The 57,408-nt window shown below is 65.7% G+C and carries 49 protein-coding genes and 3 tRNA genes (1 of these 52 only partly in view); 15 read left to right on the top strand and 37 right to left on the bottom strand.

Annotated features, from left to right (window positions below; genetic code table 11):
* On the top strand, positions 1-439 hold the 3' portion of the coding sequence (locus ARC78_RS06755) for a M23 family metallopeptidase (protein ID WP_054657575.1). It extends 413 nt beyond the left edge of the window; only the last 439 of its 852 coding nucleotides appear in the window; its start codon lies off the left edge, out of view; it ends in the stop codon at positions 437-439.
* Positions 440-547: 108 nt separating this feature from the next.
* On the opposite strand, the gene ARC78_RS06750 is transcribed toward ARC78_RS06755, so the two are convergent.
* The 5 genes from ARC78_RS06750 to efp form a co-directional block, all read right to left on the bottom strand.
* Positions 548-1,231, bottom strand: a complete 684-nt coding sequence (locus ARC78_RS06750; RefSeq protein WP_057505972.1) for an isoprenoid biosynthesis enzyme family protein — start codon at positions 1,229-1,231, stop codon at positions 548-550.
* 21 nt (positions 1,232-1,252) lie between these two features.
* Positions 1,253-1,942 carry a phosphoglycolate phosphatase gene (locus tag ARC78_RS06745; protein WP_054658687.1) on the bottom strand — a complete coding sequence of 230 codons (690 nt, stop codon included), beginning with the start codon at positions 1,940-1,942 and terminating at the stop codon, positions 1,253-1,255.
* A complete protein-coding gene (ubiG, locus tag ARC78_RS06740; RefSeq protein WP_057505971.1) occupies positions 1,939-2,661 on the bottom strand; it encodes a bifunctional 2-polyprenyl-6-hydroxyphenol methylase/3-demethylubiquinol 3-O-methyltransferase UbiG in 723 nt (240 codons plus the stop codon). Before ubiG ends, ARC78_RS06745 begins: the two co-directional genes overlap by 4 nt.
* 43 nt (positions 2,662-2,704) lie before the next feature.
* Positions 2,705-4,042 (bottom strand): TRZ/ATZ family hydrolase, encoded by a 1,338-nt coding sequence (locus tag ARC78_RS06735; protein WP_425480555.1) that lies wholly within the window; start codon positions 4,040-4,042, stop codon positions 2,705-2,707.
* Positions 4,043-4,160: 118 nt separating this feature from the next.
* Positions 4,161-4,727: an elongation factor P gene (efp, locus tag ARC78_RS06730; RefSeq protein WP_054658693.1), complete on the bottom strand. Its 567-nt coding sequence runs from the start codon at positions 4,725-4,727 to the stop codon at positions 4,161-4,163.
* Between the two features lie 100 nt (positions 4,728-4,827).
* On the opposite strand from efp, the gene epmB reads away from it, so the two are divergent.
* A complete protein-coding gene (gene epmB, locus ARC78_RS06725; RefSeq protein ID WP_054658695.1) occupies positions 4,828-5,856 on the top strand; it encodes an EF-P beta-lysylation protein EpmB in 1,029 nt (342 codons plus the stop codon).
* Between the two features lies 1 nt (position 5,857).
* Here the strand turns inward: epmB and ARC78_RS06720 are convergent, their stop codons facing one another.
* Genes ARC78_RS06720 through ARC78_RS06710 form a run of 3 tightly spaced genes read right to left on the bottom strand, consistent with a single transcriptional unit; the run spans position 5,858 to position 9,748 of the window.
* A complete protein-coding gene (locus ARC78_RS06720; RefSeq protein ID WP_054658697.1) occupies positions 5,858-8,002 on the bottom strand; it encodes a putative bifunctional diguanylate cyclase/phosphodiesterase in 2,145 nt (714 codons plus the stop codon).
* Positions 7,999-8,925: a phosphate/phosphite/phosphonate ABC transporter substrate-binding protein gene (locus ARC78_RS06715; RefSeq protein WP_054658699.1), complete on the bottom strand. Its 927-nt coding sequence runs from the start codon at positions 8,923-8,925 to the stop codon at positions 7,999-8,001. Before ARC78_RS06715 ends, ARC78_RS06720 begins: the two co-directional genes overlap by 4 nt.
* Positions 8,926-8,977: 52 nt before the next feature.
* Positions 8,978-9,748 carry an RNA methyltransferase gene (locus tag ARC78_RS06710; RefSeq protein ID WP_057505970.1) on the bottom strand — a complete coding sequence of 257 codons (771 nt, stop codon included), beginning with the start codon at positions 9,746-9,748 and terminating at the stop codon, positions 8,978-8,980.
* A gap of 119 nt (positions 9,749-9,867) precedes the next feature.
* On the opposite strand from ARC78_RS06710, the gene ARC78_RS06705 reads away from it, so the two are divergent.
* Positions 9,868-10,695, top strand: a complete 828-nt coding sequence (locus ARC78_RS06705) for an inositol monophosphatase family protein (RefSeq protein ID WP_054658991.1) — start codon at positions 9,868-9,870, stop codon at positions 10,693-10,695.
* Positions 10,696-10,904: 209 nt separating this feature from the next.
* On the opposite strand, the gene htpX is transcribed toward ARC78_RS06705, so the two are convergent.
* On the bottom strand, positions 10,905-11,771 hold the full coding sequence (gene htpX / locus ARC78_RS06700; protein WP_054658990.1) for a protease HtpX: 867 nt from the start codon (positions 11,769-11,771) through the stop codon (positions 10,905-10,907).
* Between the two features lie 92 nt (positions 11,772-11,863).
* On the opposite strand from htpX, the gene gluQRS reads away from it, so the two are divergent.
* From gluQRS to phaR, 3 genes are all read left to right on the top strand, one after another.
* On the top strand, positions 11,864-12,751 hold the full coding sequence (gene gluQRS, locus ARC78_RS06695; protein ID WP_054658989.1) for a tRNA glutamyl-Q(34) synthetase GluQRS: 888 nt from the start codon (positions 11,864-11,866) through the stop codon (positions 12,749-12,751).
* 56 nt (positions 12,752-12,807) lie between these two features.
* Positions 12,808-13,548, top strand: coding sequence for a beta-ketoacyl-ACP reductase (phbB, locus tag ARC78_RS06690; protein ID WP_054658988.1), 741 nt, complete (start codon positions 12,808-12,810; stop codon positions 13,546-13,548).
* Positions 13,549-13,694: 146 nt separating this feature from the next.
* Entirely contained in the window at positions 13,695-14,213 is a 519-nt protein-coding gene (gene phaR, locus ARC78_RS06685) for a polyhydroxyalkanoate synthesis repressor PhaR (protein ID WP_054658987.1), read from the top strand.
* Positions 14,214-14,271: 58 nt separating this feature from the next.
* Here phaR and ARC78_RS06680 read toward each other — a convergent pair whose 3' ends face one another.
* From ARC78_RS06680 to ARC78_RS06655, 6 genes are all read right to left on the bottom strand, one after another.
* Positions 14,272-15,225, bottom strand: a complete 954-nt coding sequence (locus ARC78_RS06680) for a TraB/GumN family protein (protein WP_089153156.1) — start codon at positions 15,223-15,225, stop codon at positions 14,272-14,274.
* Positions 15,222-16,163 carry a DUF1684 domain-containing protein gene (locus tag ARC78_RS06675; RefSeq protein ID WP_083468472.1) on the bottom strand — a complete coding sequence of 314 codons (942 nt, stop codon included), beginning with the start codon at positions 16,161-16,163 and terminating at the stop codon, positions 15,222-15,224. Before ARC78_RS06675 ends, ARC78_RS06680 begins: the two co-directional genes overlap by 4 nt.
* Positions 16,164-16,165: 2 nt before the next feature.
* The gene (gene mutL / locus ARC78_RS06670) at positions 16,166-18,028 is read right to left on the bottom strand and encodes a DNA mismatch repair endonuclease MutL (RefSeq protein ID WP_057505969.1); all 1,863 of its coding nucleotides are present in this window, start codon (positions 18,026-18,028) and stop codon (positions 16,166-16,168) included.
* A 204-nt stretch (positions 18,029-18,232) separates the two neighbouring features.
* A complete protein-coding gene (locus ARC78_RS06665; RefSeq protein ID WP_057505968.1) occupies positions 18,233-19,795 on the bottom strand; it encodes an N-acetylmuramoyl-L-alanine amidase in 1,563 nt (520 codons plus the stop codon).
* A gap of 79 nt (positions 19,796-19,874) precedes the next feature.
* Positions 19,875-20,354, bottom strand: coding sequence for a tRNA (adenosine(37)-N6)-threonylcarbamoyltransferase complex ATPase subunit type 1 TsaE (tsaE, locus tag ARC78_RS06660; protein WP_054659692.1), 480 nt, complete (start codon positions 20,352-20,354; stop codon positions 19,875-19,877).
* Positions 20,355-20,362: 8 nt separating this feature from the next.
* Positions 20,363-21,835 carry an NAD(P)H-hydrate dehydratase gene (locus ARC78_RS06655; protein ID WP_054659688.1) on the bottom strand — a complete coding sequence of 491 codons (1,473 nt, stop codon included), beginning with the start codon at positions 21,833-21,835 and terminating at the stop codon, positions 20,363-20,365.
* Positions 21,836-21,858: 23 nt separating this feature from the next.
* Between ARC78_RS06655 and queG the strand changes: the two genes are divergently transcribed.
* Positions 21,859-22,947 (top strand): tRNA epoxyqueuosine(34) reductase QueG, encoded by a 1,089-nt coding sequence (gene queG / locus ARC78_RS06650; RefSeq protein ID WP_054659690.1) that lies wholly within the window; start codon positions 21,859-21,861, stop codon positions 22,945-22,947.
* Positions 22,948-23,006: 59 nt separating this feature from the next.
* Positions 23,007-24,353, top strand: a complete 1,347-nt coding sequence (gene xseA / locus ARC78_RS06645; protein WP_057505967.1) for an exodeoxyribonuclease VII large subunit — start codon at positions 23,007-23,009, stop codon at positions 24,351-24,353.
* 77 nt (positions 24,354-24,430) lie between these two features.
* On the opposite strand, the gene ARC78_RS06640 is transcribed toward xseA, so the two are convergent.
* Entirely contained in the window at positions 24,431-25,345 is a 915-nt protein-coding gene (locus ARC78_RS06640) for a M48 family metallopeptidase (protein ID WP_054660505.1), read from the bottom strand.
* A gap of 66 nt (positions 25,346-25,411) precedes the next feature.
* Positions 25,412-27,271 (bottom strand): formylglycine-generating enzyme family protein, encoded by a 1,860-nt coding sequence (locus ARC78_RS06635; RefSeq protein WP_096144921.1) that lies wholly within the window; start codon positions 27,269-27,271, stop codon positions 25,412-25,414.
* A 119-nt stretch (positions 27,272-27,390) separates the two neighbouring features.
* Here ARC78_RS06635 and rnd point away from each other — a divergent pair, with 119 nt between their 5' ends.
* Both rnd and ARC78_RS06625 read left to right on the top strand, forming a co-directional pair.
* Positions 27,391-28,473, top strand: coding sequence for a ribonuclease D (gene rnd, locus ARC78_RS06630; protein ID WP_054658520.1), 1,083 nt, complete (start codon positions 27,391-27,393; stop codon positions 28,471-28,473).
* A 145-nt stretch (positions 28,474-28,618) separates the two neighbouring features.
* Positions 28,619-30,385 carry an SLC13 family permease gene (locus tag ARC78_RS06625; protein ID WP_054658522.1) on the top strand — a complete coding sequence of 589 codons (1,767 nt, stop codon included), beginning with the start codon at positions 28,619-28,621 and terminating at the stop codon, positions 30,383-30,385.
* A gap of 173 nt (positions 30,386-30,558) precedes the next feature.
* Here ARC78_RS06625 and ARC78_RS06620 read toward each other — a convergent pair.
* Positions 30,559-30,634 (bottom strand) — tRNA-Phe (locus ARC78_RS06620).
* Positions 30,635-30,855: 221 nt separating this feature from the next.
* Positions 30,856-30,931 (bottom strand) — tRNA-Ala (locus ARC78_RS06615).
* A gap of 421 nt (positions 30,932-31,352) precedes the next feature.
* Here ARC78_RS06615 and ARC78_RS06610 point away from each other — a divergent pair.
* The gene (locus tag ARC78_RS06610; RefSeq protein ID WP_054658524.1) at positions 31,353-31,889 is read left to right on the top strand and encodes a lipocalin family protein; all 537 of its coding nucleotides are present in this window, start codon (positions 31,353-31,355) and stop codon (positions 31,887-31,889) included.
* A gap of 19 nt (positions 31,890-31,908) precedes the next feature.
* Here the strand turns inward: ARC78_RS06610 and ARC78_RS06605 are convergent, their stop codons facing one another.
* The 5 genes from ARC78_RS06605 to ARC78_RS06585 all read right to left on the bottom strand — a co-directional run bounded on the left by ARC78_RS06605 (position 31,909) and on the right by ARC78_RS06585 (position 40,201).
* Entirely contained in the window at positions 31,909-33,357 is a 1,449-nt protein-coding gene (locus tag ARC78_RS06605; protein ID WP_054658526.1) for an amidohydrolase, read from the bottom strand.
* Between the two features lie 18 nt (positions 33,358-33,375).
* A complete protein-coding gene (locus ARC78_RS06600) occupies positions 33,376-35,190 on the bottom strand; it encodes an amidohydrolase family protein (protein ID WP_241772689.1) in 1,815 nt (604 codons plus the stop codon).
* A gap of 8 nt (positions 35,191-35,198) precedes the next feature.
* Positions 35,199-36,206, bottom strand: coding sequence for a FecR family protein (locus ARC78_RS06595; protein WP_057505965.1), 1,008 nt, complete (start codon positions 36,204-36,206; stop codon positions 35,199-35,201).
* Entirely contained in the window at positions 36,190-36,777 is a 588-nt protein-coding gene (locus ARC78_RS06590; RefSeq protein WP_054659943.1) for an RNA polymerase sigma factor, read from the bottom strand. The genes ARC78_RS06595 and ARC78_RS06590 overlap by 17 nt, the downstream gene beginning before the upstream one ends.
* A 64-nt stretch (positions 36,778-36,841) precedes the next feature.
* Complete coding sequence (locus ARC78_RS06585) at positions 36,842-40,201, bottom strand: TonB-dependent receptor (protein WP_145974289.1); 3,360 nt, start codon at positions 40,199-40,201, stop codon at positions 36,842-36,844.
* 191 nt (positions 40,202-40,392) lie between these two features.
* On the opposite strand from ARC78_RS06585, the gene ARC78_RS06580 reads away from it, so the two are divergent.
* The 4 genes from ARC78_RS06580 (at position 40,393) to dxs (ending at position 45,568) form a co-directional block, all read left to right on the top strand.
* Positions 40,393-40,869, top strand: a complete 477-nt coding sequence (locus ARC78_RS06580) for an LEA/WHy family protein (RefSeq protein WP_054660554.1) — start codon at positions 40,393-40,395, stop codon at positions 40,867-40,869.
* Between the two features lie 40 nt (positions 40,870-40,909).
* Positions 40,910-42,700, top strand: a complete 1,791-nt coding sequence (locus tag ARC78_RS06575; RefSeq protein WP_057505964.1) for an acyl-CoA dehydrogenase C-terminal domain-containing protein — start codon at positions 40,910-40,912, stop codon at positions 42,698-42,700.
* 114 nt (positions 42,701-42,814) lie between these two features.
* Positions 42,815-43,480 carry an HNH endonuclease gene (locus ARC78_RS06570; RefSeq protein ID WP_054657708.1) on the top strand — a complete coding sequence of 222 codons (666 nt, stop codon included), beginning with the start codon at positions 42,815-42,817 and terminating at the stop codon, positions 43,478-43,480.
* A gap of 177 nt (positions 43,481-43,657) precedes the next feature.
* Complete coding sequence (dxs, locus tag ARC78_RS06565; RefSeq protein ID WP_057505963.1) at positions 43,658-45,568, top strand: 1-deoxy-D-xylulose-5-phosphate synthase; 1,911 nt, start codon at positions 43,658-43,660, stop codon at positions 45,566-45,568.
* Positions 45,569-45,656: 88 nt separating this feature from the next.
* On the opposite strand, the gene ARC78_RS06560 is transcribed toward dxs, so the two are convergent.
* The 13 genes from ARC78_RS06560 to ARC78_RS17015 all read right to left on the bottom strand — a co-directional run bounded on the left by ARC78_RS06560 (position 45,657) and on the right by ARC78_RS17015 (position 57,379).
* On the bottom strand, positions 45,657-46,124 hold the full coding sequence (locus ARC78_RS06560; RefSeq protein WP_054657706.1) for a cupin domain-containing protein: 468 nt from the start codon (positions 46,122-46,124) through the stop codon (positions 45,657-45,659).
* A gap of 71 nt (positions 46,125-46,195) precedes the next feature.
* Positions 46,196-46,272: transfer RNA gene (locus ARC78_RS06555), tRNA-Pro, on the bottom strand.
* Positions 46,273-46,333: 61 nt separating this feature from the next.
* On the bottom strand, positions 46,334-46,690 hold the full coding sequence (locus tag ARC78_RS06550; protein WP_054657704.1) for a MerR family transcriptional regulator: 357 nt from the start codon (positions 46,688-46,690) through the stop codon (positions 46,334-46,336).
* Positions 46,671-46,970, bottom strand: a complete 300-nt coding sequence (locus ARC78_RS06545; protein WP_054657702.1) for an integration host factor subunit alpha — start codon at positions 46,968-46,970, stop codon at positions 46,671-46,673. The genes ARC78_RS06550 and ARC78_RS06545 overlap by 20 nt, the downstream gene beginning before the upstream one ends.
* Before the next feature lie 21 nt (positions 46,971-46,991).
* On the bottom strand, positions 46,992-49,373 hold the full coding sequence (pheT, locus tag ARC78_RS06540; RefSeq protein ID WP_057505962.1) for a phenylalanine--tRNA ligase subunit beta: 2,382 nt from the start codon (positions 49,371-49,373) through the stop codon (positions 46,992-46,994).
* A 124-nt stretch (positions 49,374-49,497) separates the two neighbouring features.
* On the bottom strand, positions 49,498-50,493 hold the full coding sequence (gene pheS / locus ARC78_RS06535; RefSeq protein WP_054657699.1) for a phenylalanine--tRNA ligase subunit alpha: 996 nt from the start codon (positions 50,491-50,493) through the stop codon (positions 49,498-49,500).
* A 200-nt stretch (positions 50,494-50,693) separates the two neighbouring features.
* Positions 50,694-51,053, bottom strand: coding sequence for a 50S ribosomal protein L20 (gene rplT / locus ARC78_RS06530; protein WP_054657697.1), 360 nt, complete (start codon positions 51,051-51,053; stop codon positions 50,694-50,696).
* Between the two features lie 10 nt (positions 51,054-51,063).
* Complete coding sequence (gene rpmI, locus ARC78_RS06525) at positions 51,064-51,261, bottom strand: 50S ribosomal protein L35 (protein ID WP_002811096.1); 198 nt, start codon at positions 51,259-51,261, stop codon at positions 51,064-51,066.
* 281 nt (positions 51,262-51,542) lie between these two features.
* Positions 51,543-52,115: a translation initiation factor IF-3 gene (gene infC, locus ARC78_RS06520; protein WP_083468393.1), complete on the bottom strand. Its 573-nt coding sequence runs from the start codon at positions 52,113-52,115 to the stop codon at positions 51,543-51,545.
* 20 nt (positions 52,116-52,135) lie between these two features.
* On the bottom strand, positions 52,136-54,037 hold the full coding sequence (thrS, locus tag ARC78_RS06515; RefSeq protein ID WP_054657693.1) for a threonine--tRNA ligase: 1,902 nt from the start codon (positions 54,035-54,037) through the stop codon (positions 52,136-52,138).
* 250 nt (positions 54,038-54,287) lie between these two features.
* A complete protein-coding gene (locus ARC78_RS16290) occupies positions 54,288-55,562 on the bottom strand; it encodes an XVIPCD domain-containing protein (RefSeq protein WP_083468392.1) in 1,275 nt (424 codons plus the stop codon).
* A gap of 55 nt (positions 55,563-55,617) precedes the next feature.
* Positions 55,618-56,328, bottom strand: a complete 711-nt coding sequence (locus ARC78_RS06505) for a hypothetical protein (RefSeq protein ID WP_241772688.1) — start codon at positions 56,326-56,328, stop codon at positions 55,618-55,620.
* Between the two features lie 514 nt (positions 56,329-56,842).
* Entirely contained in the window at positions 56,843-57,379 is a 537-nt protein-coding gene (locus ARC78_RS17015; RefSeq protein WP_083468394.1) for a DUF4189 domain-containing protein, read from the bottom strand.
* Positions 57,380-57,408: the final 29 nt, after the last annotated feature.

The raw sequence follows: 57,408 nt of genomic DNA, 5'->3' as shown, positions 1-57,408 counted from the left end.
GACCGAATCACGCAAGCGTGATGACAACCGCACCGACTTCACCCAGACCTTCCTCTGGCCGGTACAGGGGCGCATCAGCGGCCGCTTCGGCAACGCCCGCGTTTACAACGGGCAACCCGGCGCCGGCCATTCGGGCATGGATATCGCCGCCGCCACCGGTACCCCGGTGAAGGCCCCGGCGGCCGGCATCGTCACCTTCGCCAACCCGGACCTGTACCTGACCGGCGGCACCCTGGTGCTGGATCATGGCTTCGGCATCAGCTCCAACTTCCTGCACCTGTCGCGGATCGACGTGAAGGTGGGCGACCGCATCGCGCAGGGGCAGACCGTTGCCGCCGTCGGTGCCACCGGACGAGCGACCGGACCACACCTGCATTGGGGGATGAACTGGTTCGACACCCGCATCGATCCACTGCTTGTGCTGGAACGCGGCAAGTAACCGCCGAGCATTCACCACACGGGCATGCGGCAGCGCGCCCGCGCACTCACGCCACTGAACGCCCGCGGATGCGGGGCGGCGCGTTCGTGGTGATTTGACACACAACGCTCAACCGCGCGCAGCCCACCAGCTGCGCCACAGCAGTCCCGCCGGGCTGGGCTGATACTCGCCACCGCGCAGGCGGGCCTGCAGGCGGCCACGCGCCAGGGCCGCGTAGATGCGGCGCGGCCGCGGACCGGGCACACGGGCCGGCCAGCCGGCCTGCAGCACCTTCTCCCACGCCGTTTCGCCACTGAACTCCTGCGGCGCGGCGGCCACACCCAACTCCTGCACACGTTGCGCCAGGGTCTGCGTCAGCACCGCGTCGGCGGCAGCCGGCAGCGACGCCGTGTTGAACACGGCCGCTTCCACCGCGGCAACGGCCGCAGCATAGGCCGACAGACTGCTGCGCGCCTGCGCCGCGTCAGCCGGACGTGCCCGGGCAGCGATCAGGCCAGGCAAGGCGTCGGCCAACTGCGCCCAGGGCGCACGCACCGGTTCCAGCACCCGCCCCAGCGGATGACGCGAACGCTGCGTGTTCCAGCTGCGCAGCTCCTCGCCCCACCAGGCCAGCTTGGCATCGACCGGCGTGGTATCACCGGTTGTATTGAGCATGTCATCGAACTCCTGCAGCAGCGCGAACCACGCCACCGCACGGGCACGATCGGCCTCATCGACGAAACGCTCCACGAAGGTCCATTCCGGCCACCGCGCACGCCATTTGTCCAGGAAGCTGTCCAGCGCACTACTCACGTCATACCTCGAATAATTGGATCAGACCGAAGCCCGATAAACGGTCGGCCACGCCGCCGGCTGGCACAGTTCATGTGGCAGCGTGCAGATGCGGTTGGCCTCCCAGGTGGCCGGGTCATCGTCGTCCAGCCGGTACCCCCACAACGCCGCCACCGAGGGCATCCCGGCTGCACGGGCGGCGACGATATCGCGCTCGTCATCGCCCACGTAGACACAGCTCGTCACGGCCATACCGATGCGTTGCGCCGCCACCTGCAATGGCAGCGGGTGCGGCTTGCGTTCGGCCAGCGTGTCACCGCCGATCAGTACTGCGCAACGTTGCTCCCAGCCCAGCTGCGGCACGATCAGCCGCGCCAGATACTCCGGCTTGTTGGTGACAATGCCCCAGCGGGCACCGGCCTGTTCCAACGCCTCGAGCATCGGCTCGATACCGTCGAACAGGCGCGCGTACTGGCCGATCAGCGACTCGTAGATGTCCAGGAATTCCGGGATCAGCGCATGCCGCTCGCTCTCTGCCATCTGCGGGAAGGCCACTTCCAGCATCGCCCGCGAGCCTTTGGACACTACCGGCCGCAGCTGCTCCGGAGCCACCGGCGGCATCTGTCGCGCCTCGCGCATACGGTTGGCGGTGGCGACGAAATCCGGTGCACTGTCCAGCAAGGTGCCGTCCAGATCGAACAGCACCGCCGCCGGAAACGCCGCCGAAGTCATGCCTGTTCCGGTTTGACCGCGTAGGCCAGGTAATTGATGTCGGTGCGGCTGCTCAGGCGGGCGCGGTTGCGCCACGGCTCGTAGGCCATGCCGGACACGTCCTGCAGCGACAGGTCGGCCTCGCGCAACCATGCGCCCAGCTCGGCCGGCTTGATGAATTCCTGGTAGTGGTGCGTGCCCTTGGGCAGCAACCGGGCAATGTACTCGGCGCCGACAATGGCCACCGCAAAGGCCGCCGCGGTGCGGTTGATGGTGGACAGGAACAGCTTGCCGCCCGGACGCAGCAGGCGCTGGCAGGCGGCGATGATCGCGCCCGGGTCCGGCACGTGCTCGAGCATTTCCATGCAGGTGACCACGTCGAACGCACCGGGCTGCTCGGCGGCCAGATCCTCGGCGGCCTGCACCCGGTAATAGACCTGCACGCCCGACTCCAGGCCATGCAGGCGCGCGACCTTGACCAGTTCCGGCGCCAGATCGATCGCGGTGACGTTCGCGCCTTCTTTGGCCAGCGCCTCGCTGAGCAGGCCGCCGCCGCAGCCGATGTCCAGCACCTTGGCGCCGCGCAGCATGACGCGATCGGAAACGTATTTCAGCCGCACCGGGTTGAGCGCGTGCAGCGGCTTTTGCGGGCCATCCGCGTCCCACCAGCGGTTGGCCAGCGCGGCGAACTTGTCCAGTTCGGCCTGATCGAAATTGGTGGAGCTGGAAGCTGCGCTCATATCGGTTTCCTCTTGCGGCCGCGCGTGGCGGCCGGTTGCGCGGTCAGGCGCGGATGGTACGGATGCGGTCGCGCCACTGGCGCGCATTGGCGGTGATCGCGGCAATGTCCATATCGACCAGCTGACGCTGGACCAGCTTGGGCCTGCCTGCAATCCAGACATCGCTGACCTGGTGGCGACCGGCGGCATACACCAGCTGCGACAGCACGTGATGCAGGGGTTGGGTCTCCAGCGCCGACAGGTCCACGCAGGCCAGATCGGCCTGTTTGCCGACCTCGATCGAGCCGATGCGGTCGCCAAAGCCCAGCGCGCGTGCGCCGCCCAGCGTGGCCGCACGCAACGTGGTCGCCGCATCCAGCGCGGTGGCATCGTTAGCCACAGCCTTGGCCAGGATCGCCGCGGTGCGGTTCTCGCTGAACATGTCCAGATCGTTGTTGCTGGCGCAGCCGTCGGTACCGATGGCCAGGTTCACGCCGGCCTTTGCCAGCGCGCAGGCCGGGCAGAAGCCCGAGGCCAGCTTCAGATTCGATTCCGGACAATGCACCACGCTGACGCCCCGTTCGGCGCACAGGTGGATCTCGGCCTCGGTCAGCTGAGTCATATGCACCGCGATCAGGCGCTCGTTGACCAGCCCCAGCCGGTCCAGCCGCGCCAGCGGGCGCTGGCCGTGCAGCTTGATCGAGTCGCTGACTTCCTGCGCGGTTTCATGCGTGTGCAGATGCACCCGCATATCGAGCTGGTCGGACAGCATCCGCACCCGCTCGAAGTTGGCATCGTTCACCGTATAGGGCGCGTGTGGCGCAAACGCGGTGCCGATCAGCGCATCGCCGCGCCAGGCATCGTGCAGCTCGGCGGCACGGGCGAAGTATTCATCATCGCTCCTGGCCCAGGCGCTGGGGAAATCGATGATCACCGAACCCACCAGCGCGCGGAAGCCGTGCTGCCGGTACACCGCAGCCTGCACGTCGGCGAAGAAGTAGTTCTCGTTGGCGCAGGTGGTGCCACCGCGCAGCATCTCGGCAATGGCCAGACGGGTGCCATCGGCGACGAACTCCGGTCCGATCACCGCCGCTTCCACCGGCCAGATGTGCTCGCGCAGCCACGTCATCAATGGCAGGTCGTCGGCCACGCCACGCAGCAGCGTCATCGGGTTGTGCGTGTGCGCATTGACCAGGCCCGGGATCAGCGCCGCTTCCGGGCGCGACACCACTTCTTTGGCCCTGAATCGCTGGCGCGCTTCGGCGCGCGGCAACACTGCCACGATCGTGCCATCGGCCACCGCCACGGCGTGGTCTTCCAGCACCACCGCATGCGGCTCGATCGGCACCACGTAACCGGCTTCGATCAGAAGATCACATGGCTGGGGTTGCACTTCACTCACGGTCATCACCACCTACAGGACAGGTTCCGGCGGACGCCGGATGCGAACAGGCGCCGCATCCCCCACACCTGCAGCGCGAAGCTGTGGGTGAAGGGTGGCGGCGCCTGCATCGTGTTGCTTACTTGACGCGCGCGGAGTATTCGCCCGAACGCGTATCAACCTTGATGATTTCATCCTGGTTGACGAACAGCGGCACACGGACCACCGCCCCGGTCTCCAGCGTGGCCGGTTTGCCGCCGCCACCGGAGGTGTCACCCCGCACGCCCGGATCGGTCTCGGTGATCTTCAGTTCGACGAAGTTCGGCGGCTGCACGAAGATCGGCTGGCCGTTGAACAGCGTGACCACGCAGTCCTCCTCGCCCTTGAGCCACTTCTCGGCGCCGCCCATGCCGGCCTTGTCGGCCTGCACCTGCTCGAAGGATTCCGGATCCATGAAGTGCCAGTACTCGCCATCGGCGTACAGGAAGCGCATGTCGGTATCGACCACGTCCGCGGCTTCCAGATCGTCGGTCGCCTTCATGGTGATTTCCTGCACGCGGCCGGACCGGATCAGACGGTACTTGACGCGCGTGAACGCCTGGCCCTTGCCCGGCTTGACGTATTCGGTATCGGTGATGACCGCTGGTTCGTTATTGACCAGGATCTTCATCCCGTTCTTGACGTCATTCATGCCGTAAGTGGCCATACTGAAACTCCTGGAAAAGACGAAACCGCCGCGGGGAGCGGCCGGCCGGATTAGAATGGAACGCCCGCCGTCAGGTGGGGCATCTGTTTTCTGACCGCCAATGATAACCGCAGCCCCCGCCCTCACTCCAGAAAAAGCCGTCATCCCCTTGCCTGCGCCCCGCTGGCAGGAGCACTGGCGGCAGGCGATCCGCGACCCGGCCCAGCTGCTGGCGGCGCTGGCGCTGGATCCCCAGGAGCTGGGAGTTTCGGCCGAGGCACTGGCGCAGTTCCCGCTGCGGGTACCGCGCAGCTTTGTGGCGCGGATGCGGCGCGCGGACCCGTCCGATCCGCTGTTGCGGCAGGTGCTGCCGATTGACGCGGAAATGCAGGTCGTCCCCGGATTCAGTTTCGATGCGGTCGGCGATGGGGCCGCCAAGAAGGCCACCGGCGTGATCCAGAAGTACCGTGGCCGCGCCCTGCTGGTCGCCACCGGCAGCTGCGCCATCCATTGCCGCTACTGCTTCCGCCGCCATTTCGACTATGCCGGGGAGAACGCCGCCCGCAACGGCTGGGAAGACGCGGTAGCCGCGATCGCCGCCGATCCCTCGATCGACGAGATCATCCTCTCCGGCGGCGATCCGCTGTCGCTGACTACCGCCAAACTGGCCGAACTGACCACCGCCCTGGCAGGCATCGCGCACATCAGGCGGCTGCGCATCCACAGCCGCCTGCCGGTGGTGTTGCCCGAGCGGGTGGATGAGGAGCTGGTGCAGTGGCTGGACCAGCTCCCTTGGCCGGTGGCGTTCGTGATCCACGCCAACCATGCGCAGGAATTCGACACGGCGGTGGATGCCGCGCTCGCCCGCCTGCGCGGCACCGGTGCCCAGCTGCTGAACCAGGCCGTGCTGCTGCGCGGGGTCAATGACGACCTGGATGCCCTGGCCGCATTGAGCGAACGCAGCTTCGCCGCCGGGGTATTGCCGTATTACCTGCATCAACTGGACCGGGTGCAGGGTGTGGCCCATTTCGAAGTCAGCGACGAGCGCGCAACCGCCCTGCATGCCGGGCTGATGGCCCGGCTGTCAGGCTACTTGGTGCCGAAACTGGTGCGCGAACTTCCCGGCGATACCAGCAAACGTCCACTCTGATTCAGCAGGACTCGATGACGGTCGCGTCGATCAGGCGCACCAGATCGTCCGTCTCCAGCGGGCGGCTGAGCCAGTAGCCCTGGGCCAGATCGCAGCCACGCTGCTCCAGCAGATCGAACTGGCCCTGCTGCTCGATACCCTCGGCCACCACGGTGATGCCCAGCGCGTGGGCCATGGCGATGATCGCCGTGGTCAGCGCCAGATCATCCGGATCGCGCTGCAGGTCGGCGACAAAACTGCGGTCGATCTTGACCCCGTCCACCGGCACCTGGCGCAGATGGCTCAAGCCGGAGAAGCCGGTGCCGAAATCATCCAGCCACACCTTCACGCCGGTGCGATGCAGCTTTTCCAGCAAAGAGGCGGCCAGCATCTCATCGCCGATCACCGCCGTTTCGGTCAGCTCCAGATGCAAGCGCGAAGCGGCCAAGCCGGAACTGCGCAGACAACGCCCCACCTCGCCGATCAGATCGCCATTGCGCAACTGTCGCGGTGAAATGTTGACGGAGACAAACAGTTCCTCGCCGGACGCATTGCGCGGCCACTGCCGTGCCTGGTGGCAGGCCGCGTCCAGCACCTTGGGCCCGAGCTGCTGGATCAGCCCGCTTTGCTCGGCCACATCGATGAAGACCGTCGGTGGAATGGCGCCCAGCACCGGATGCTGCCAGCGCAGCAGCACTTCAGCGCCCACCAGCATGCGGTCGCGGGTACGGAATATCGGCTGATAGACCAGTCGCAGCTCGCCCCGATCCCATGCTCCGCGCAACTCCTGCTCCAGATGCAGGCGCCGCTCCACGGCGTGATCCATCGCCCGGTTGTAGTAGCGGAAACAGTTCTTGCCGGCCATCTTGGCCTGGTACATGGCGATGTCGCCGTTCTTGAGCAGCGCACTGGCATCACCGGCATCCTCCGGGAACAAGGTGATGCCAATGGAGCTGCCCAGGAAAATCTCGCGCCCCTGCACATTCAGCGCCTGCCCCAGATCACACACCAGGCGCTCGGCCAGCCGCGTGGCGGTACTGCCCGCCGCGCCACGGCCATCGCCGATCAGGATCACGAACTCATCACCACCAAAGCGCGCCAGCAGCGCCTCATCGTCGCCCTCCTGCTCCAGCGCGCCGGCGATGCGCTGGGCGAACTGCAGCAGCGCCTCGTCGCCCGCCTCGTGCCCCAGGGTGTCATTGACCCGCTTGAACTCATCGATATCGACAAACAGCAGGGCCAGGGCACCACCGGAGGCGCGCGCGCCCAGCAGCCGGTGATCGAGCGCCTCGCGAAACGCCAGCCGGTTGGTCAGCCCGGTCAGCGCATCGGTGTAGGCCATCTGCCGCACTTCCCGGTCATGCTTGGCAATGCTCTGGCTCATGCGGCCGAACGTGCGGATCAGCTCTCCCACCTCGCCGCCGAGCCGGGTGCTCTGCGCCTGCACCTGGTAATCGCCGGCCTCGATCTGTCGCGCCGCACTGCCCAGCCAGCGGATCGGGCGCACCAGCGTGCGCTGCACATACAAGCCCATCACGCAGGCAAAACCGATCAGCGCCGCCATCAGCAACAGTCCCCACCCCAGCTGCCGGCGCCCGCTCTCGCGCATGCGCAGTTCAAGCATCTGCAGGGCCTCGGCCTGTTGCGTCTGCATCTGCGACAGGCCCATCCCCAACCGCAACCCGCCAATCGGCTGCCCGCCAATGCGGATTGGCAGATCCACCTCCAGCACCGACGGCGATTCCTGCACCCGCAGCGCCGTGGCGGCGATCGCGCCCTGTGCCAGCGGGTCCTGCATCTGCCGCCCGTAGCTGGCCACGTCCATCGAACCGTCGTGGATCAAACGCCCCTCCGGATCATGCACCAGCACATAGCTGACCGCCTTCTGGCTGACGGTGTTGCGCACCACCGCGCCGATCGCATCCAGATCCGAGTAGTACAGCGGATTCACCAGCGCCTCCGCCAACGACTCGGCCAGCGCCACGCCCTGCTTGCGAACGCCCTGCTGCAGAACCTGTGCCACCACTTCGCCGCTGATCCGCAACACCTCGCGCTGCGTCGCGGCCTGCCGTGCCAGTATCAACGCCACAATCGCAGCGACCACCAGCAAGGCTCCGGCCATCGCGAGCAGGAAGCGCGCCTGCAATCCGAAGCGGATCTGTTTCATTCCACCTCCATCCGCACACGTACCAGACCGGCACGCAGGCGGGCCAGTGCACGCTGATTGGCAGGGTCCACGGCGTGGAAGCCGGTCGTGCCGAAAAACTTGTGCAGCGCCACCCTGGCCTGCGGATCCCGGCTGGCCTCCAGCAGCACCTCTTGCAACCGCCTGCGCACCGCCGGGTCCAGATCCCGCCGCACCATTTCCAGTGCACGCGGCAGCGGTTCGCTGCGATGGATCACCCGCAGGTCCGTACGGAACGCTGGCGGCACACTGCGCGCGTCCTCCCAGTCCAGGTTGCTGATCACGCCGGCATCGACCAGACGCTTGTGCACATAGGTGGAGATGTTCAATTCCGACCGGGCAAAGACATAGCCCACCGAATCGGCGGCGGGCACATCCTTCGGGCTGAGGAGTATTTCCGGCTGCACGCCGTGATCGAGCAAGGTCATCGCCGGCACCAGGTAGGCGCTGGTGGAGAGCACGCTCTGCATCGCCAGCGTGCGACCGCGCAGATCCTCCAACCGGGTGACCGGGCTGTCACGGCGGACGAAGAACACACTCCGATAGCTGCTGACGCCGTTGCGCTCGGTCAGCAGCAGCGGCCGTGCGCCGGCACGCTGCTCCAGTGCCATGCCGGTACCCGAGGTCTCGGTAACCCAGTCCACCCGGCCACGACGCAGGTAGCTGGCCATCTGCTGGGCATCCTTGGCCATCAGTATCCGGCCCTCACGGATCCCCACATCACGCATGCGCGGGACGACGTAGTCCAGCAGAGGCTTCAGCTGGTCATAGTGGGCCTTCGGATCATCGCTGATCCGCCCCAGTACCAGCACCGAACGCTCCATCGCCGCTGCCGCGATTGGCTGCAGTGCAGCCAATGCCAGCGCGGCTCCCCACAGCCATCGCAGCACACCCAAAACGGCCACTCCCCTGTTGACCGTCCAAGCGTACCGGAAATCACGAAGCGTGATTCACCTCTCAGTCATGTCGCTGTGCGGCCAGCCGCGCCATGCGCTGCGCATCGGACAGGATGCCGCGCAGCAGTCGCACTTCCTGCTCGCTCAATTCGGCCTTCATGAACAGGCGCCGCAACTTGCGCATCGCCGATTCCGGCGCGCGGCCCTTGTGGAAATCGATCTGGTCCAGGGTATCGCCCAGCTGTCCGAACAGGCCTTCGATCTGCGAATGGCTGGCCGGCGTATCGTCCTGACCGGGGGGCTGATCGGCCGCTGCCAGCGGCGCGCCGCGGGGGCTTTCCAGCGCCGCCATACGCACCTCGTAGGCCAGCACCTGCACTGCAGCCGCCAGATTCAGCGAGCTGAACCCGGGATCCGACGGAATATGCACGGCGGCGTGGCACAGCTGCAGCTCGTCATTGGTCAGCCCCGTGCGCTCGCGACCGAACACGAACGCCACCTCCGCCGGTTCCCCCGCCTTGGCGACGGCCCGCTGCCCGGCGACTTCCGGCAGCAGCTCTTCCAGCTGCACCCGGCGCGCGCGCGCGGTGCAGCCCAGCACCAGGCGGCAATCGGCCACGGCCTCGGCCAGGGCCCCAAATACCGGGGCATCCCCCAGGACATCCTCGGCCCCGGCCGAACGGCGGAACGCGACGTCATCCAGCGGGTTCTCCGGGGCCACCAGCACCAGCCTCGACAGCCCCATGGTCTTCATGGCACGGGCCGCCGCACCGATATTGCCCGGATGCTGGGTGCCGACAAGAACAAAACGAATATGAGCGGAAGCAGACATGGCGGTAAAAAAAATCAGGAGCTGGACAGCGGTAGATGGTAAACTGCGCGACGGCCTTTGCGCCGACCTGCTCTTTTCCCCCGCCAATCCGATCTCTGCCTTCACGGGAGCCTTTCGCCATGCAGAAACCCGCCGTAACCGTCATGGTCAAGGCCGCACGCCTCGCCGGCAACGTCCTGCTCCGCAACATCAACAAGCTTGAAGCCCTGAACGTGGTACAGAAGGGTCGGATGGATTACGCCAGCGAAGTCGATGGCGATGCGGAAAAGGTCATTGTCAAGGAACTCAAGCGCGCCTACCCCGAATACGGCATTTTCGGCGAGGAAGGCGGCATCCAGGGCGTCAACCGCTTCATGTGGGTGATCGACCCGCTCGACGGCACCAGCAATTACCTGCGCGGCTTCCCGCACTACTGCGTCTCCATCGCCCTGGTCGAAAACGGCGAGCCGATCGACGCGGTGATTTTCGACCCGCTGCGCAACGAACTGTTCACTGCCAGCCGTGGCAATGGCGCCGTGCTCAACGACCGCCGTATCCGGGTGGCGGAGCGCAAGGATCTGGAAGGCACGATGATCCACACCGGTTTCGCGCCGCGTGAGCGTGCCCGCGCCAGCACCCAGCTCAAGACCGTCGACACCCTGCTGGTGCAGGCAGAAGACGTACGCCGCACCGGTTCGGCCGCATTGGACCTGGCCTATGTGGCCTGTGGCCGTGCCGATGCCTATTTCGAGGCCGGCGTGAAAGCCTGGGACATCGCCGCCGGCGTCCTGCTGGTGCGCGAAGCCGGTGGCAAGGTCTGCAACTACCGCGGCGCGACGCTGGCCCGCATGGATTCACGCGGCCCGGAAACCCAACAGGTGGTAGCTGGCAACATCAAGGTGTGCGAGGCGCTGCAGAAGGTGATCGTCAACACCGGCTACGCCGCTGAATTCGATCCGAAGTTCTGATCGAGACCGCTTGCGCGTTGATGAAACGGCACCCGCAAGGGTGCCGTTTTTGCTTGGGGTGTACACACCCATCCGGCGGGCGCAGCCAACCACACCGCGCTCCCGAAGCCGGCGCCGCGTGTCGCGACAATCCCATTGCCACTGCCGCGCCAATACGAAAAAACGCCCGGCATTGCCGGGCGTTCTCGCCAGAGGGTGCCCGAAGCCGGTCAGGCCACCGTCGAGGCCCGCAGCGCGGCGATGCGCTCATCCAGCGGCGGATGGCTAAGGAACAGCTTCTTGGCGGTGGAGCCGGCGATGCCGAACGCGGCGATCTGCGTGGGAAGCGTGCTCTGGCCGTGATTGAGCTTGAGCCGCTCCAGCGCGGCGATCATCTTCTGCCGGCCGGCCAGCGAGGCCCCGCCCTGGTCGGCGCGGAATTCGCGATGACGCGAGAACCACATCGCAATCACCGTCGCCCCCAGGCCGAACACCATCTCCAGCACGAACACGATGATGTAGTAGGCAAAGCCACGACCACCGCCTTCGCGATTGCCCGACAGCGCGCTGTCGATGACGCCGCCGACCACGCGGGCCAGCACGATCACAAAGGTGTTCAGCACGCCCTGCAGCAGCGCCATGGTGATCATGTCGCCGTTGGCGACGTGGGCGATTTCGTGGCCCAGCACGGCCTCGGCCTCGTCCTCGCTCATGTTGTGCAGCAGGCCGGTGGAGACCGCCACCAGTGCGTTGTTGCGGTTGGCGCCGGTGGCGAATGCGTTGATTTCCGGCGCGTCGTACACCGCCACTTCCGGCATGCCGATGCCCGCCGCCTTGGCCTGGCGGGCCACCGTATCCAGCAGCCAGCGCTCGGTCGGGTTGCGCGGCTCAGTGATCACCACCGCGCCGGTGCCGCGTTTGGCCATGAACTTGGACAGCAGCAGCGAGATGATCGAGCCGCCGAAGCCGAAGATGGCCGCCATGACCAGCAGGCCACTCATCTGCGAGGGATTCACGCCCGAAACGGACATGACAACACTGGCCAGGACCAGCACCGCCAGGTTGGTCAGAAGAAACAGCCCAATACGGGTAAACATGGGAAACATATCCGTGAGGATGGGAATGGCGTTAAATCTGCGGCGCGTACTGCTTGAATTCAAGCACCAATGTGACGGACGATTCAGTTTCGATGTCCTCCTCTGTTTACCGCGGCCGCTTCGCGCCCTCACCGACCGGTCCGCTCCACCTGGGATCCCTGCTGGCCGCCTTTGGCAGCTGGCTGCTGGCCCGCCATGCGGCAGGCCAATGGCTGGTGCGGATCGAGGACGTGGACCCGCCCCGCGAGGTTGCCGGTGCGGCCGACCGGCAACTGGCCACCCTCACGGCTTTCGGCTTGGTGTCCGACGCGCCGGTGCAGTACCAGAGCAGGCGGCACCCCCTCTATCGCGCGGCGATCAACACCCTGCTCGCACAACGCAAGGCCTTCTACTGCCACTGCAGCCGGGCCGATCTGGGCATGCAACATGGCATCCACCGCCATTGCGTGGCCAGCCAGATGCGCCCCCATCCGGCCATCCGTCTGCGCGTGCCGGACGGCAGCCGCATCGCCTTCGAAGATGCCCTGCAAGGCCGGATTGAACAGCAGGTGGATAGGGAGGTCGGTGACTTCGTCCTGCTGCGTGCCGATGGCTGCTGGGCGTACCAGCTGGCGGTGGTGGTGGACGACGCCGACCAGGGCATCAGCCACGTGGTGCGTGGCGCCGACCTGATCGACTCCACGCCGCGGCAGATCCTCCTGCAACGGGCGCTGGGCCTGCCGACACCCGCTTACCTGCACCTGCCGCTGGTAATGGGCAGCGACGGCCACAAGCTCTCAAAGTCCCTGGCCGCGCTGCCGGTGAACGCCGATCAGCCGTTACCGGTATTGCGCTGGCTGTGGGCGGCACTGGGCCAGCAGCCGGCCAGGATCGAGGCGGCGGTCACGCTGCCGGAGCTGCTGCAACAGGCCGTTGCGGGGTTTGAACCGGCACAGCTGCGCAAGAGCGGCTTGATCGCCGTCGATTCGCACCCGGCGTGAGCGCGGTTTCATTAGAATCACCCGCTCCCCTGCGAATCCGCCCTGGAGCACACCCCATGACATCCCGCGTTGCACTGGTCACCGGTGGTACCGGCGGCATCGGTTCCGCCATCTGCCAGCGCCTTGCCGACCAGGGACACCGGGTCGCCAGCAATTTCCGCAATGCCGAAAAGGCGCAGCAGTGGCAGCAGAAGATGCAGGCCAAGGGATATGACATCGCGCTGTTCGAAGGCGACGTGGCCGACCCCGCCAGCGGTCGCAGGCTGATCGATTCGGTGGAGGCGGCGCTCGGTCCGGTGGAGATCCTGATCAACAACGCCGGCATCACCCGCGACACCACCTTCCATCGCATGAGTGCCGAGCAGTGGCACGACGTGATCAACACCAACCTCAACTCGGTGTTCAACGTCACCCGCCCGGTGATTGAAGGCATGCGCAAACGCGGCTGGGGCCGGGTGATCCAGATCAGCTCGATCAACGGCCTGAAGGGCCAGTACGGCCAGGCCAACTACGCCGCAGCCAAGGCCGGCATGCACGGCTTCACCATTTCCCTGGCACGCGAGAACGCCGGTTTCGGCATCACCGTCAACACCATTTCCCCCGGCTATGTGGCCACCGACATGGTGATGGCGGTGCCCGAGGAGGTCCGCGCCAAAATCATCGCCGACATCCCCACCGGGCGCCTGGGCAAGCCGGAGGAGATCGCCTACGCGGTGGCGTTTCTGGTGGCCGAAGAGGCAGCCTGGATCACCGGCTCGAACCTGGATATCAACGGCGGCCACCACATGGGCTGGTAAGCCTCCACCCCTTGCTGCACGATGACCGCATTCCTTGCTGCGCAACAAATAACAATTCGCCGGCCTTTGCAACCCGTACGTTTGGCGGTTGCAAGCCCTGCTGCACTGCGCCATGCTGCGCCCATACCGTGACGAGTGACTGCTTAATGGCTGCGACCCGCATCATCAAGAAGTACCCCAACCGTCGGCTCTACGACACCGAGATTTCCAGCTACATCACCATCGAAGATGTGCGGCAGCTGATCCTGGATGGCGAGACCTTTGAAGTCCGTGACGCCAAGAGCGGTGAAGACCTGACCCGCTCGGTCCTGTTGCAGATCATCGCCGACAAGGAGCAGGACGGTGAGCCGATGCTGTCCACGCAGCTGTTGAGCCAGTTGATCCGTTTTTACGGCGATTCGTTGCAGGGCTTCATGGGCAACTATCTGGAGCGCAGCATGCAGGTGTTCCTGGACCAGCAGCAGCAATTCCGCCAGCAGATGGGCAACCTGCTCGGGCAGACGCCGTGGGCGATGATGAACCAGCTCACCGAGCGCAACCTAGAGCTGTGGCAGGAATTCCAGCGCAACATGGGAGGCGGTTTCGGCCGCCCTCCGGCCGCCTCCAACAAGCCGGCCGATCCACCGCCAGGCGCCACGGGCAACAAATCGCGCAGCAGCCGCTGACCCGCATCAAAAAGGCCGACGCAAGCGTCGGCCTTTTTGTATCTGATCTGCAGATGATTCAGCGCTTGGCCGGCTTGCACGCCGAACAGATCCGCTCGACCTTGTAGCCGCGCGCGCGCAGCTTCTCGACCACGCCATCACTGCCGAGCAGGTGCAACGCGCCCACCACCACCAGTGTGTCGCCCTGCCCTTGCTGCAACCAGGGCTGCAGCAAGGGCAGCCAAGCATCGTTGCGCTCCACATTGATCCGCCGATACAGCTCCGGATACTGCCGCTTCATCTGCGCGGCCATGTCGCGCCACAACACCCCGTCATCGCCGCGACGCCAGGCATCATGCAGTCGCCGGCTTTGGGCATCCCCCTCATCGGCCTGCTCCAGCGCTTCGCGCAGCAACTGGCGCTGCTCCTCGACGCTCATGCCGTCGAGCATGCTGATCTGCGCGGCGGCGCTCTCCAGTCCATCGGTCGGCTTGCCGGCCTTCGCGGCGCGCTCCATCAGATGCCGGTCCAGGCCTGATTGCGGATCCAGCCCCTGCCGGGCCATCTGCGCGATGCTGATGGTCAGGCCCACAAACCATGGCTTGAGGCCTGCCAGCCGCTCGACGGGCATGTTGTTATCGGCCGCCCAGGCCTGCAGCTGCTGCCAGGTGGCGTCATCAAGATCATCCTTGAGCTGGCGCCCGTCACGTCGCAGCGCCGCCTGCAGCATCTGCGTTGCCAGCTGCGGCGAGCCCATCTCCTCGGGCGAGAGCTCGAACAGCAGCCGTCGGGAAGCGGAAAACGCCGCGTCCACGTCCGCCGACACGGGATAGTCGGTGGGTTTGAGCATGTGGAAGGAACCCAGCAGGTACACCGCGCTGCCTTGCGCGCCACTGACCTTCCACAGCAACGGCACCGGTGGTGCCTGCGCCGCCTTCGCAACCGGCTCGGCCTGCCGGGCGATTGCAGCCAATGGCGCAACCAGCAGCATCGTGGTTGCCAGCAGCAGCCCCGCGCGCGTCATCCATTTCATCCTGCCGTCTCCTGCTTGGGTTTCACATAGGCTTTCTCGCCCGCCTCGACCAGCAGGTCCATGCGATTCTCCGGCGGCGGCAATGGACAGGTCGCAAACGGCGTGAACGCACACGGCGGGTTGTAGGCGCGATTGAAGTCGATTACCACCTGGCTGTCAGCATCCGGCACCTCCAGGTCGATGTAACGGCCGGCGGCATAGCTGCCACGGCCACTGGTGCGGTCGGCGAAAATGATCTGCAGCGGCCGGCCGGGTTCGCCCAGCGCCTCCAGCCGCCAGGTGCGGCCATCACGCTCGAATTCGACCGCGCCGGCGTTGGCCTGCTGCGTGGTTGTCCCGGTGATATCGACGATCGGCAGACTTTTGCCGGCATCGTGCGGCACGAAGCGGGCGGTGATACGCCAGCCCGGATCCTGCGCCCAATAGTCCAGATGGCCAAAGCCCGCACGCGCCGGCGCATCGGCATGTTTGACCCGCAGCGCATAGCGGCTGCCACGATGGATCAGGCTCAACGTGCCTTTGCCGTCATCGAACTGGATCAACGTCGGCTCGGCGGCGTCATCGCTGTGGAAGCGGATGCGGCCTTTCACCGGCACCCCGTCCACCTGCAGGCTTACGCCCGGCTCAGGGGTGAACCACAGCGCCTCGCCTTCGCGGGACACCATGCCCATGCGCGGCGGCCCCACCGCCAGGCGGATGCCGCTGGTGCTGCCACTGCCGATGTAATGCGCCTTGAGCTCCAGCCAGTGCAGGCCGACCAGGCTGGTCCAGCCATCGACCGCCAGCAGCTCGGTCAGGCGCTGCTCCCGCCACAACTGGTTGTCACGCACGAACCCGGCATCGGGCTTCGGCGCGGTGTGCCCGCGGTCCTCGTCCTTGCCGCCGCAACCGGCCAACAGCATCGCGGCGATCAGTGCCGCGCCCCCCCAATGTTTCATCTTCAACGCCCCCGCAGGAACCAGCGATCAATTTCAACCAGAGAAAAGCGCGCCCAGGTCGGACGGCCGTGATTGCATTGCCCGGAACGCTCGGTGATTTCCATATCGCGCAACAGCGCGTTCATTTCCGGCAAGCTCAGCCGCCGGTTGGCGCGTACCGCGCCATGGCAGGCCATCGTCGAGAGCAGCTCGTCGCGGGCACTGGCGATACGCCGGCTCTGGCCGTGCTCGCGCAGATCGGTGAGCACATCGCGCAACAGGCCTTCCGGCTCGGCTCTGGCCAGCAGTGCAGGAATGCTGCGCACATGCAGTGAACCCGGCCCGGAGCGGGTGATCTCGAAGCCGAGTTCGGCCAGCGTGGCCGCTTCGCGCTCGGCGGTATCGGCATCGCGCTCGCCCACCGCCAGGGTGATCGGCACCAGCAACGGCTGCGCGTGCAGGCCGATACCGTCATGGGCGGCTTTCAGGCGTTCGTAGCCGATACGTTCGTGCGCGGCATGCATGTCCACCACGATCAGCCCTTCAGCGTTCTCGGCCAGGATGTAGATGCCGTGCAGCTGGGCGATGGCGTAGCCCAACGGCGGCACGCCACTGTCGCCGGCGGTCGGCGGCAAAGCCGGACCAGCCTCGCCGACGGCCGGCACAATGCCGGCTGCAGGCGAGGAGTAGAGCGCCGCATAGGCCGAAGGCGCCTCGGCCACCTGCAGGCCAAGCGGCGATTGCTGTGCCTGCCAGTTGCCACTGCTTCCTGCACCCGCGCTGCCCGGCGGACGGCCCAGCACGTAGCCGCCGCCATAACCTGCCGGCGCGGCCCCCTGCCCGACCGCATCGGCCGGATGCGACGGCGCGATCGCACCAGGTTCCATGCCCGCGCGGGTTTCAGCCAGCGCCTCCTTGAGCGTGCGATAGACGAAATCGTGGATCAGCCGCGCATCGCGGAAGCGCACTTCGTGCTTGGCCGGGTGCACATTGACATCCACCCGCGCCGGGTCCAGTTCCAGAAACAGCACATACGCCGGCTGCCGGCCGTGATAGAGCACGTCGCCATAGGCCATCTTCACCCCATGGCTGACGCTGCGGTCGCGCACCGGGCGACCGTTGACGTACAGGTACTGCTGGTCGGCACTGGCGCGCGAATACTGCGGTTGGGCGATCCAGCCGTGCAGGCGCAGGCCGGCGGCGCTGTGGTCCACCCGCAACGCCTGCCGGGCGAAATCCTCGCCCAGTGTCTCGGCGAGACGGACATCCGAATACAGGTCGCCGGGCTTGTAGCGGCGCGAGGCCTTGCCGTTGTGCGAGACCCGCAGCTCGACATCCGGCCGCGCCAATGCCAGCGAACGCAGCCACTCTTCGATATGGCCCAGCTCGGTGCGCTCGGCGCGCAGGAACTTGCGCCGTGCCGGCACGTTGTAGAACAGCTCGCGCACCTCCACGGTGGTGCCCGGCGCATGCGCACGCGGCATCACTTCACCCAGCGTGCCGCCTTCGATCTGCAAGGCGGCGCCATGCTCATCAGCGGCGCGCCGCGAGGCCAGGGTGAAGCGGCTGACCGAGGCGATCGATGGCAACGCCTCCCCGCGGAAACCCAGTGTCGCCACCGATTCTAGATCATCCAGGCTGGCGATCTTGCTGGTGGCATGGCGCGACACCGCCAGCGGCAACTGCTCGGCGGCAATGCCACCGCCGTTGTCACGGATGCGGATCAGGCGCACCCCGCCTTCTTCAAGATCGATATCGACGCGGGTGGCACCGGCGTCGAGCGCGTTCTCGACCAGTTCTTTGACCACCGATGCGGGCCGTTCGACCACTTCGCCGGCGGCGATCTGGTTGATCAGGATCTCCGGCAGCGGACGGATCGAGTTCATACCGCACCGCCGGTAGCGCACGCCACAGTCAAGGTCGATGAGGGAAGTCGGGAGGAAATCAGGCTGACATCATGCATGCGCAGATGATAGCCGAGCCCGGCCAGCCCACCGCGCCGCAAGCGGACTTTGCAGCCCTGTCGGCAGCGCCGTTAAACGGCAAACGGCCGCCCGAGGGCAGCCGTTTGAACAGACACCGGCGAAGGCTTACTTGCTGCCGCCGGCCACGGTGCCGGCGGAGGCATCCATTTCCGCCTGGGCGCGGGCGGCGAACAGCGTACCCGGCGGCGGTTGGCGACTGAAGAAAGTGTGCACGCCATCGAGCACCGCGCTGGCGATACTGCGCTGGTAGGCCGGATCGATCAGCCGGCGCTCTTCATCCGGATTGGAGATGAAGGCCGTTTCCACCAGCATCGCCGGCATATCCGAGGTCCGCAGCACGGCGAAGTTGGCCCGCTCGATGTTCGGCTTGTGGTTTTTGCCGATGCGCTTGAGGCCACTGAGCACGTGATTGCCCGCGTCCTCGGAGGCCTTCATGTTGCCACTCTGGGCCAGATCCAGCAGCACGTTGGCCAGGGTGCCTTCGGTGCGGTTGAGGCTGACGCCGCCGATCAGGTCGGCCGCGTTTTCCTTGTCCGCCAGCCAGCGGGCGCGCTGCGAGGACGCGCCCTTGGTGGAGAGCACATACACCGAGGACCCGGTGGCCGAGCGGTTTTCAGCCGCATCGGCGTGGATCGAGATGAAGATGTCGGCCTTGGCCGCACGGGCCCGCTGGGCGCGGTGCGGCAACGGGATGAATACGTCGGTATCGCGGGTCAGGAACGCGCGCAGTCCGGGCGTGGCATTGACCTGCCGCGCCAGTTCACGCGCCACGGCCAAGGTCACGTCCTTCTCGCGCTTGCCGGTCGGGCCGATCGCACCGGGATCCTGGCCACCATGTCCGGGGTCGATCGCCACCACCAGGGCGCGCATACCCGGCTGCATGCGGATACGCGAGGCATCGCTGGGCATCACGGGGCGCGGCGCAGTTGCGGCAGCCACCTCCGGTGCGGCCGCAGCAGCGGCTTGCGCGGTCGGGACGGGGCCCGGCTTGCCAGTGGCAATGGTGGTGGGGACGGCTGCGCCCTGGCCATTGAGAATCGCCGCCGGCGATGAGGGTTGGCTCTGCGGCGCGCTGACGGCGACAGGTGCAGGGGTTGCATTGACAACCACGGCCGGCGCAGGCGAGGTGGCCTGCTGGCGCACCGCGGCGGTCAGTACGGCGGTAGCCCGGGCGGCCTCGGCACGGGGATCCACACTGTTTTGTACTGGCGTGCTGGCGGGTGCCGCGGGCGCAACTGGCGCAGAACTCGCGGCCACAGCGCGCGCCGGTGCTTCGCCCGGCCATTCGATCAGCAACGTGGACTCCGCGCCCTGCCCCTGCATCCGGGGCTTGAACGGCGCGACCGACTCGGCCAGATCGAACACCACACGGAACGTGCCCGGAGTCGGAGTGCCGGTACGCACTGCGGTGACCACGCCGGTCGCAGCGGGCAGCTTGAGGTCACGTACAGCGCTGGAATCCGGAAAATCGACGACCAGGCGGTTCGGTGCGGACAGGCTCAGGGTCTTGTAGCTGCCCCCCCCGGCCAGCTGGATTTCGGCCCGGGTACCGGTACTACCGCTGTGCAGCCCTACTCCACGGATCTCGCCCGCCCACGCAGGTACCGCAGCCGAGCAGAGCCCGGCGACAGCAAGCGACAGTGCGAACAGCGGGTTTCCCGTAGTCATGCCCGGATTCAATCACCGCATTCCGGCAATTGCAATACTTTTCCTTTAATAATCCGCCACCTGCCGCACCTTTCTGTTGTCAGAGGGCAGGAAGCGACTGCAAGTCGGCCATTTCACTCAACCGCTGCAGCCACGATTCACCGGCCGGGCTGTGTGCCCGCAACCGGGCGCGGCGACCGTGGCCGGCGATTTCCAGCCCGATCACCAGATCCACCGGCGGCAGGCCGCCGGCCCCGCGCTCGGGCCATTCGACCAGCCACAGATCGGCGCTGCCTTCGTCCAGCCCGAGGAAATCCAGCTCGCCCGCATTGCCGATCCGGTACAGGTCCAGATGCCACGCCTCGCCGGTTGCCAGCGGATAACGCTCGATCAGGGTGTAGGTCGGGCTGCGGATCGCGCCCTGCACCCCCAGGGCACGCAACAGCGCGCGCGCCAGGGTGGATTTGCCCGCGCCCAGGTCGCCTTGCAGATGGACCACCGCCTGTGCCGGCCGGGTCTGCGCCAACGCCTGCCCGAGCCGGTCGGTGCTTTCGCTGTCAGGAAGAATCAGTTCGATCATGGTCGCCATTATGGATTGGCCAGCGCCCGCAGGTGCGGCAACAGATCACGCGGCAGCAGCCCGCGCTCCCCGTCCAGTGCGGCCACATCCCCGGCCAGTGCATGCAGCAGGGCACCGGTGCTGGCGGCATCGAACAACGCCAGGCCCTGCGCGCACAACGCGGCAATGACGCCGGTCAAAAGATCCCCCATGCCCCCCACCGCCATGCCCGGGTTGCCGGCGGCGATCACTCGCGGCAATTGTCCGGGGCTGGCCACCACAGTACCGGCGCCCTTGAGTACCACGACCGCCGAGTAACGCCCGGCCAGCGCCTGCGCCGCGGCGAAGCGATCCTGCTGCACGCTGGCGGTATCGGTTCCCAGCAAGCGCGCGGCCTCGCCCGGATGCGGGGTCAGGACGGCCTGCGGCAGCGGACGTGGCTCGAGTGCGAGCAGATTCAAGGCATCGGCATCGACCACCAGCCGCTTGCCGCTGGCCAGCACCGCCGCGTACAGCGCCTGCGCCCACGCGTCCTGGCCCAGCCCGGGCCCCAATGCCACCACACTCGCACGCGCCAGCAGAGCATCCAGCCCGGCGATATTTTCGATGCCATGTGCCATCGCCTCCGGGCACCGTGCCAGCAGCGGCGCCACATGCACGCCACGGGTCGCCACGCTGGTCAGGCCCGCACCACTGCGCAAGGCCGCCTCGGCCGCCAGCATCACCGCGCCACCTGCACCGTGGTTGCCGCCCACGCACAGCACATGCCCGGACTCGCCCTTGTGGGTATTGAGCCGCCGCCGCGGCAGGTACTGCGACAGCGCCGGTTTCGACCAGCGCTGCACGCTGGCAGCGATACCGTCCAGCGCCGGCGGCGGCAAGTCCAGATCCGCCAGCAGCCGTTGGCCCGCAAACTCCAGGGCCGTTCCGGTGTACAAACCGCGGTGCGCGACGATGAACTGCAGCACCCGCCCGGCGCGGACCGCTTCACCCGGAACCTTGCCACTGTCGGCATCCACACCACTGGGCACATCCAGCGCCAGTACCGGCACGCCGGCGGCGTTGATCGCCGCGATCAGCGCCGCATCCGCCGCTTCCGGCGCACGGCTGAAGCCGATCCCGTACAGCGCATCGACAATCAACTCGGCCTGCCGCAGGCAATCGGGCGATACCTCGACGTGACCGCCGATAGCCAGATAATCGGTACAGGCACGCTGCGCCAGCGCGCTACGTGGAGCGGCACCGCGCGGATGCAACACGCTGACTTCGCGCCCGGACTGGCGCGCCAGACGCGCCAGCACGTATCCATCGCCACCGTTGTTGCCCGGGCCGCACACCACCACGAGCCGCCGCGCCTGCGGCCAATGCTGCAACACGCACTGCCAGGCCGCCTGTCCGGCACGCTGCATCAACACATAGCCATCGCCGCCCAGCAGCGCGGTGGCCTGGACATCAATGCGCCCGGCGGCGACGGTATCGAACAGTTCGACAGGCTCGTCCATGCCCCGGATTCTATACTTGCCACATGTCTGAAGCCGCTTTCACCGTCAATCCGGCGCAGCTGTCGCTGCGCATCCACCAGCTCGCCCGCGAGGCGGGCTTCCAGCGCTGTGGCATCAGTGGCATCGCGCTGGGCGAGGATGAGGCGCACCTGGCCGACTGGCTGGGCAAGGGGCTGTACGGAACGATGGAATGGATGGCCCGCCATGGCACGATGCGCGCCCGGCCACAGGAGCTGCTGCCCGGCACGGTGCGGGTGATCTCGGTGGGGCTGGATTACGGCCACAAGGACGATGCCGCAGCCTGGGCCACGCTCGATGATGCCGAGCGCGCCTATGTCGCCCGCTACGCGCTGGGCCGCGACTACCACAAGCTGATGCGCAACCGCCTGCAGAAGCTGGCCGAACGCATCGCCGGCGAGATCGGCCCGTTCGGCTACCGGGTGTTCGTCGATTCGGCGCCGGTGCTGGAACGCGCTCTGGCGCGCAATGCCGGGCTGGGCTGGATCGGCAAACACACCTGCCTGATCGACCGCAACGGCGGCTCGTGGTTCTTCCTCGGCGAGATCTACGTGGACCTGCCGTTGCCGGTGGATGCGCCGGCCAGCGCGCATTGCGGCACCTGCACGCGCTGCATCGACGTCTGCCCGACCGCCGCCATCATCGCCCCGCACCGGTTGGACGCGCGCCGCTGCATCTCCTACCTGACCATCGAACATGAAGGCGCGATTCCCCTGGAAATGCGTCCACTGATGGGCAACCGCATCTACGGCTGCGATGACTGCCAGCTGGTCTGCCCGTGGAACAAGTTCGCCCGTCGCACCGACGAGCCGGATTTCCGCGCCCGCAACAACCTCGACACCGCCACCTTGCCGGAGCTGTTTGCCTGGGAGGAAGACGAATTCCTGCGCCGCACCGAAGGCAGCCCGATCCGTCGCAGCGGCCATGAGCGCTGGCTGCGCAATATCGCCGTGGCGTTGGGCAATGCCACGCCCTCACCCGCCGCGAAACAGGCATTGGAGCAACGTCGCGAGCACGCCTCCGCCCTGGTCCGCGAGCACGTGCAGTGGGCACTGCAGCGTCACACCGAAAGCGCCGGCATGGGACCGCCGTGAGTCGCAAGCAGCTTCCATGCGACCATGACCGCCCGCTTCAACGCTCCAACGCCTGATCCATGGAACGCAGTGCCGACATCCTGACCCCCAACCAGCTCAACACGCTGGCGCGCGACCTGCTGGAAAGCGCGTTTCCGCTGGTATGGGTGGAAGGCGAGCTGGGCAATGTCAGCCGGCCAGCCTCCGGACACCTGTATTTCACCCTGAAGGACGCCCGCGCGCAGGTGCGTGCGGCGATGTTCAAGCCCAAAAGCCAGTGGCTGAAATTTGTGCCACGCGAAGGCCTGCGCGTGCTGGTGCGCGGCCGGCTCACTCTGTATGAAGCACGCGGCGACTACCAGCTGATCCTGGATCACATGGAAGAAGCCGGCGAAGGCGCGTTGCGGCGCGCCTATGACGAGCTGAAAGCGCGGCTGGAAGCCGAAGGCCTGTTTGATCCGGCACGCAAGCGCGCGCTGCCGGCCCATGTGCGACGCCTGGCGGTGATCACCTCGCCCAGTGGCGCGGCGGTGCGCGACGTGCTGAGCGTGCTGGCCCGACGCTTTCCGCTGCTGGAGGTGGAACTGCTGCCGTCGCTGGTGCAGGGCGACACCGCCGCCGCGCAGATCACCTCGCTGCTGCGCAAGGCCGATGCCAGCGGCCGCTACGACGTGATCCTGCTGACCCGCGGCGGCGGCTCACTGGAAGATCTGTGGGCATTCAACGACGAACAGCTGGCACGCGCCATTGCCGCCAGCAACACGCCGGTGGTCTCGGCGGTGGGCCATGAAACGGATTTCAGCCTGACGGATTTCGCCGCCGACCTGCGGGCCCCCACCCCTTCGGTGGCCGCCGAGCTGCTGGTGCCGGACCAGCGTGATCTCACCGTGCGCCTGCGCCGGCTGGCGCAGCGTCTGACCCAGCTGCAGACGCATGCGCTGGGCCAGGCGATGCAGCGCGCCGACCGTGCCGCGCTGCGGCTGCAGACGCACAGCCCGCAGGCCCGGCTGGACCTGCTGCGCCACCGGCAGGAGGCTGCGTTCGCCCGCCTGGATGCGGCCTGGCGACAGCAGCAGGAGCGCCGCCAGGCCCGCCTTGCCAACAGCGCCGCGATCCTGCGCGCCACCCAGCCGCAACGCCGGCTGGCCGCGCTCACGGAAAGACTGGCTGCACTGGCGCCACGCGTGCAGGCGGCAATGGCGCGCCAGCTGCAGCGTGATGCGCTGCGTCTGCGCGGCATCGCCCGCTCACTGGAGGCGGTCAGCCCACTGGCCACCGTGGCCCGGGGCTATTCGATCCTCACCCGCAGCGACGATGGCGCACTGGTGCGCAGTGTCGATCAGCTCCAGCCCGGGGACCGTGTGCAGGCCCGCCTGGCCGACGGCCACGTGCCTTTGCGCGTGGAATCCGGCAACAGCAACCACTGAGCCCGCCGCGCGGTGCCGAAACACGGAACGCCGGCATTGCAGCCCGGCGTTCTGCATTGCGCGGCGGCGAACCGGACTTACTGCCGCACCGCGCGCTCTTCGCTGCAGAACTGCTGGCGATAGGCCATCGCCTTGGGCATCAGCGCACCCAGGTTCTGGATACGGGTGCCGGGATTGGGGTGGGTGGAGGAGAATTCCGGCGGTGCCTGCCCGCCACTGGCCTGGCCCATGCGCTCCCACAACGGCACCGCCTCTTCGGGGTTGAAGCAGGCCGCCGCCGCCAGCATCAGCCCGACCTCATCGGCCTGGGTTTCATGCGAACGCGCGTACGGCAGCAGATAGCCGTAGCCCATCGCCGACATCATCATCTGCTGCTGTTGCGCGTCCATGCCGCTGGCCGCACCGGCCATCTGGCCGATCTGGGTCAGCTTCTGCTGGGCCATCCGCTGGGCACCGTGGCGCAGCAGCGCGTGGGCGATCTCGTGGCCCATCACCACCGCCAGCGCGTCGCTGTTCTGCGCCACCGGAATCAGCCCCGTATATACGGCCATCTTGCCACCCGGCAGGCAGAACGCATTGGCCTGGTCGGACTGCAGCACGTTCACTTCCCAGTCGAAATCGCGCGCGAAGTGCTGCGGCTGCAGGCCGTGCTCCTGCGCCAGCGCGGTTTCCACCACATCCACCTTGGCGATCAGGCGCCGGGCGATTTCCCGCACCTGCTGGGAGATCTGCGCGTTCGGATCGACCGGCCGCTCCTGCGACAGGATCTCCTGGTAGGCCTGCAGGCCCAGCGCCTTTTCCTGGCAGGCATCGAGCGTGCTGTCGATCAGTACCTTCTCGCCGGTGTACGGATCAACCGAGCGGTTGCCCAGGTAATAGCAGCCGCCATAGATGGCAAAACCCAGCAGCACCACCCAGCGGATATTGCCGAACAGCCCGCCACCGCGGCGCTGCCGGCGGTTGCCCTGACTGCCGAAAGGATCCTGTCGCATGTGGAAGTTCCCGTGAGGAGCGGTTGGTCGGGGCCGATGGTAACCCGCCCCACCGCACCGGCCACGTCAAATGCCGCGCACCAGCCGGAAGCCGATCCGGGCCGAGGTCACATCCGAATCCTGCGACTGCCGCCATGCCGCCCGCGTCTGTTCCGGCGCATTGGCCCAGTTGCCACCGCGGATCACCCTTTGCCGGCAGCCGGGGTTGTACCAGGCCGCACCGTCGGCTGGCGCACGGCGGTAGCTGGCGTGCCAGCAGTCGGCCACCCATTCACTGAGATTTCCGGCCATGTCGTGCAATCCCCAGCCATTGGGCTGGAAGCTGGCTGTCGGCGCCGCCCCCCAGAAACCGTCGCCATAGCCGACGAAGGCGTTGTTCCAGTGGCGTCCGCTGGGCGAAACATCCTCGCTGCCGGTGAAGTTGCCCGACAACGGCGGCGGCACCCCGGCATTACCCCACGGGTAACGGCCGCTGGTTCCGGCCCGCAGCGCATACTCGAATTCGGCCTCACTGGGCAAGCGGTAATAGCGCCCGGTCTGTTCGGACAGCCACGCGGCGTAAGCCTCGGCGTCGCGCACGCTGACATGCATCACCGGGTTGCCAGGCTTGGCCGGCGCACCGTTGTAGTCCGAACGCCAGTCCACGCCACTGCGTCGGACAAAATTGCCGCTGCGCTCGTCATAGACCACCGAATGGCCGCGCCGGGTGGCCCGCGGGCGCGCCTTGGCCGCCTCGACGAAGCGGCCGAATTCGGCCACGGTCACTTCGGTGATCGACAGGGCAAAGCCGCGATCAAAGCGCACGTAATGCTGCGGACGTTCGGCATCGCTGGCGCCCGGTTCGGCATCGCCCGCGCCCATCTGGAAGCCCCCATGCGGAACCACGATCATCTGCGGCCCGCGTCCGCCTCCCTGCAAGGCATCGGAAAACACCTGCCCGGGACGGAAACTGCCGTAGTGCGCGACCAGATCGATCCGCTGCCGCAATATCGCCACGGTCGGATCCCCCGGCGGCGCGATGCGCAGCGCCTGCTCGAGTTTTTCGCGCGCCGCCTTCAGCCCCTGCGGCGAGCTCAGATCCCGCAGACCGCCGTCGCGCAGGGCCGCCAGCTGCGCCGCCCGCATCGCCTCGATGCGCGCCTGCGCATCGACCAGCGTCGGCCCGCCGCGAACCTTGCCCGCCTTGTCCAACCAGGCCGCGGCGGCGTCGAAATCGGCGCGGGTGGCGGCCAGTTCCGCGCGCCGGATCAGCCCGCTCTGCACCGCGGCAATACCCTGCAAGGCCCGGCTGTCCTCCGGCGCCAGCGCCAGCGCCGCCCGGAAAGAGCCCAATGCACCGCCACCGGCCTCCCCCAGCTGGTCGCGCCGCAACGCCGCTTCGCCGGCGCGGTTGAGCGCCAGCACCCGCCGTGCCTGCTGGATCTGCGCTTGCAGCGCCTGCTCGGCCTTGCCTTCCGGCGCCAACGCGATCGCCACACTCACCCGCTCGGCCGCCTCGGCCAAGGCCTGCCGCTGGTCATCCGGACGCGCCATCAGCTCCATCGCCTGGGACCGCAGCAGCTGCCGCGCCTTGTCCAGTCCGCGCCTCGCCCTGGCATCCCTGGGCTTGACCGCCAGCACCGCCAGATACAACGGCACTGCCGCCTCGGCGCTGTCATACAGGTGCCCCTGGGCCAAGGCCGCATCGGCCTGGCGACGGGCCTTGTCCACCATTTCCGGCGTCAACTCCGGCACCGACGGCATCCACACCGGAAGCGGCGTTGCCTCCACCGTCGCGCGCTCGGGCTCGGCCTGCGTCGGCAAGGCAGGCCCTGCTTCGGCCGGTGGTGCGGGCGCTGATGTCACGCCGCGCTCCTGGTTCCGTGCCGCTGTGCCGGGCGCCTGAGGCGTACACGCGCCGCAGGTCACGGCTGCAAGCAGTGCCATGCAGATCAGCTGGCCGGTAGTACGCAAACTTCCTCCCATTCCTGTCCCGGATCACGGGACGAATCGACGTTAGGCTATTCTCGCCTGCCTGAGCAAACCCTGCAGTTGACGGACACCACGTGGCTTATTGGATCAAACACCCGGCGGAACTTGAAGAACGTTACCGCCAGCGACCCGGCCGGATCGGGCTGGATACCGAATTCATCCGCGAGCGCACCTACTGGCCGCAGCTGGCGCTGGTGCAGATGGCCGTGGGCGAGGAAATCCTGCTGATCGATCCGCTGATTCCCGGCATGACCGAGGCCCTGCGCCCTTGGCTGACCGATACCGGCATCCTCAAGATCATGCACAGCGCCAGCGAAGACCTGGTCGCCTTCAAGTGCGCCTGCGATGCGATGCCGCGACCGCTGTTCGACACCCAGCTCGGCGCGGCACTGGCCGGCATCGGCGGCGGCATGGGCTACCAGAAACTGGTGGCCGAGATCACCGGCGTCACCCTGCCCAAGGGCGAGACCCGCTCGGATTGGATGCGCCGCCCGCTCTCGCCCGCACAGCTGGAATATGCGGCCGACGACGTGGAATACCTGTTCGCACTGCACGATGCAATCGACACCAGGCTGCAGGCGCTGGATCGGCGCAGCTGGCTGGAGGAGGACGGCGAGCGGATGATCACCAATGTCGAGGCCGATGACAGCGAACAATGGCCGCACCTGTCGATGCGCGCGGCGCAGTTCCTCGAGCCCGAGGCCCAGCTGCGCCTGCTGCGTCTGCTGCGCTGGCGTGACCGCCAGGCCCGGCAGAGCGACAAGCCGCGCAGCTGGATTCTCGACAATGAAGTCGCCACCACGCTGGCGCGCACACCGCCGTCCGATTACGAGGCGATGCTGCGACTGTTCGACCGTTTTCCCAAAGCGCCGCGCAAACTGGCCCAGGCTGTCTGGCAGGCCCTGAACACGCCACTGGACGACGAGGCCCTGGCACCGCAGCCGCTGGCACCAAGCGACAGCAACAAGGCCGCACTGAAGCGGCTGCAGGAGGCCGTCGCCAGCCACGCGGCCGCACTGGGCCTGCCTGATGGCCTGCTGGCCTCCCGCAAGCACCTGGAGGCCCTGCTGGAAAGCGGCCAGTGGCCGGCGGCGCTCGATGGCTGGCGCAAGATACAGCTGGAGCCGGTCTTGCGCCCGCTGTTGCCGGCGCGTTGATCGCCTCTACCGGCGCGGGCTCTCGCGCAGCCCGCGTCATGCGCCACGATCGGACTGCGCCCACCTCTACGCAGTCCCCCAGGCTTCACCGGCTTCCTCGCAACAACTCCCATCGGAACCGGATGACTCACGGAGACCCGGCTGTATGACGTTCCAGATCCTGATGGTCATCGGCATCACGGTGGTTGCCGTCTATCTGTTCGCCACCGAAAAGCTGCGCATGGACATGGTGGCTGTCCTGGTGCTGGCCACACTGGCCCTGCTCGATCTGGTCAGCCCGCAGCAGGCGCTCAGTGGCTTCAGCAACCCGGCAACCATCACCGTCGCTGCCATGTTCGTCCTGGCCGCAGGCCTGCAAAACAGCGGCGCGCTCTCCGGCATCGGCTGGCTGTTCAGTCGGACCCGGTCTCCCTTTCTGTTCCTGCTGCTGTTGTTCGCGGTGCTGGCGCTGATCGCGCCGTTCGTGAACAACACCGCCGTCGTGGCGGTATTCATGCCGCTGGTGATCACCGCCACCGCCCGGATCGGCATGCCGGCTTCCAAAGCGCTGATTCCGCTGTCCTTTGTCTCGCAGATGGCCGGCGTGTGCACGCTGGTGGGCACCTCGACCAACCTGCTGGTCAACGGCATCGCCAAGGATCTGGGCCACCCCGGCTTCAGCATGTTCGAATTCACGCCGCTGGGCCTGATCTGCCTGGCCGCCGGCTGCACCTACCTGCTCATCTTCGGCCGCTGGCTGCTGCCCGACACCCGCACCTCCGAGTTCGTGGAGCACTACGAGCTGGGCAAGTTCCTCACCGAACTGCGGGTGATGCCCGGCTCGCGCCTGATCGGAAAATCCATCGAAGAGATGAAGCTGGGCGAAGCCAACGGCGTTTTCGTACTGGAACTGCTGCGCGGCAAGAACAAAGTGTGGTCACCGCGGACCCAGACGCTGCAGGAAGACGACATCCTGCTCGCCCGTGGCGACTGGCCCAGGCTGGTCGAATTCACCCGCAAAGCCGGGTTGGAGATCAACTCGCAATTCAAGTTCAAAGCCCGCCTGCTCGATGATGTGGAGCAGGTGGTTACCGAAGTGATGATCGCGCCCAACTCGCGCGCGGCTGGCCGCACCCTGGAAGCGCTGGACCGCAGCTGGAACCACAACGCGGTAGTGCTGGCCATCCAGCGTCGTGGCGGAGTGCTGCGCGAGAAACTCAAGGATGTGCGGCTGGATGTTGGCGACATCCTGCTGCTGATCACCGCCAGCGCGGAGGTCGGTGCGCTGCGCCGCGATCCGGACGTGGTGGTGCTGTCCGAACGTGAAGCGGTCAAGCCCAAAGGCTGGCGCGGCCCCTTCGCGCTGGTGACGATGGCGCTGGTGATCGGCATCTCGGCCATCGGCTGGATGCCGATCGCGATCACCTCGCTGGTCGGCGCGGTGGCGATGACCCTGGCAGGCTGCCTGCATGCCGATGAGGTCTACGAGGCTGTGGACTGGCGCATCGTGGTGCTGATGGCAGGCCTGCTGCCGCTGGGCGTGGCGATGAGCCAGAGCGGAGCGGCCGCTTTCATCGTCGAGCACACCATCGGACTGGTACGCGACCTCGGCCCGCATGTGGTGCTGGCGGTGATGTACCTGGTCGCCCTGCTGCTGGCCGAGCTGATGAGCAACTCCGCGGCGGCCGTGCTGCTGACCCCGATCGGCATCTCCACCGCGCAGATGCTGGGCGTGGATGCCACGCCCTTCCTGATCGCGGTGACCTTTTCGGCCTCGACCAGCTTCCTCACCCCGGTCGGCTACCAGACCAACACCATGGTCTACACCGCCGGCGGCTACCGCTTCACCGACTTCCTCAAAGTGGGCCTGCCGCTGAATCTGATCTTCTGGATTCTGGGCGTGATCTTCATCCCGCGCTTCTGGCCCTTCTGAGCCATCCGCGGTCGCCAGCTGCCCGCCGCTGGCGGCACTGTCCCGCTACGACACAAGCACCTGCGCGCATCCCCTGATTACGCAGGCGCAAGCGTGGGGCAGGTGTACCACGCCAGCGACATCATCAACATGGAAAAACAAAAAAGCCCGCATTTCTGCAGGCTTTAATGGAATGGTGGCCGAGGACGGAATCGAACCGCCGACACGGGGATTTTCAATCCCCTGCTCTACCAACTGAGCTACTCGGCCACTTTTTTCTCGTTGGCGTTGTCGCCGGCGAGGACGTGCATATTACGGATGCATTTCGATTTGGGCAAGCGAATTTCACAAAAATTTTCACATCCGCGCGAATCCATTCCAAACGACCGATTCGGCAAAGGCATCCACGCCATCCAGAGGCCCACACACCGCGTGCGCAGACACGCAAACGCAAAGCGCCGCATCTTCCGATGCGGCGCTTTGCGGGTGTTTGGTGGAGCGGAGGAGGATCGAACTCCCGACCTTCGCATTGCGAACGCGACGCTCTCCCAGCTGAGCTACCGCCCCAAACGGTGAGGGCGATTCTACGCCCGGTTTTTTTATTCGCCAAGAGGCACATCCCGCTGGGCGCACCGGCGTCCCCTCAACCACCGCGAGAAAGTGGCCACGCGCCCCCCCGGAGCAACCGGTATCCGCGGCCGCAGGGTGCTTCGCCATCGCGGCACGCGTTGCGGCGCTCCATTGCCTGTCCGACGATCACAATCCAATTCCGATTCCCTTCCAGATGCGCAGGGGTGGCAACAGGCCGGTCCGCGAAGGCCGCCCTGATGCAGCGTTTGCGCACCCGCCCAGCTGCCTCCGCCAATCGACAGGCATGGCCACGATCATCGCAGCCGGAGTCGCCACTCCTGTTATCCGGGAAAACGAAAGATTCACTCGAGCGGCGGCATGGTGACCGGGCTTTCCACCTCGCCACGGAGATCCACCCATGCCCCGCACCCGGTTTTCACTGCTGCTCGCCATCTCGCTGCCGTTCTCGGCGATTGCCTCCGAACCGGTGACCTCCGTGCCGCAGCTCAATCTGGACCGCTATATCGGGCAATGGCATGAAATTGCCCATCTGCCGGTGTCGTTCCAGAAAAAATGCGTGGCCGACATCACCGCAAGCTATCGGCGCCATGCCGACGGGCGCATCAGCGTGCTCAATCGCTGCCGCACGGCCGATGGGGACCTGATCCAGGCCGAGGGGACCGCACGCACCGTGGCCGGCCATCCCGGCCGCCTGCAGGTGCGCTTCGCGCCCGAATGGCTCGCATGGCTGCCCTGGGTATGGGCGGACTACTGGGTGATCGCCCTGGACCCGGACTACCAGTGGGCGATGATCGGTGAGCCGGACCGCAAATACCTGTGGATCCTCTCCCGCACACCCGGCATGGACGCTGACCGTTTTGAGGCGCTCAAGTCCCAGGCCGTCGCGATGGGCTACGAGCTTGCGCCCTTGAAGATCATGGCGCCCATCGACTAGAGCGCCCGCCCGTCGTCACTCAGTCGGCCGCTTTGCGCCGGTAGTCCAATGGCGGTGCGGTGCGCTGCAGCAGCGGCTGATAGGTGAAATCCGCACCCCGCCGTTGTGCGAACTCTGTCTTGGCGGCGGCGACGGTCTGCGGGGACTGGTAGAGCGCCACCGCGGCCAGCGCCAGGGTCTTCGCCGCATTCAGAGCCCCCTTGGCACCAATCGTCGAGCCCGAGGCGGCCACGGCCTGCCAGCTGTGCGCCGGCGTTCCCGGTACCCAGGTCGCCGTGCTCACCCCTGCCGTGGGAACAATCCAGCTGACATCGCCCACATCGGTGGACGCACTGCCGGCGTTGTCGGCACGGTAAGGCTGCAGCGCAGCAGCCTCATCCAGCGCCGGCCGCCGCTCCAGTGTTTGCTGCATGCGCTCGGCGAAGGCCCGCTCGGCCACGTCATAGCGCACACCGCCCACCCGCTGCAGTGCCGCCTGCATCACCTGCCCCAACGTGTCATTGGGCAGCAGCGAGAACACCCCGCCGGTCTGCTCGAACGCAACGGTGGTACCCGTCCCCATCGCAGCGCCCTGGGCGGCCTGGTGCAGGCGCTCGAACACCTCGCGGACCACCACCGGGTCGGTATGACGCACGTAGTAATACGCTTCAGCATCATCCGGCACCACGTTGGGCGCCGCCCCGCCGTTGCTGATGACGTAGTGGATTCGGGTGCCGTCGGGCACGTGCTCGCGCATCAGATTAGCCATGTGATTGAACGCCTCCACGCCATCCAGTGCCGATCGGCCACGCTCCGGCGCAATCGCCGCGTGCGCAGCACGCCCCTGGAAGCGGAACTTCCCGCTGATGTTTGCCAGCGTGGTGCCTTGCGCGGCCGAGTTGTCGGCTGCCGGATGCCAATGCAGCACCACATCCACTCCATCGAAGAGCCCGGCCTTGGTCATGTAGACCTTGCCCGAGCCTCCCTCCTCGGCCGGCGTGCCGTACAGCCGGACTTCGCCGTCGTTGCCGGTGTCTTTCAGCCATTGTGCGATGGCCCGCGCCGCGCCCACGGAGGCGGCACCGAACAGATTGTGACCGCAGGCGTGCCCGGCGAGCTGCCCGGGCAGGGGTACCCGCACCGGCTCGGCCGCATGCGCCATGGCCGGCAAGCCATCCATCTCCGCCAGCAGACCGATCACCGGCCCCTTGCCGCGTCGGCCATAGCTGGCGACGAACGCCGTCGGCATCCCGGCCACGCCCGCCTGGATACGGAATCCGGCCTCGCGCAGCTCCTGTTGCAGCAACGCCGAGGATTGCGTTTCCAGGTACCCCAGCTCTGGACGCTGCCACAGTGCCAGCCCGACCTCGGCCTGGCGCGCGGCATAGCGGTCCAGCGCGGCCACCACATCGGCATCCTGCGCGCCCACACTGGCAGGGATGGACAACAGGCAGCCCAGCAGGGCCGCACGCAGCCGGGTCGGCTTCATCGGCATATCCTCCGCAACTCAGTAGAAGGTGACGTTGTCGATTTCGAACCAGACCTTGCTGCCGGGTTCACCGCCGGCTGAGAACACCAGCTGCTGCAGGTCATCGCCCTTCCACTGGGCGATGGGTCCCTTGGCCCGGTATGGCGGCTGTCCCTGCAAGGTGACAAACGGCACCTCGACCGCGCGCCACTGCGGTTGGGCCTGCAGCGGGGCGACAAAGCGGCGACTGCCCAGCGCGCGTACTTCCAGGCGCAGCTCCGGCGCGCTGCCCCGCAGTTCGAAGCGGACACCGCGATAGCCCCGCGCATCCACCGGCGCCACCGAGCCACGGCTCAGCGGCAGGATCGTCGCGGCAAACGCCGTGTCCTTGTTTGACAGCTTGGCCTGTGTGGCCAGCGCGTGGCCACCGGTTTCGCGGGCGACCACTTCGGTCACCTGCACGGTGCGGTCGTTGCCGCCATCGGCCTCGTCGATACGCAGCGTATCCAGCGCGGTGCGACCGTCTTCGCGCTCGAAGTCATCCACCAGCGCGGCCACCGGCAGCGCCGGCAATGCCAACGCGTGGTTGCCGGCGGGCAGCGCCGCTCCCTTGCCATGGACCTGGCGACCGGCGACATACACCTGCTGCGTGTTGCGTATATCGGCGATACGCTGCCACGGCTGGCCGCGCACCAGCAGCAGATCGGCGCGCTTGCCGACTTCAATGGTGCCTCGATCCGTCACGCCCAACGCCTTGGCGCTGTGCGCGGTGCCGGCGACAAGCGCTTCGGCCGGGGTAAGCCCTGCCTCGACGAACAGCTCAAGCTCGCGCAGGGTGGAGCTGCCATGGGGCGTACCGGTCATACCGGCATCGGTACCGACGACCACCGGGATACCGGCGTCATGCAAGGCTTTGACATTGCCCAGGGCGTTGGTGAAATTGCGTTCGCGCTGGCGCAGCACTTCCGGCTTGCTGGCGGTACGGCCACTGCCGTCCACGCGCTCGGGCAGGTACACCGCCAGAGAGGGCGCATAGGCCGTGCCGTGGGTACGCATCAACCCGACCAGTTCCTGGTCCACCGGACCGTCCTGCAGGCTGTGCGCGATCACGTCCACGCCGGCACGCGCAGCGGCTTTGCCACGCTTGACCATCACCGTATGGGTGAACACCTTCAAGCCGTGCCTGTGCGCTTCCTCGACCAGCGCGCTGAGGGTCTCCTCATCCATGCTGCTGTTGTCGGCGGCATTGGAGTAACGCCAGCCGTCGGTGAAGGCCTTGATGAAATCCGGCTTGTAGGCCGCCACCGCCTGCACCCCCGCCCGCGCAGCGGCCGGTGAGTTGACCCAGCGGGTGGTGTTTTCATCGCCCCAGTCGGCGCCATGACCGAGCGGGGTGCTGATGCGCGCGGCGAACTTCACGTCCGGCGCGGCGATCGAGGCCAGCCATTGCCGGCGCGGCGCGTAGGCCTCCGGCGGCTCGTGGAAATCGCTGACCGTGGTGACACCCGCAGCCATGTACAGATTGGCCACCCGGGGCAGTTCCGACGGGGTCGCATTGGGCGTCCAGTGTGTGTGCAGATCCAGCAAGCCCGGCAGCAATGCCTGTCCGCGCGCGTTGACCACCCGCGCGCCCTTGGGCGCCTGCAGCTGCTGGCCGATGGCCGCGATCCTGCCCTCTTCCACCAGCACGCTGGCCGGATAGGCGGCGCGCCCGGTGCCATCGAACACCATCGCATCACGGATCAACAATGGCTGCGCGTCGCCGGCCCGGGCCACAGCAGTGGCCTGCCCGGCGCCCAACAGCACCAGCATCGCCAGCAGATGCGCCCATCGATTGCTCTTGTACATGCTCATTTCCACGTTCATTGCAGGGACCGCGCCGCAGCGGACGCGGGCTCGGGGGAACTCAGGCGGACATCGTTGCCGTGCTGTTCCACCACCAGGCCCAGACTCAGGGCGACGCTGTGCGCAAATCCGCGCGGATCGCTGGCCGAGTACAGGCCGACGATGCGGCGGCTGCCCACCAGCGGATCGTTGATGACGATACGGGTGTCGCTGTAGCGCAGGAACTGCGCCGCCGCCACCGACAACGTGTCGCCATTGAACGACAACATGCCCTCGCGCCACGCCAGTTGCTGCTGCAGATCATCACTGGGCACCGCCTCGATGCGGATGCCATGGCTGCGGTTGGCAAGGGCGCGGTAGTTGGCCAGCAGTCGCGCCGGCGCCACCGCGCCCTGTACGTCGGTCACATCCACCACGCCTTCGCGCACCAGCACTTCCACACCACCACTGCGACGTTCGGTGAGACTGACCGCGAAGCTGGTGCCGATCGCGGTCACATCGGTTTCCTCGGCACGCACCACGAACGGCCGATGCGGGTTCTTGGCCACATCGAACAACGCCTCGCCCTGCAGCAGACGGATGTCGCGACGGCTGTCGCTGTAGCTCACCCGCACCTGGGAGTCCGAGTCGAGCGTGATCGCCGAGCCGTCCTGCAATGGCACCCGCAGGATCTCGCCCTTGCGCGTGGCGTAGTACTCGGCGCCATCGTCCTGATGCCGCACGCCGATCGCCAGCAGACTGAACATCGCCGCCGCCCCCACCGCCCATCTGAACAGCCGCCGCGCCGGTCGCGCCGCCCAACGCGGAGCACTCGTCCGCTGCAAGCGGCCGGCCGACAGCGCGCGCGCCCGGTCGGTACGTGCCAACACGGCATGGGCACGCGCATAGGCACCGAAATGCCGGCTGTCGGCCTGCAGCCACACATCCCGCTCCGCCTCGGCCTCTGCGCTCAAGGGCGCACGGTCTTCGCGCGCCACCCACGCCGCGGCGATGTCATCAATGTGGTTGTCAACGCCTGCGCGCATGCCACATCTCTCCTGCATCGGGCTGCTCCTTGCCCTGCTCCGTTCCGTCGTCATGCCGCTTCATCGCTTCCATCAATACCCGGATGCCTTTGCAGATGTGCTTTTCAACGGTGTTCTCGCTGATCTGCATCCGCTCGGCGATCTCACGCTGCGAGTAGCCCTCCACGCGCCGCAGCACGAAGGCCTGCCGGCACTTGTCCGGCAAGCCGTCGATCAATGCGCCGATCCGCGCCAGCTGCTGCCGGGAGGAGGTCGTCCGCTCAGGGCAGACCTCTTCCCCGGCGATCGCAACCCGGTCGATCTCCGCGACCGCTTCGATCGACACCACCTGCGCGCGCCGCAACTGTTGCAGCACCACCGATTGCGCGACCGAGTAGACATAGGCCCGCGGCTGCCGGACGTGCGAAACGTCCGGCAGCGCCGCCAGGATCGCGTAGGTCTCCTGGATCACATCGTCGGCATCCTGGCGGACCGACAGCTTCCGCTTCAGCCACTCGCGCAGCGCCGGCTCACACGGCAACACGTGCTCGGCCAGCCACAGGCCGCGCTCTTTGGCCAGTGCCGGCTTCATCGCATCACCTGCCACCCGCCACCCGCCAACCGCCGGGCAGCGGCATCCACATCAACGAAGGTCATCAGAACGCCTTGCTCACATTCACGTACCAGTAGCGCGGATTGGCCTGATACACACCCGATGGATAGCCGAACACATCATCGGACACCGGCGGACGCTTGTTGGCCAGATTGTTGGCTCCAACCTTCAGCGCCACCCCGTTGAGCCAGCCTTCGCGCTGGAAGTCGTATTTGATGAAGGCATTGGCCAATGTCTGCGACTTCACCGTCCACGGCGTACCGTCGGCCAGGGTCAGGCCGTTCTCGACGTAGGAACTGGCGTAGCGCGCATTGGCGCCCACCGACAGCTGCTGGTAACGCCAGGTCAGGGTGCCGGACCACTTCCACTCCGGATTGCCGCCATTGCCGATCAGGTCACCGCCACCGGTGATACGGATCGACGGATCGACCAGTCCCTGCGCCTTGGCATCTTCCAGCGCCTGCAGCGCCGGCGAACGCTGGCGGTAGAACTCGATCAGATGGGTGCCGGTCACCGACACGTCGAAGCGGCCGATGGCGGTCTCCGGCGAATTCCAGCTGAAGTTGTAGTCCACGCCGCGCAGCGTCTGCGGCTGCAGATTGACGTACTGGTCGGTGACGTAGAGCACCTTGCCGGCCGGATCCAGCCCGGTGCCGGCAAACCGCGCGATCTCGTCGGCGGTCGGGTCGGCACGCACCACCGCGCTGTTGCTGCCGCCCTGCTGGCGCAGCAGGTAATCCAGGATCAACGCATTGCCTTCGCCGAACAGGCCGATGATGCCTTCCTGCTCGTACTTGTAGTAATCCACCGCGAAGCTGAAGCGGCCGAAATCCTCCGGAATGAAACGCGGCTGGAACACCAGCCCGGCGCTGGTATTGGTGGAGGTTTCCGGCTTCAGATCGGGGTTGCCCGAACGCCGCGCGGTGGTCGAATAGGTGTAACCGCCACAGCCGGCGATGGAGGCCTGCGCGCCCGTGCGCACGTCCGCTTCGCACTGGATGTAGTCGGTGCGGTTGTTGGAACGGCTGACCACCGTGGCGTTGACCTGTTCCAGGTTCGGTGCACGGAAGCCCTGGGCCCACGACGAGCGCAGGGTCAGGCCATCGAAAATCTGCCAGCCCAGCGCCAGCTTCGGCTTGGCGACATTGCCGAAATCGTTGTAGCGCTCGGCGCGCCCGGCCACCTGCAGGTCCAGCGACTTGACCAGCGGAATGCCCATTTCCGGCGAGACCAGCGGCACCGAGAGCTCGGCGAACAGTCCCATCACCGAACGCGAGCCGTAGGTGTCCGGGGTCGGGCTCACGCCGTACATGTCGCTCGGATAAGCGAGGCCGGTGATCGCATCGGTGAAGGTCACCGAGCCATCCACGCGCGCATCGCGGTCATCGCGCTGGGTTTCGTGCCGCGCTTCCACACCGGCCGCCATGCCCACCTTGCCGGCCCAGGTGGAGAACAGGTCCGCACGCGACACCTTGAAATCCCACAGGAACAGCTCGGTCTCGCTCTGCCGCTTGGCCTTGTAGAAGAACTGGTCCAGCGTGTCCCAGTCATTGCAGCCGCCACAGAACGGGTTGTAGGCCGACGCCGTGGGGTTGGCCAGCGCCTGCTGGAACAGCGACATGCTCACCGCATCCTGGGTGTCGACGACCTTGGCCGTGGAGTACAGCGCGGCGGTTTCCCAGTCAAAGCCGTAGTGATAGCCGCGCAACCCGGCCAGGGCGCGCACCTGGGTGTTGTTGACCTCGATGCGGGTCGGGCGCTCGAAGCGGTAGCTGGTGATCGTCACCGGCACGCCATTGGGGCCGATGTTCAGGCCCTGCAGGCGGTTCGGGTTGAGCGAACCGTCCGGCAGGTACATCGCGCCAAACGGGTTCCAGTAGTTGCTGGCGGCCACCGTCATCGGCAGTGCGGTGATGGTGTTGACACCGTTTTGCAGGCTGTAGGCGCGGGAGTCGTACAGGCCCGCCTCGCTGAAGAACGAAATGCCGTTGTCGAAGTCGTGCTTGCCAGTGACAAACAGGTTCAAGCGGCGCACGTCCGGGGTGATCGACAGCGGGTATTGACCCTGCTGGTTGTCGCGCAGGTTGGCATCGGCGCCGGAGGTCGCCTTGCTGCCGGACTGCACGCAGATGCCATCGGCAATGGTGGTCGCACAGCCACTGTTGCTGGTCGGCTGCACATGGAACGCCCCGGCCGCCGTGGTCAGCCAGGTGCCGTTGCGCGACACACGCGGCCCGTTGACGGTGAAATTGCCCCACGGGCTGTTGGTGTTGCGGTTGTCGGTGCCGGGCAGACCTTCAAACGGCGTGCCGAGGAAGTCCGTGGCGCGGTCGCCATTGCGGGTCCAGTCCTGGTCCAGCGAATTCAGGCCGGTGGTGTTGTAGTAATTGAAAGCGACGGTGATGTTGGAGCGCAGGTCTTCGGAGTTCTTGCCCCACATGCCGTTGATGCCGATATCGCGCAGGTCGGTACCTTCACCGAAGCCCTTCTGCACGCTGATCGTGCCGCCATCCATGTCATCGCGCAGCACGTTGTTGACCACGCCGGCCACCGCGTCGGTACCGTAGATGGCGGCTGCGCCATCGAGCAGCACCTCCACCCGGCGCAGGTTCGACACCGGCACCGCGTTGGCGTTGTAGGTCAGCACCGGCACCAGGTTGCCGTCGGCCTGGCTCATCGGGTGCACCACGCTGCGGCGGCCGTTGATCAGCAGCAGCGTATTGCCCACCCCGAGCCCGCGCAGATTGACCGAGGCGATATCGCCACGCGCGTAGTTGGAGCTGTTGCCACCATTGGTGCCGCTGAAAGATACATCGCCCATCTGCGGGATCGAGCGGTACAGATCATCCCCGGAGACCGCGCCGGTGGCTTCGATCTGCTCGGTCTGCAAGGTTGCTACCGGCAGAATCGCGGCCGACTTGCTGCCCTTGATCTGGCTGCCGACCACGGTGACCTGATCAAGCGTGCTCACCCCTGCAGCGGGCGCGACATCCACCTCCGCCGGGGCGACGGGCTGCGGCTGCGCCGCCGTTGCCACCGCCAAGCCCCCCAGACCGCCCAGCGAGGCCAGCAGCGGTCGCGCCGCACGCAGGGTGATGGTCCGCCCGTCATCGGAAGCAATGGTCAACCCGGTGCCATCGAGCAGCTGGTTCAACGCCTGCCGCGCATCCATCTGGCCCTTGACCTGGCCGACCTCGATACGCGATTCGCCAGCGGCATTGGCCGGGGCGATGATCTGGATCCCCGCCTGACGCGCGAATTCAGGTAACACATCTTCGATATGACCGCCTTCGACATCGAACTGCGGCGGCGCCGCGAATACCGGAACCGCCGTGCACAGGGCAGCAACAGCCAGACCGCCGCGGATAGCGCTTGCAAGCGGTAACAACTTGAATGAACGCATTGATGTATCCCCAGAATAAAACGCGGAAAGCGGCGACCTTTCTGTCCCCTCTACCTGTTCGATGCGCCAGCACGGGTCTTCCGCCATCCGCGGCCGCAATTGTTTCGCACTTGCCCGCCCCGCATCCGCACGCGCCCATACGCCGTAGTATCCTTCGACCGACCCCGCTTCAAACCCGAGGACCCCGCGGTATGCGCTTTCGCCCCCAGTACGCCCTTATCGCCCTTGCTGCACTTGCCCTGACCGCCTGTGGCGGCGGCAAGGTCAAGCGCGTCTCCGAACCTGCGGCCAGCATCCAGCAGCTCACCGTCGGCAACGACGGCAACTGGGAGGTGGAGCTGCGCCTGCGCAACTACAGTTCGATGCCGATGCGCTTTGACTCGGTCGCGCTGGCTGTGAAGGTCGGCGACGAGAGCGCCGGCACCCTGAGCGCCACACCCGGCGTATCGATCGGCCCGGAATCGGCGGATGTTGTCAGCGTCCGCCTGCAACCGAGCTCCTCGGCCCGCATCGTCGTCGCCGATGCACTGGCCGGTGGCCGTTCCGTGTTCTACGAACTGGAAGGCAGCATCGGCGTCACGCCCGAAGACCGGAAGCAGCGCAGCTTCGAGGTGAAATCCCGCAACAGCCTAAGCCAGGCACCGGGTCTGCCCGGCGTGCTTCGCTGAGTTCCCGCCTCCGTTTTCCGCATCGTTCGAGAATCGTCTGATGAGCACCTACAAAGCCCCTGTTAACGACCTCCGTTTCGCCCTGCATGACGTGCTCAAGGCCGAGTCCTTGTTTGCCGCGATGGGCCTTGAAGATGCCAGCACCGACGTCATCGACGCCGTGCTGGAAGAAGCCGCCCGCTTCAGCGCCAGCGTGCTGGCACCGCTGAACGCCATCGGCGACCAGACCGGCTGCACCCTGGACAAGGCCACCGGCGAGGTCACCACCGCACCGGGTTTCAAGGAAGCCTATGCGCAGTTCATCGAAGGCGGCTGGACCGGCCTGACCGCGTCTCCGGAGTTCGGCGGACAGGGTATGCCGGGCACGCTGGGCATGGCACTGAGCGAGATGGTGTCCTCGGCCAACCTGGCCTGGAGCCTGTTCCCGATGCTCTCGCACGGCGCAGTCGAGGCCCTGAAGCACTACGGTGAGGACTGGCAGAAGGAAGCCTTCCTCAAGCCGCTGGTGGCCGGCCACTGGACCGGCACCATGTGCCTGACCGAACCGCATGCCGGTACCGACCTGGGCCTGATCAAGACCCGCGCCGAACCCAACGCCGACGGCAGCTATGCGATCACCGGCACCAAGATCTTCATCACCGCCGGCGAGCACGACCTGAGCGAGAACATCGTCCACCTGGTGCTGGCCAAGCTGCCGGATGCGCCGCCCGGCCCGAAGGGCATCTCGCTGTTCGTCACCCCGAAATTCAAGGTCGACCGCAACGGCGCCATGGGCGAGCGCAATACGCTGCGCTGCGGCTCGCTGGAGCACAAGATGGGTATCCACGGCTCCTCGACCTGCGTGATGAACTTCGACGGCGCCCAAGGCTACCTGGTCGGCGCGCCGCACAAGGGCCTGATGGCGATGTTCGTGATGATGAACTCCGCCCGCCTCGGCGTGGGCGTGCAGGGCCTGGCCCAGTCCGAACGCGCCTACCAGGGCGCGCTGGCCTACGCCCGCGAGCGCCTGCAATCGCGCGCGCCCAAGGGAGCTCAGCTGGCGGACAAGCCGGCCGATCCGATCATCGCCCAGCCCGATGTGCGCCGCATGTTGCTCACCACCAAGGCGCTGACCGAAGGTGGCCGCCTGCTCGCCGCACACGCCTACACCCAGCTCGATACCGCCCAGCACGCCGCAGACCCGCAGGCGCGTGCCGATGCCGAGACGCTGGTCAGCTTCCTCACCCCGATCGTCAAAGCCTGCCTGACCGAGTGGAGCATTGAAGCCACCTACAACGGCCAGCAGGTGTTCGGCGGTCACGGCTACATCGCCGAGCACGGTATGGAGCAGTTCGCGCGCGATGCCCGCATCACCACGCTGTATGAAGGCACCACCGGCATCCAGGCGCTGGACCTGATCGGCCGCAAGACCGCCGCCTCCCAGGGCGCCGGGCTGAAACTGTTCGCCGCCGAGATCGAGCAGTTCATCGCCGACAACGCCAACAACCCGGCGGTGGCCGAATTCCTGCCGGTACTCGGCGCCAAAACCCGGGAATGGGGCAAACTGACTGTGAACGTGCTGCAGCGCGCCGCCAGCAATCCCGAAGAACTGGGCGCAGCCAGCTGGGACTACCTGTTCTACAGCGGCTACGTGGCACTGGCCTACTGGTGGGCGCGCGCAGCGGCCGCCGCGCAGGCCTCAAGCCAGCCGGAAGCGTTCAAGCAGGCCAAGCTGGAAACCGCGCGCTTCTACTACGCCCGCGTTCTGCCGCGCACACTCACCCATGCAGCCAGCATGGAAAGCGGCGCCGATCCACTGATGGCCATGGACAGCCTCCGTTTCGGCGACTGATCCGGCCGCCTCCGCCCCGTCGCGGGCGCCTCCTCCGGCGCTCGCGGCTTTTCAGGCGCTGCTCCAGACGCGTTTACACAATCTGTCACACATCGTGTATAAGCTGTTTTCCCGATGGAGACAGACACTACACCGCGTAGTCTGATCGATACCGGAGCCGACTCTTCCGCTCCGACACCGGGGATTTCGCCCTCGCCCTCCCTGCACCGCCTCGGCGCCGTGCGCCTGCTATCGCTGGATGCGCATGGCCGCGTGCTCGACTGGATCAACTGGCAAGACGCCAGCTGCCTGTATGTGCGCGGCGCAGTGGCGTGGACCCTGGGCGATCCGTGCCTGCACGTGCATGGCGCCATTTCCCGCGCGACCGGCCTGCCCAGTGGGCTCGACCTTCACCCGATCATCGCCTCGCGTGGCCACGCACGCTCGCGCGCGATCAATCCCACGCCCAATCTGACCAACCCGGCCCTGTTCGCACGCGATGCGCAGCTGTGTCTGTACTGCGGCCAGCAGTTCAGCCGGCCGCAGCTCACCCGCGACCATGTCCTGCCGCTGTCCAAGGGAGGGCGGGATATCTGGGAAAACGTGGTTTCCGCCTGTTTCCAGTGCAATTCGCGCAAAAGCAACCGCACCCCGCAGCAGGCGCACATGCCGTTGCTCGCGGTGCCCTACCGGCCCAGCTGGATCGAGCACCTGATCCTGTCCAACCGGAACATCCTTGCCGACCAGATGGCGTTTCTGAAGGCGCAACTGCCCAGGAACGCCGTGCGCCGCAGCGTCTGAGGGCGCGCATCTGCAGTTGCCGCCCCTCGCCCCGGGCGCGAAGCGGCGACGACTTGTCTGAACCGGCACTTCAGTTTGGCCGCATCCGCGCCCATCCCCCGCCCACATCTGCGGCGCTTTGCTTGCCCCACCCCCGGTTGGCGGCCAAAATACCGTTTCGCTTGAAACACGAAGAAAATGATCGACTCTGCCTGCTACCCGCGCCTGTCGCGCATCCAGACTCCTGCCGACCTGCGCCAGTTCGATGAAAGCGAACTCGGGGCGATCGCGGGCGAGTTGCGCGCCTATCTGATCGAATCGGTCGGCAAGAGCGGCGGCCACTTCGCAGCCGGCCTGGGGGTGATCGAACTCACCGTTGCCCTGCACTACCTGTTCAACACGCCGGTTGATCAGCTGGTCTGGGATGTCGGCCATCAGACCTATCCGCACAAGATCCTGACCGGGCGGCGTGACACCATCCACACGGTCAAGCAGAAGGGCGGCGTGGCGCCGTTCCCCAAGCGCGAGGAGAGCGAGTACGACACCTTCGGCGTTGGCCACTCATCGACCTCCATTTCCGCCGCGCTGGGCATGGCCATCGCGCGCCAGCGCCAGGGCGACACCCGCAAAGCCGTGGCCGTGATCGGCGATGGCGCGATGACTGCCGGCATGGCGTTCGAGGCGCTGGCCCACGCTGGCGGCATGGATGACGAGCCCAATGTGCTGGTCATCCTGAATGACAACAACATGTCCATCTCCGAAGCCGTCGGGGGACTGACCAAGATGCTCGGCCGTGCCACCGCCAGCCGCACGCTCAATGCGCTGCGCGAGGGGGGCAAGAAGATCCTCGGCGACAAGCGCCACAGCCCGCCGGCCCGTTTCGTCAAACGCTGGGAAGAACAGTGGAAAGGCATGTTCGTGCCGTCCACCGCGTTCGAGCAGATGGGCTTCCATTACACCGGCCCGATCGACGGCCATGACCTGCCCCTGCTGCTGACCACCCTCAGGCGCCTGAAGGACGCCAAGGGCCCGCAGCTGCTGCACATCATGACCACCAAGGGCAAGGGCTACGAACCGGCCGAAGGCGACCAGATCGGCTATCACGCCGTGGGGCCGTTCGATCCGAGCAAGGGCCTGCCCACCAAGAACGCGCCAAAAAAACCCACCTACACCGACGTGTTCGGTGACTGGCTGTGCGACGCGGCCGCCGCCGAGCCGCTGCTGATGGGGATCACCCCGGCCATGCGCGAGGGCTCCGGACTGGTCCGTTTCAGCAAGGAATATCCGGCGCGCTACTTCGATGTCGCCATCGCCGAGCAGCATGCAGTTACGCTCGCCGCGGGCATGGCCACACAGGGCGCCAAGCCGGTGGTGGCCATCTACTCCACTTTCCTGCAGCGCGCCTATGACCAGCTGGTGCATGACGTCGCCACACAGAATCTGGACGTGCTGTTCGCCATCGACCGTGCCGGCGTGGTCGGCCCGGACGGTGCCACCCATGCGGGCAACCTCGATCTGAGCTACCTGCGCTGTGTGCCCAACATGGTGGTGATGGCTCCCGGTGATGAGGCCGAGTGCCGGCAGATGCTGACCACCGGCCTGCGCTACAACGGCCCGGCGGCGGTGCGCTACCCGCGTGGCACGGGTCCGGGCGTGGCTGCCGGCAACGATCTGTCGACGCTCGAGATCGGCAAGGCCCAGCTGCGCCGTTCGGGCAGCCGGATCGCGCTGCTGGCTTTTGGGGCCACCCTGCCGGCCGCCGAACAGGTCGGCCGTGAGCTGGACCTGAGCGTGGTCAACATGCGCTTCATCAAGCCGCTGGACCAGGCGATGCTGCTGGAACTGACCCGTACCCACGAAGGCTTCGTCACCATCGAAGACAACGTGGTGGCTGGCGGGGCCGGCTCAGGCGTCTCGGAACTGCTCAACGCCGAGGCGGTGGTCATGCCGGTGCTGCACTTGGGCCTTCCCGACAGCTACCAGCATCACGCCAGCCGCGAAGACCTGCTGAGCGAAGCGGGCATCGACGCGGCGGGCATTCGCGCCGCCATCCTCAAACGCTGGCCCGAACTGCAGGACACCGCCGTGCCGGTGAGTGCGGCCAGCTGAAGCAAAAGCCCCGCATCGCGGGGCTTTTGGGTGACGGCGGGATAACCGTCGCCGTCGTGAAAGCAGCGGGTATTGCCCTGCACATCACTCAGATCCAGCTGTCGCGCAGGCGCAGGAGCCGCGCCGCTGGTCCCTGCGGATCCATCAGCTCAAAGCCGCTCCAGACAAAACCAGGCGCGACCAGGCAGCTCACCAGCGCATGTGAACCCAGCGGCCGCGCGGCCTGCCACATTCCTCTGGGCACGATCGCCAGCGATACCCGCCCCTGAGCGACCGCGCCCAGCACGGTTCGCCGCACCGGCGACTCACCGCCCTCCCACAGCAGCAGCTCCAGCGGCTCTCCTGCCTGCCATTGCCAGACTTCCTCGGCATCGATGCGATGCCACGCACTGCCCTGTCCGGCGCCGAGCAGGTAGTGGATGGCGGTCAAGGCAGGACGCGTCACGCCCTCGACAACGACCTGCTGCGGCGATTCATGGAAGCGACGGAAAAAGCCGCCCTCCGGATGTGGCCCCAGCTGCAACTGCGACACCAGCTGTTCAACCTGCCCGCCCATACGCTCATCTCCGGCGATCAAAAACAAAAAGGCCCGCGCATCGCTGCACAGGCCTTGATGATTACAGTAATTGGTCGGGACGGCCGGATTTGAACCGACGACCCTCTGCCCCCCAGGCAGATGCGCTACCAGGCTGCGCTACGCCCCGATCGTTACTGCTTCGCCTTGCGGCGAGCCGGTGATTATACCGGCTTTGGTTCGAAAATAGTTCAGCGGCGAAGCAATTGCAGCACTTCTTCCAGCTCCATCCGCACCTGGCGGATGATCTGGTTGCTCAGCGCCGACTCATCGCGCGCGCCCTCCCCTTCCAGTCGCAGGCGGGCGCCGCCGATGGTGTAGCCCTGCTCGTACAGCAGGCCGCGGATCTGGCGCACCATCAGCACGTCATGGCGCTGATAGTAACGACGGTTGCCACGGCGCTTGGCCGGCTCGAGACTGGGAAACTCGGTCTCCCAGTAGCGCAACACATGCGGCTTGACGTCACACAGCTCGCTGACTTCGCCGATGGTGAAGTAGCGCTTGGCCGGAATCGGCGGAAGTTCGCGGTTACTGCCCGGATCCAGCATATGCCTCCACCCTTTCCTTGAGCTTCTGGCCCGGACGGAAGGTCACCACCGTGCGGGCGGAAATCGGAATTTCCTCGCCGGTCTTGGGATTGCGACCCGGGCGCTGGTTCTTGCGCCGCAGGTCGAAATTACCGAAGCCGGACAGCTTCACCTGACGTCCCTGTTCCAATGCATCACGCAGCACATCGAAGAACGCGTCGACAAATTCCTTGGCCTCACGCTTGTTCAGACCGACTTCGTCGAACAACCGGTCCGCCATCTCCGCCTTGGTCAATGCCATGCCTGCTCCCTGTTTTCCGCCTCAACCACGGATCTTCGCGCCGTGTTCGCGCTCGATCGCGGCCACCACCCCGGTGACCACTGCGTCCACGTCGCGGTCCGTCAGAGTGCGCGACTTGTCCTGCAAAATCAAGCCCATAGCCAGACTCTTGAAGCCCGGCTCGACCCCCTGTCCGACGTAGCGATCGAACAACACCACATCGCGCAGCAGCTCGCCAGCGGCCTGGCGGATAGTTGCCGACAATACCGACCATTCCACCTGTTCAGCGACAACCACCGCCAGATCACGGCGCACCGCCGGGAAGCGCGACAACTCGCTCGAACACGGCAGCGGGCGCCGCACCAGCGGCGCCAGATCCAGCTCGAAGCCGATCACATCCAGATCGATTTCCATTGCCTTGGCCACACGCGGGTGCACCTGGCCGATCCAGCCGATGCACTGGCCATCACGCCAGATGTCAGCCGACCGCGCCGGATGCGCATATGCACGCTGCGAGGCACGGAACTCCAGCACCGCGCCGGAGGCGGCAGCCAGCGATTCCAGATCACCCTTCAAGTCATGGAAATCGACCTTGCGCGCCTTCTCGCCCCACTGCAGCGCAGCCGCATCGCCACAGACCACGGCGGCAATGCGCACGGTTTCCTTCGGCGCCGGCTTGCCCTCACCGGCCTGCGCTTCGAACACGCGGCCGATCTCGAACAGGCGCACGCGCCCCGCCTGACGGGCCACATTGCGGCCCAACGTGGCGACCAGCCCCGGCAGCAGCAATGGACGCATCACTGCCAGTTCGGCAGACAGCGGATTGGCCAGTGCTACCAGCCCCGCGCTCTGGCTCCACTGCTCAAGCAGCTGCGCATCGACGAAGGCGAAATTGATGGTTTCCAGCATTTCGCGCGCCACCAGCTGGCGGCGCACGCTCACCTCGTCCAGACGGGTCTCGCTGGGCATCGCAATGCGCGCGGCACCGCCCGGCAAGGTGGTCGGAATGGCTTCATAGCCGTGGATACGGGCCAGCTCTTCGATCAGATCCTCTTCGATGGCGATATCGAAACGACTGCTCGGGCCGGTCACATTCCAGCCTTCGGCAGCGGCCTCAACCCGCATGCCCAGCGCACGCAGGATGCGCTCGACCTCGGCATCGTCAATCTCGATGCCCAGTACGCGGGTGATCCGCGCGCGGCGCAGCAGGATCTGGGCCGCTACCGGCAGATCGGCTTCACGCACCGCCTCGGTCACCGGTGCCGGCACACCGCCGGCCAAGTCCAGCAGCAGGCGGGTGGCGTACTCGATGGCAATACGCGGCAGCTGCGGATCGACGCCGCGCTCGAAGCGGTGACCGGCATCGGTATGCAAGCCAAACTTGCGGCCACGCCCCATGATCGCGGCCGGCGCGAAATGCGCGGCCTCCAGGAACACATTGCCGGTGGTATCGGTCACGCGGGTGTCGAAGCCACCCATCAGGCCGGCCAGGCCCACCGGACGGTCGGCATCGGTCACCACCAGGAAGCTGTCATCCAGCGCGGCATCGCGCCCATCGAGCAACTTCAGGCTTTCGCCGGCGCGCGAGCGGCGCACTCCGATCTGGCCTTTGAGCGTATCCAGATCGTAGGCATGCATCGGCTGACCCAGTTCCAGCATCACGTACTGGGTGATATCCACCAGCAGCGAAACAGGGCGCACGCCACAGCGGCGCAGGCGTTCGGCCATCCACAGCGGCGTGGTCGCGCTCGCATTGACGCCCTCGATCACGCGGCCCAGGTAACGCGGCGCTTCGGCACCCGCATCGAGCTGGATCACCAGTTCGCGCGAACCCTGCGCGGCCACCGGCTCGGCCACGAATGGCTTCACTTCGCTGCGGGTCGCCGCAGCCACGTCGAAGGCGATACCGCGCACACTGAAGCAATCAGCGCGGTTCGGAGTCAGTTTGATCTCGATGCTGGCGTCCGGCAGGCCAAGGTATTCGACCAGCGTGACGCCGACTGGCGCGTCATCCGGCAGTTCCAGCAGGCCGGACGCGTCGGTGTCCAGGCCCAGCTCCCTGGCCGAGCACAGCATGCCGTTGGACTCCACCCCACGCAGTTTGGCCGGCTTGATCTTCAGCTCGCCGATCTGCGCACCGACCATGGCCAATGGCGCAACCAGCCCCGGGCGCGCATTCGGCGCCCCGCACACGATCTGCAACAGCTCCCCCTGACCGGCGTCAACCTTGCACACCTGCAGGCGGTCGGCCTGCGGATGACGCACGGCCTCGACGATGCGCGCCACCACCACGTTGTCCAGGCCATCGCCCAGCGCCGTCACGTCTTCGACCTCCAGACCGATGGCGGTCAGCACCGCGCTGAGTTCGTCACGCGAGGCCGTGGTCGGTACGTGGCTGCGCAGCCAGCTTTCAGAGAATTTCATGTCTTTACCTTGAGGGGAGGCGCACCTCCCGTTGCGGTTTCTTTTATTGATGCCCAGCGCTTGGCGCCCGGAGCGGATCAACGTTCAGATGCGGCCGAGCAGGGCCCGGCATTCCAGCCCTGGGTCAGGCGAACTGCTTGAGGAAGCGGACGTCGTTCTCGAAGAACGCGCGCAGATCGTTCACCCCGTAGCGCAGCATCGCGAAGCGCTCCACGCCCAGGCCGAAGGCGAAGCCGGTGTAGCGCTCCGGGTCGATGCCGACCGACTTGAGCACGTTGGGGTGGACCATGCCGCAGCCCAGCACTTCCAGCCAGCGGGTGCTGCCATCCGGCTGTTGCCAGGCGATGTCCACTTCCGCCCCCGGTTCCACGAACGGGAAATAGCTCGGGCGGAAACGCATCTCGAAATCACGCTCGAAGAACGCGCGTACGAACTCGGACAGCGTGCCCTTGAGGTCGGCAAAGGTGGAGTGCTCGTCCACCAGGAGGCCTTCGACCTGGTGGAACATCGGCGAGTGGGTCTGGTCGCTGTCGCTGCGATACACCTTGCCGGCGGCGATCATGCGCAGCGGCGGCGTGTGCTCGCCCATGTAGCGCACCTGCACCCCGGAGGTATGCGTGCGCAGCAGACGACCGTCACCGAAGTAGAAGGTGTCGTGCATGGCGCGCGCCGGATGGTGCGGCGGGAAGTTCAGCGCCTCGAAGTTGTGCCAGTCATCTTCGATTTCCGGGCCTTCGGACAACTCGTAGCCGAGGCGCCCGAAAATCTCGGTGATCCGCTCCAGGGTGCGCGTGACCGGATGCAGCCCGCCACGCTCGCCATGACGGCCCGGCAGGGTGACATCGATGCTCTCGGAGGCAAGCCGCGCATCCAGTGCCGCCTCTTCAAGCACAACCTTGCGCTCGGCCAGCGCCGAGGAAACCGCGTCACGTGCGATGTTGATCGCCTCCCCCGCCGCCTTGCGTTCCTCGGCGGGCAAGGCCCCAAGCTGCTTGAGTTGCGCAGTGATGCTGCCACTTTTGCCTAACAGCGAAACACGCAGGTTTTCCAGCGTTTCCGGGCTCTGCGCCGCAGCCACATCGGCCAGCGCCTGCGCAGTCAGGGATTGGATGTCACTCATGGGATCGACGAAACCTCTGGCCGGCTTGCCTACGCGGTGCGCGCCGGGCCGACCCCCGTCGCCACCAGTAGCTGATCGCCGCGCAACCATCGGCAGCAGCAACCAGCACAAAAAAGAATGGGGAAGGACTTGCGCCCTTCCCCATGCATTGTCTCACCACAGCCATTGCGCGTGAACGCTACAACTGCTGCAGGAAGGACTTATGCCGCCAGTGCGCCCTTGGCCTTTTCTGCCAGAGCGGCAAAACCGGCTGCGTCGTGCACGGCGATATCAGCCAGAACCTTACGGTCCAGGGTGATACCGGCCTTCAACAGGCCGTTCATGAAACGGCTGTAGCTCAGGCCGTTGATGCGGGCAGCCGCATTGATGCGGGTGATCCACAGCGAACGGAAATTGCGCTTCTTCTGCTTACGGCCAATGTAGGCGTACTGCTGTGCCTTGATGACTGCCTGCTTGGCGACGCGGAAGACCTTGCGACGGGCGTTGTAATAGCCCTTGGCCAGATCCAATACTTTCTTGTGGCGGCGGCGCGCCTGCACACCACGCTTTACTCGTGCCATGGTTCAGTCCTCAGAGGTAGGGAAGCATACGGTCCAGACGGCCTGCGTCTTCTGCGCGGACGTGATTCGTCTGACGCAGGTTACGCTTCCGCTTGGTCGCTTTCTTCGTGAGGATATGGCTGCGGTTGGCATGACCGCACTTGTACTTGCCGGAGGCGGTCTTGCGGAAACGCTTGGCCGCCGCCCGGTTGGTCTTGATCTTGGGCATCGCTATGTCCTTGATGGTCTCTTTTCACTGACTGGGCGGTGGTTTTACCCACACTTTCCGTCCCTGCCCTTGTCTGTTTAAAGCCCGCACTCCCACTGGAGGCAGGCAGGTCCTGGGTGAAGCAAACAACAAACCCGGCGAACCGGGCCGCCCATTATGCCGCCCCCACCTGCCACTTGCAATCACAGGCAAGCAGATCGTGAAGCGTAACAACTGGCACGGTGCAGAAAGACCCACTTGCCGTCCACCCAGCTGACGGGCGACGCGGAGCCGCCGCAGCCTTACTTCTTCTTCGGCGCGATCATCATCACCATCTGTCGACCTTCCAGGCGCGGACGGGACTCGATCACGATGTCTTCCCCCAGATCAGCCTCGAGCCGGTTGGCCATTTCGCGGCCCAGCTCCTGATGGCTCATCTCGCGACCACGGAAGCGAATATTGACCTTGATCTTGTCGCCATCCTCCAGGAAACCGCGCATCTTGCGCAGTTTGATCTGGTAGTCGCCCTCGTCGGTGACCGGACGGAACTTCACTTCCTTGATTTCGACCTGCTTGGTCTTCTTCTTGGCCTCGTTGGCCTTTTTCTGCGCTTCGAACTTGAACTTGCCGAAGTCCATGATCTTGCACACCGGCGGATCAGCCTGCGGCTGGATCTCGACCAGGTCCAGACCTTCTTCTTCGGCCATCGACAGCGCTTCGTCGCGCGACAACACGCCAACCATCTCTCCGTCGCTGCCGATCACGCGGACGCGCGGCACACGGATTTCCTGGTTGCGGCGGTTCTGTTTGTTGTCAGGGGTACTGATATTGCAATCTCCGAATGGACTTAGAACCGGCCCTGAGGAACACTCCATCAAGGCCGGGGCTCTACTTATTACTTCACTTCAGCGTGCAGCCGCTCGATAAAGGCCTGGACCGGCATCGACCCAAGGTCCTCACCGGACCGCGTACGTACCGCTACGGCCCCATTCTCCTTCTCGCGGTCACCCACGACCAGCAGATACGGTACGCGCTGCAGCGTATGCTCACGAATCTTATAGCCGATCTTTTCGTTGCGCAAATCGGCGTCCACCCGGAACCCTTGATCCGCAAGGGTTTTGCGAATCGACTGAACGTATTCAGACTGCGCATCGGTGATGTTTGCCACCACAACCTGCACTGGCGCCAGCCAAGTCGGGAACGAGCCGGCGTGGTGCTCGATCAGGATGCCCAGGAAACGCTCCATCGAGCCGACAATGGCCCGATGCAGCATGACCGGGTGCTTCTTCTGGCTGTTTTCATCCACATACTCGGCACCCAGGCGGCCCGGCATCATGAAGTCGACCTGCATGGTGCCCAGCTGCCAGGTACGGCCAATGGCGTCCTTCAGGTGGTACTCGATCTTCGGGCCGTAGAAGGCGCCCTCACCCGGCAACTCCTGCCATTCCACGCCGCAGCTGGACAGCGCCGAACGCAGCGCGCCTTCGGCCTTGTCCCAGGTGGCATCGTCACCCAGGCGCGATTCCGGGCGCAGGGCGATCTTGATCTGGATCTCGTCGAAGCCGAAGTGCCGGTAGACCGCCAACGCCTGCTGGTGGAACGCGGTCACTTCCGATTCGATCTGGCTCTCGGTGCAGAACACATGGCCGTCGTCCTGGGTGAAACCGCGCACGCGCAGGATGCCGTGCAGCGCACCGGATGGCTCATTGCGGTGGCAGGAACCGAATTCGCCGTAACGGATCGGCAGGTCGCGATAGCTATGCAGGCCCTGATTGAACACCTGCACGTGACCGGGGCAGTTCATCGGCTTCACCGCATAGGTGCGCTTCTCCGATTCGGTGAAGAACATGTTGTCCTGGTAGTTGTCCCAGTGGCCGGACTTCTTCCACAGGCTCACATCCAGGATCTGCGGGCAGCGCACCTCACCGTAACCGCTGTCGCGGTAGATCTTGCGCATGTACTGCTCGACCACCTGCCAGATCGACCAGCCCTTCGGATGCCAGAACACCAGGCCCGGCGCCTCTTCCTGCAGATGGAACAGGTCCTGCTGCTTGCCGATGCGGCGGTGATCGCGCATCTCGGCTTCTTCGATGCGCTTGATGTAGGCCTCAAGCTGCTTCTTGTCGGCCCACGCGGTACCGTAGATGCGCTGCAGCTGCTCGTTCTTGGCATCACCGCGCCAATACGCACCGGAAATGCGCATCAACTTGAACGACTTCAGGAAGCGCGTGTTCGGCACGTGCGGGCCGCGGCACATGTCCACGTATTCCTGGTGGTAGTACATGCCCATCGCGGTGACGTCATCGGACATGTCTTCGATCAGGCGCAGCTTGTACTCCTCGCCTCGCGCCTTGAAGATCTCGATCACTTCCGCACGCGGCGTGACCTTCTTGATGACGTCGTAGTCCTGCGCGATCAGCTCGCCCATGCGCTTCTCGATCGCCGCCATGTCTTCCGGCGTGAACGGGCGCTCGCTGTAGATGTCGTAGTAGAAGCCTTCGGCGATGACCGGGCCGATCACCATCTTGGCGTCCGGGTAAAGCTGCTTGACCGCGTGACCGACCAGGTGGGCGCAGGAGTGACGGATGATCTCCACACCCTCATCGTCCTTGGCGGTGATGATGCGCAGTGCCGCATCGTGGTCGATCACGTCGCAGGCATCGACCTGCACGCCATCAACTACACCGGCGATGGTGGCTTTGGCCAGGCCCGCACCGATGGACTGGGCCACGCCCATGACGCTGACCGGGCTTTCGAATTGACGGACGCTGCCGTCTGGAAGAGTGATGTTGATCATGGATTCACCTGGAGTCGAGGCCCGCCACGCGGACCTGGAAGCCCGCCTCACAGCGCGACTTCAACGGGATTTGGTCAATAAAAAAGCGCCACAAAGGCGCCTGCAACGGGCTGTGGCAATGAATCAGCAGTAGGCGATGGTAGTGCTCATGTCACACACTCGACCGGCGCTTTGCGCGGGCCACCTGAAAACGGAGTACGGGCGGGATTCTAGCGCAATCCCGCCCTTCACGCCCCATGCCCGCCAGCCGCTACCTCGCCAGGGCGCGGGCCTGTTCCTGCTGACGATCGGCAGTCAGCGGCTCATCCCGCCCCTGTTCGACCTGCGCCAAACGCAAGCTGCTCTGCTCCAGAGGTTGCTGCACCGCCTGTTGGCGTTCGACGAACACACGGCGCATCGCCGGGTCGTTCATCTCGCCCTGCACCGCGATCAGCCCCTTGCCATCCTGGCTGGCGACCACGTGGTCGATGCGACTCAGACCACCGCCCCGCGCCTCCAGTGCCATCTGTCCGGCGGCATTTGCCAGGGCCTGACGATCCTGGAAACCAGCCTGCGGCGATAATGCTTCCAGCTTGCCCAGCGCCTCCTGGAACAGCCGATTGCCGGGATGGGCCGGATCGGACATCAGTGCGGCGCCCTGCCCCTGCGACTGGCCCAGCGCACGCAGCTTGCCCAGTGTCGCAGGCCCGGCGATGCCGTCAGCATGCAGGCTCTGGCCGCGCTGGAACTGTTTGACCGCGTCCACAGTGTGGTTGCCGTAATCGCCATCGGCGCGCAGCTCGCGCCCCTGCTGATCACGGATTCCCTGTGCACGCAGCATCTCCTGCAACTCACGCACCGACTCGCCAGCCTCGCCCTTGCGCAGCACACCATCGGCCAGCGCATCGGCCCCCGCCGCAACTGCTGGGCTGACTCTTTGGCCCACTTCACCACGCCCCAAACGGCCCATCACCTCCGGAGTCAGCTTGCGCTCCCAAGTCTCGAACCGTTCCTTGCGATCATCCAGACCATTGAACCCGCCGTTGATTGCACGGGTCGCCGCGCGTACGTCCTCACGCGAAGCTGCCGGCACGCGGCTCTCCCAATACCACACCGCGATCCGGGCTGCGTTTTCCGGCTGCGCTGCCAGTTCGGGGTGTTTGACCAGGTCCAGGTCCAGGGCTCCCCCGGCCTTCGCGTAATTCTCTTTACCCGTCAGCTGGATGTAGCCGCGACCACGGTACAGATAGCCATCACCGGGCTGGTTGTTTCCCATGCGACCGCCGTACATCAGCTCACCGAGCGCTTCGGGGTGGCCGCGCAACGCCTCCAACCGGGCCGCCTCCAGTGCCCCAGGACCCTGGCGCATGGCCGATGCGACCGGAATCTGCGAAATGTTCCGTGTATAGCGGAAACTCTCTTCCAGCCGGCTCAGCCCGTTGGACTCGTGGCCGACCTGGGCCATGAAGTTGGCCAGCTCGCGCGGCGAAGTGATGCCCGCCTGCGTGGCCTGCTGCAACAACTGCGATTCCCTATCCTTTGACATGATGAAACTCCTGATTGACTTGCCTTGAACAACCCCGCCTCCAGGCGAGGCGCGATTACGGCAGCGTCACCGCCGGCACGCTGGACGGATCGAAATCCTCGAACCGCACCTTGCCGAGTTCGGCTGCCGTGAAATCCTTTTTGTTTTCCGCATCGGTCTCGGTATCGATGACCTGTCGGCTTACCCCTTCCAACCACCATGCCTTGTCGGCAGGTGCATAGCGGAACGTATAAGAATCGGTCCAGCGCTCACGGCTGCCACCGCTATTGACCACGGTGAAACTACCCGAGGACACGCGCGCATAACCGAACGGATCGCCCATCACGCCGCCGCAGTTGGAGCACGGCACCAACTTGTTATTGCGAGCGGCCAAGTGCCATTTCCCATCCGCTCCGCCCAGCACCAGCATCACGATGCGGTCAGGGCCATTTTCGCCAGCCGCCAGATTGCCTGGGGCCGGTGGATCAATGACCAGCAGGGCATCTTCGATGCCATCACCGTTGAGGTCACCCTTAATGGTTTCCAGCGGCTTCGCCCCTGCGGGCACAAACGCCTGGGCACTGTCCTTGACCTCGTCACGTCCCGCTTCCATAGATTTAGGCTCCTTTGATTGCATATTCGAATCATCCGCCACCTGTGCGGGCGTTGTTACGGAAGTTTCTGTTGCGATCGCAGATTCATCCACCACCTCGAGAGGCTGGGAATAGCAGCCCGCGACAACTGCAGAGGAAAAAATCGCCCCTAAGAAAGCCGGAAGATATTTCATGAACAAGAACGCTCCGTTTTAAAATTTATTAAACAACCACATTAATCACAAGAAAATAATAAATAGGGAAAATCCATGCCACCAGAGTGACCGAGGCTGAAATAAACGAACTAACACCTAACGCACTACAAAACGACACCCAACCTCCAACACAATTATGCATCCGCCGCGCCGTCAACCTGCAAATACCCCATGAAACTGCAGAGACCACCCTAGAATAATATAGCCACCATCAGCGGCGCAGTCAGAATCAAGTTGGCGAAAGTAGAACCAACGGCAGCAGAATGCCTCAACCAACTCGCCACTAAGCTACCGGACACTTCAATCGCCGGCATGTCACTTTTAATACGCAGCATTCAGAACTACGTCAACAAAAGTCCAGACACCGAGAGCGATGAAGCCTCTACCGAAAGATCATCTCCTTAGAACGCACTTCCCGGAGACCTTCACAAACCGAGGCGCAACCTTAATAAAAAATACAAGAACCAAAATTCATTAGCCTTGAAACAGAAAATCAAAAATACTCGAATTGGGGCTCAGTGCAATTCGCATGAACGACCTCACATTCCGTCCCGCCCTCATCACTGCAGAACTGTCTCGCTAAAACAGAAGCAGCACCGACAGTTTCACTACTAGCATAACCCGTTTTCTGAACCCCAATAACGGAAGTAGCAATTGCCGCGCATTGATTCTTATAGCTCAGCAGCACTCTACAGTCAGAAGCACCTTGATTTTCACATCGTTGAACTGCGTCATTTATAGCATCCCTTTTACGACGCAACCCCCATGCAATTCCAACCTTCCCATTGCTCGCCATGGAAATGGCACCCCAGGTTTTTATCCACCTTCCGCTCGGCCTGGACTCTCCTACGCCAGAGCCAGAAGCCGGAATTGGAGCACATCCCTGTACACCCTGCCCACCTATCGGATATGACCCCGGGGGACATCCACCCTCTGCAGAAACCTGCCCGGGAAATAGCGTCAATAGCGCAATAATCGCGATCGAAAACAACAATTTACAAAACGCAAAATGGAAAACTCGACCGTGCATATCCACCTCCCATGGTAATCCCCCCGCAA

The organism is Stenotrophomonas pictorum JCM 9942, assembly GCF_001431585.1.
GTDB lineage: Bacteria > Pseudomonadota > Gammaproteobacteria > Xanthomonadales > Xanthomonadaceae > Stenotrophomonas > Stenotrophomonas pictorum.
Note: the sequence above shows the minus strand (reverse complement) of the source record. Positions and strands in the feature narration are given on the sequence as shown.

What these genes read in the sequence shown, in the direction of transcription:
- ARC78_RS06745 (WP_054658687.1), bottom strand. Translation starts at nt 1,942, where the DNA reads ATGACTTCGGCGGCGTTTCCGGCGGCGGTGCTGTTCGATCTGGACGGC.
- ubiG (WP_057505971.1), bottom strand. Translation starts at nt 2,661, where the DNA reads ATGAGCGCAGCTTCCAGCTCCACCAATTTCGATCAGGCCGAACTGGAC.
- efp (WP_054658693.1), bottom strand. Translation starts at nt 4,727, where the DNA reads ATGGCCACTTACGGCATGAATGACGTCAAGAACGGGATGAAGATCCTG.
- epmB (WP_054658695.1), top strand. Translation starts at nt 4,828, where the DNA reads ATGATAACCGCAGCCCCCGCCCTCACTCCAGAAAAAGCCGTCATCCCC.
- ARC78_RS06720 (WP_054658697.1), bottom strand. Translation starts at nt 8,002, where the DNA reads ATGAAACAGATCCGCTTCGGATTGCAGGCGCGCTTCCTGCTCGCGATG.
- ARC78_RS06710 (WP_057505970.1), bottom strand. Translation starts at nt 9,748, where the DNA reads ATGTCTGCTTCCGCTCATATTCGTTTTGTTCTTGTCGGCACCCAGCAT.
- ARC78_RS06705 (WP_054658991.1), top strand. Translation starts at nt 9,868, where the DNA reads ATGCAGAAACCCGCCGTAACCGTCATGGTCAAGGCCGCACGCCTCGCC.
- htpX (WP_054658990.1), bottom strand. Translation starts at nt 11,771, where the DNA reads ATGTTTACCCGTATTGGGCTGTTTCTTCTGACCAACCTGGCGGTGCTG.
- gluQRS (WP_054658989.1), top strand. Translation starts at nt 11,864, where the DNA reads ATGTCCTCCTCTGTTTACCGCGGCCGCTTCGCGCCCTCACCGACCGGT.
- phbB (WP_054658988.1), top strand. Translation starts at nt 12,808, where the DNA reads ATGACATCCCGCGTTGCACTGGTCACCGGTGGTACCGGCGGCATCGGT.
- phaR (WP_054658987.1), top strand. Translation starts at nt 13,695, where the DNA reads ATGGCTGCGACCCGCATCATCAAGAAGTACCCCAACCGTCGGCTCTAC.
- ARC78_RS06680 (WP_089153156.1), bottom strand. Translation starts at nt 15,225, where the DNA reads ATGAAATGGATGACGCGCGCGGGGCTGCTGCTGGCAACCACGATGCTG.
- ARC78_RS06675 (WP_083468472.1), bottom strand. Translation starts at nt 16,163, where the DNA reads ATGAAACATTGGGGGGGCGCGGCACTGATCGCCGCGATGCTGTTGGCC.
- mutL (WP_057505969.1), bottom strand. Translation starts at nt 18,028, where the DNA reads ATGAACTCGATCCGTCCGCTGCCGGAGATCCTGATCAACCAGATCGCC.
- ARC78_RS06665 (WP_057505968.1), bottom strand. Translation starts at nt 19,795, where the DNA reads ATGACTACGGGAAACCCGCTGTTCGCACTGTCGCTTGCTGTCGCCGGG.
- tsaE (WP_054659692.1), bottom strand. Translation starts at nt 20,354, where the DNA reads ATGATCGAACTGATTCTTCCTGACAGCGAAAGCACCGACCGGCTCGGG.
- ARC78_RS06655 (WP_054659688.1), bottom strand. Translation starts at nt 21,835, where the DNA reads ATGGACGAGCCTGTCGAACTGTTCGATACCGTCGCCGCCGGGCGCATT.
- queG (WP_054659690.1), top strand. Translation starts at nt 21,859, where the DNA reads ATGTCTGAAGCCGCTTTCACCGTCAATCCGGCGCAGCTGTCGCTGCGC.
- xseA (WP_057505967.1), top strand. Translation starts at nt 23,007, where the DNA reads ATGGAACGCAGTGCCGACATCCTGACCCCCAACCAGCTCAACACGCTG.
- ARC78_RS06640 (WP_054660505.1), bottom strand. Translation starts at nt 25,345, where the DNA reads ATGCGACAGGATCCTTTCGGCAGTCAGGGCAACCGCCGGCAGCGCCGC.
- ARC78_RS06635 (WP_096144921.1), bottom strand. Translation starts at nt 27,271, where the DNA reads ATGGCACTGCTTGCAGCCGTGACCTGCGGCGCGTGTACGCCTCAGGCG.
- ARC78_RS06625 (WP_054658522.1), top strand. Translation starts at nt 28,619, where the DNA reads ATGACGTTCCAGATCCTGATGGTCATCGGCATCACGGTGGTTGCCGTC.
- ARC78_RS06610 (WP_054658524.1), top strand. Translation starts at nt 31,353, where the DNA reads ATGCCCCGCACCCGGTTTTCACTGCTGCTCGCCATCTCGCTGCCGTTC.
- ARC78_RS06605 (WP_054658526.1), bottom strand. Translation starts at nt 33,357, where the DNA reads ATGAAGCCGACCCGGCTGCGTGCGGCCCTGCTGGGCTGCCTGTTGTCC.
- ARC78_RS06600 (WP_241772689.1), bottom strand. Translation starts at nt 35,190, where the DNA reads ATGAGCATGTACAAGAGCAATCGATGGGCGCATCTGCTGGCGATGCTG.
- ARC78_RS06595 (WP_057505965.1), bottom strand. Translation starts at nt 36,206, where the DNA reads ATGCGCGCAGGCGTTGACAACCACATTGATGACATCGCCGCGGCGTGG.
- ARC78_RS06590 (WP_054659943.1), bottom strand. Translation starts at nt 36,777, where the DNA reads ATGAAGCCGGCACTGGCCAAAGAGCGCGGCCTGTGGCTGGCCGAGCAC.
- ARC78_RS06585 (WP_145974289.1), bottom strand. Translation starts at nt 40,201, where the DNA reads ATGCGTTCATTCAAGTTGTTACCGCTTGCAAGCGCTATCCGCGGCGGT.
- ARC78_RS06580 (WP_054660554.1), top strand. Translation starts at nt 40,393, where the DNA reads ATGCGCTTTCGCCCCCAGTACGCCCTTATCGCCCTTGCTGCACTTGCC.
- ARC78_RS06575 (WP_057505964.1), top strand. Translation starts at nt 40,910, where the DNA reads ATGAGCACCTACAAAGCCCCTGTTAACGACCTCCGTTTCGCCCTGCAT.
- ARC78_RS06570 (WP_054657708.1), top strand. Translation starts at nt 42,815, where the DNA reads ATGGAGACAGACACTACACCGCGTAGTCTGATCGATACCGGAGCCGAC.
- dxs (WP_057505963.1), top strand. Translation starts at nt 43,658, where the DNA reads ATGATCGACTCTGCCTGCTACCCGCGCCTGTCGCGCATCCAGACTCCT.
- ARC78_RS06560 (WP_054657706.1), bottom strand. Translation starts at nt 46,124, where the DNA reads ATGGGCGGGCAGGTTGAACAGCTGGTGTCGCAGTTGCAGCTGGGGCCA.
- ARC78_RS06550 (WP_054657704.1), bottom strand. Translation starts at nt 46,690, where the DNA reads ATGCTGGATCCGGGCAGTAACCGCGAACTTCCGCCGATTCCGGCCAAG.
- ARC78_RS06545 (WP_054657702.1), bottom strand. Translation starts at nt 46,970, where the DNA reads ATGGCATTGACCAAGGCGGAGATGGCGGACCGGTTGTTCGACGAAGTC.
- pheT (WP_057505962.1), bottom strand. Translation starts at nt 49,373, where the DNA reads ATGAAATTCTCTGAAAGCTGGCTGCGCAGCCACGTACCGACCACGGCC.
- pheS (WP_054657699.1), bottom strand. Translation starts at nt 50,493, where the DNA reads ATGAGTGACATCCAATCCCTGACTGCGCAGGCGCTGGCCGATGTGGCT.
- rplT (WP_054657697.1), bottom strand. Translation starts at nt 51,053, where the DNA reads ATGGCACGAGTAAAGCGTGGTGTGCAGGCGCGCCGCCGCCACAAGAAA.
- rpmI (WP_002811096.1), bottom strand. Translation starts at nt 51,261, where the DNA reads ATGCCCAAGATCAAGACCAACCGGGCGGCGGCCAAGCGTTTCCGCAAG.
- infC (WP_083468393.1), bottom strand. Translation starts at nt 52,115, where the DNA reads ATGGAGTGTTCCTCAGGGCCGGTTCTAAGTCCATTCGGAGATTGCAAT.
- thrS (WP_054657693.1), bottom strand. Translation starts at nt 54,037, where the DNA reads ATGATCAACATCACTCTTCCAGACGGCAGCGTCCGTCAATTCGAAAGC.
- ARC78_RS16290 (WP_083468392.1), bottom strand. Translation starts at nt 55,562, where the DNA reads ATGTCAAAGGATAGGGAATCGCAGTTGTTGCAGCAGGCCACGCAGGCG.
- ARC78_RS06505 (WP_241772688.1), bottom strand. Translation starts at nt 56,328, where the DNA reads ATGAAATATCTTCCGGCTTTCTTAGGGGCGATTTTTTCCTCTGCAGTT.
- ARC78_RS17015 (WP_083468394.1), bottom strand. Translation starts at nt 57,379, where the DNA reads ATGCACGGTCGAGTTTTCCATTTTGCGTTTTGTAAATTGTTGTTTTCG.